Here is a 55,111-nt window from a genome sequence, read left to right on the forward strand (position 1 = left end):
TCAGCGAGGACAAGCGTCCCGTGGCCGCGACGGTCTGCGCGTAGGTGGTGTGGATGCGGCCCTCGGGGGCCACGGCCTTGCGCAGGCCCTCGACGGTCTGGCGCAGCTTGTTCGCGTCCCGGTGCGCCATCAGCGCCTTCAGGAACGGGTGCCCGGTGTTCTCCAGCAGGTCCTGCAGCGACTCGGCGTCGGTGGTGAAGCCGGTCTTGATCTTCTTGGTCCGCGGCAGGTCCAGTTCCTCGAAGAGGACCACCTGCAGCTGCTTGGGGCTGGAGAGGTTGACCTCGTGGCCGATGGCCTCGTAGGCCTGGTCGGTGGCCTGGTTGATGCCGGCGGTGAACCCGTCGTAGAGCTCGTCGAGCTTGGCGGTGTCGATGGCGATGCCGGCCATCTCCATGTGCGCCAGCACCAGCGAGAGCGGCATTTCCAGCTCCTTGAGCAGGGTCTCTCCCCCGCGCTCCACGAGCATCCCGGCCAGGTGCTGGGACAGCTGGCGCACCACGTGGGCTGCGCGCACCGCCGGGGTGGCATGGTCCGGGCCTTCGAGGTCGAAGGCCAGCTGCCCGTCGGCCGGGGCCTTGGGTTCCTCCAGCGGGATGCGCAGGTGCTGGGCGGCGATGTCGGGCAACTCGTGGCTGCGGCGGTCCGGCTGGATCAGGTACGCGGTGATCATGGTGTCATCGACGACCCCGGCCAGCTCCAGCCCGTGCTCCAGCAGCAGCTTGTAGGTGCCCTTGAAATCGTGGACGGCCTTGGCATAGCTCGTCGAGGAAAGCACCTTGGCCAGCGCCTGCCGGGTCTCGGCGTCGATGTCCTGAAGGGAGACGAAGGCGGTGGCGTCGTTGGAGGCGAAGGCCACGCCGAGAACGCCGGCACCGCCGGAAGCGGGCGCGGTGGCGGCATGCAGTCCCAGCAGCTGTGCGCCGTGGGCGCCGAACCAGCCCTGCAGCGCCGCGGCGTCGCCGAGCACCTCGTGCACCGGGATCACCGCTGCCTCGACGGCGTCCTGCGGCTCGTCTCCGAAGAGGTCGAAGAGGCGCTTGCGCAGGGTGTTGAACTGCAAGGCGTCGAAGAGTTCCTCGATTGCCTCGCGGTTCGGGCGCTCCAGTTCCATGGCATCGATGCCCACCGGCAGCTCGAGGTCGCGCAAGAGGTGGTTCAGGCGGCGGTTGCGGGTCACGTTGTCCACGTTCTCGCGCAGCGAGTCCCCGACCTTGCCCTTGATGGCATCGATGTTCTCCAGGATGCCGGGCAGCCCGCCGTAGAGGTTGATCCACTTCGCGGCGGTCTTGGGTCCCACCCCGGGCACGCCCGGGAGGTTGTCGGCGGTCTCGCCGACCAGGGCGGCCAGGTCCGAGTACTGCTCGGGGCGCACGAAGTACTTGGCCTCGACGGCGTCCCCGTCCATCGGCGGGATGTCGGAGATCCCCTTCTTGGGGTAGAGCACCAGGGTCTTCTGGGTGATCAGCTGGAAGGCATCGCGGTCCCCGGAGACCACCAGCACGTCCAGACCCGCTGCCTCGCCCTTCGCGGCGAGGGTCGCGATGATGTCGTCGGCCTCGAAACCGTCCATGGTGATGGTGGGGATGTTCATGGCTTCCATGACCTTTTGGATCAGGTCGATCTGCCCGTAGAACTCTTCCGGGGTCTTGTTGCGCCCGGCCTTGTACTCGGTGTATTCCAGTGAGCGGAACGTGGGGGTGTCCAGGTCGAAGGCCACCGCCACGTGGGTGGGCTTCTGCTGCCGGATCATCGTCAGCAGCATCGACACGAAGCCGTGGACCGCGTTGGTGTGCTGCCCGGTGTCGGTTGCAAAGTTTTCCGCCGGCAATGCGTAGAAGGCGCGGAAGGCCATGGAGTGCCCGTCGATGACGAGCAGGCGCTGGGGATCGGTTGCCACAAGTTTGGTTGATTCGCTCACAGGTGCCAGCCTAGTTGGCATGGGCAATAATTTCACTGAAGACAACGCACCGGCCGTCGAGACATCTGGCACCTTTGCCTCCAACGGCGCATCGGCGGGCAATCCGCACGCCCGGCAGCTGGCCGCGCACGGCGTCCCCGAGGCGATGTGGCCGATGCTGGCCAGTCACGGGGTGGGTTCGCTGGTGGAGAAGCTGCGCATCGTTTTCTCGGAGATCACGGCCGACCGCGTGGTGGCCACGATGCCGGTGGAGGGCAACCAGCAGGTGGCCGGGATCCTGCACGGCGGGGCGTCGGTGGCGCTGGCCGAGACGCTGGGGTCCTTTGCCGCGGCGGTGCACGGCAAGGGCGCGAAGAAGCCCGTGGGCGTGGACATTTCCGCAACCCACCACCGGGCCGGGGTCACCGGCTTGGTCACCGGGGTCTGCACCCCGATCCACCTGGGCCGGACTCTCACCACCCATGAGATCGTCATCAGCGACGAGGCCGGCCGGCGCCTGTGTACCTCGCGGATCACCAACATGCTGCTCGAGGCCTAGGGGCTCGTTCTCGGCTTGTTCGAGAGTCAGGGGGCGCCAGGTCGAGCCGACGGCGCTCCCGTCACCAGGTCATAGCTGCCCTCGCCAGGAGCCACATCGATGATCCGTCCCCTGTCGCTGACCGCGCACCGGGGGTCGGTCACGATGACGCTGAAGCGCCCGGACTCTGCACCGGATGCGTCGCGAGCTGAGTACAGCAGCGCCTCAAGCGCTTTCGGGCCGCTGTTTTCGGCGCTCAGGCAGGAAGCCAGCATTTTCCACGGCGCCTCTCCATCGGTGAGCAGCACTGTTACCGCGGTGTTCGGCGGATCGGCAACCGCCGGATTCGCCAATGCGAAGGCATAACAAGTTCCCCCGACCAAGGTGATTAGGCCCCCGATCAGCATCCAGCCGCGCACATAGCGGAAGGTGCCGCGGAGCTGGGCGACCGCCGCCTCCTGCAGAATCAGGGTCCGATGCTTCTCATAGGTCTGCAGGGTTTCGGAGATCGCGGCCCGGGCGCCGGCTCCGCGCAGCACGTCGGCCTCCGGAGCAACCGAGGCCAGTTTGCAGTACTGGGCACGCAGTACGGCATATTCGGCCGATGCTTCGCCGGATTTCGTGGCATCCTTTACAGCAGGAAAATCCTTGAGCCGCAATTCGATGGCCTGCATTTCGGATTTTTGCTTCTCCCAAGCAGCCTGTCGGCCGATGAGCGACTTTGGCCAACATTCACCTTCGGCGTCAGGAACGTTGGCTTCTTCCACATTCCAGCCTACCGTGGCATGGAGCAGGGCCTTCTTCAAGTCGCCTATGGTCTCGATCAGAACCCCGATGTCACGCATCCCGGGGCCAAGGTGGGCTTCGTGTTCGCTGCCGGTCAGGATGCCATTGAGTTCGGCCATAGATCTCTGCCGGGCATGAAACCAACTGTGCTGCCGCTTGCGGGAAACCGTAACGTTGTCAGTGTTGTCGATGTCATCCAAAGAACGCTTCAGTTCACCAAGGCTGGCGTCTATGGGCTCCTGCCCCTTGGTGACCGCCCAGAGCACAATGCCCATTCCGGTCCCGGCCACCAGCAGGCTTGCCATCACGATGCGCCAGTCCACGCCATGAAGCTCGACAAACGGCAAAGAGCCGAAGATCAGGGCACCCACCGCCGTGAGGACCGAAACGATCCACAAGACGAGCTTGTCGTACTTTTCTCGGGCGCGTTCGGCCACGCTCTTGGCCACCGGTGTTGCCGGCGCTGGCTCCGCGGGTGGCACCTCGGGAATCTGCCCGGCCAGCAAGACCAACTTTTCCTGGACCTTGGCCGCCAGCTCGGCACTCCCCGTAGTCATGGCCCGTTTCCTTCCCCCAAACCACTCTCAACCCCTTCACGCGAGGCTAAGCCGGTTCCAAGGCACGTGACAGCACAATTCGGCAACGATTCCGGACCGTCGAACCGCTCATGTCGCCACGACCTACCGACGATGAGTGGTGAGCCGGCGATGAGGGCCTCGGCCTAACGCTTCATGGTGGCGTCTGCTGTCCCAGAAAATGCCCAAGACTGCGGGGTCGGGCACATGGTTGAGGCGTGGCCGTGTGGGAAGCATTCGCAGTGCACGCACAGATTCATGGCACCCGGGGGCCCTGGCTTCCGGGGCCCTCGGGAAATGCGACCAAACCGGCATCGGCATTGGCCCACATTCCATGATGGTCCGAGCCGACCCTGCTGTCGATCAGCTCGGTGTAGGCGATGGCATCGTTTTCCAGGTACCCCCGGATGATCGCCGCCACTTCAAGGCACCACCCACGGCATAGTAGTCACTCGAACGTTTCCGGCCGCTTCCCTGCCGCTGAATCCCAGATCAGTAGTCCCGGGTCTGGCCCGGTGCCTTGACGACGTCGAACCGGGTCTCGCGCACTCCCCCGGGATATTCACGGCTGAGGGTCGGGATCAGCTTGGTGTGCCCGCGCATGGCAAACAGCGGACGGCCGCCGCCGAGCAACACCGGCATGGCGTAGAGCAGCAGCTCGTCGAGCAGCCCCTCGTCCACGAACTGGCCGGCCAGCGAGCCGCCCCCCAGGACCCAGACGTCCTTGCCGTTCGCGCTGCGTGCCACGTCTCCGGCCCATTCGGTCACGTCGCCGCGGACGAAGGTCAAATCGGCCCCGGGGAACGCGGCAAGTTCCCGGTGCGTGAAGACCCACACCGGCAGCCCCGCGTAGGGCCATTCCTCGAGCGCCTGGTTAAGCAGCCAGGAGTAGGTGTCGGCGCCCATGGCGACGGCCCCGATCTGCCCCATGAATTCGGCGTAGCTTTCCGCCTGCCCCTCGAACCCGTCAAACTCCATGAGCCAGTCGAGTCGATCGTTGTCATCGGCAATGTAGCCGTCGGCCGAGGCCGCCACGAAATACCTGAATTGCGTCATGGGGCCCATCCTATCCATGGGCACGGCCCCGCCGCCGGTATCCGGCACGGGGGTTTCGCGGCCCGAGGGCCGCAATCCGTGCTTAACCGGCTTTCGCCCGCCCGGATCCATTGGATCCGGGCGGGCGAAAGCGCAGGGTGGTTCGGCCGGCGTGCGGCTTAGGCGCCGAGAATCTTTTCACTCAGCGAGGGCACGATCAGGATGATCCCGAAAAGGACCACAATGCCGCACATGGCAAAGCAGCCGTAGGCGGCGAGCTTGGCCGGCATGGCCGAACGCTTGGCATCCTCACCGACGGCGAGCATGCGCACGCCAAAGGAGTATGCCCCGACGATGAACAGGGCGGCGACCCAGGTGGTGACGGCGACGATCAGGAATTCATCCCACTGAATGGTCATTACTTGCTCTCCTGCTTGGCCTTGGCGCGCTCCATCTTGCGACGCTGCTTTTTGGTGGGGATGTTCACTGCGGCACCGGAGACATCAACGTCGCTGATCGCGTTGTTGTGTCCCACGATTTCGCGGCGGGACAGGATCCAGATGACGAGCAAGGCACCGAGTCCCAGGATGCTGACGATGACCAGTCCGCCGTTGCCCAGGTGGGCGAGTGCCGCGGCCGCGGCCCCGATGATCGCGGCGGCCGGGAGCGTGAAGAGCCAGCCCAGGGCAATGCGCCCGGCCGTCCCCCAGCGGACTTCTGCGCCCTTGCGGCCCAGCCCGGAACCGATCACGGACCCGGAGGCGACTTGCGTGGTGGACAGTGCAAAGCCCAGGTGCGAGGAGACCAGGATGGCCGCGGCGGTGGAGGTTTCTGCGGCGAAGCCCTGGGCGGGCTTGACGTCGGTCAGGCCCGAGCCCATGGTGCGGATGATGCGCCAGCCACCCATGTAGGTGCCCAGTGCGATGGCCAGGGCACAGGAGGCAATGACCCAGAAGTGCGGGCCGGTTCCGGCATCCTGCAACCCGGAGGCAACCAGGGTCAGCGTGATGACACCCATGGTCTTCTGCGCATCGTTGGTGCCGTGGGCCAGGGCCACGAGCGAGGAGGAGAAGATCTGTCCGTAGCGGAATCCGCCGCGCTTCGGGGAGGCGAGGCCGGACTGGCGCTTGGTGACCGAGTAGGCCAGCTTGGTGCACAGATAGGCGGAGGTACCGGCAATGACCGGTGCCACCAGTGCCGGCAGCAGGACCTTGGACATCAGCACGCTGTAGTCGATGGCGCCGAACCCGGCACCCACGATGGCGGCGCCGATCAGTCCGCCGAAGAGGGCATGCGATGAGCTGGAAGGCAGGCCGAGCAGCCAGGTGAGCATGTTCCAGACGACGGCGCCCATCAGGCCCGCGAAGATCATCGCCGGCATAATTTGCACGCCGGTGTCCCCGCCCTCCTTGATGATGCCTCCGGAAATGGTCTTGGCGACTTCGGTTGAAAGGAATGCACCAACAAGGTTAAGAACCGCGGCTAGCGCGACTGCGGCCTTCGGCTTGATGGCACCGGTCGCGATGGGCGTAGCCATCGCGTTGGCGGTGTCGTGGAAGCCATTGGTGAAATCAAAGAACAAGGCAAGTGCAATGACCAGGACGACGATGAGCGTCAGATCCATGTATAAACCAATCTTGGGATTGCGGGCGAGGGCCGGTTCGCGCTGGGTGACTCCGAAAATTCCCGCATTGTTTGCCCAATGTTGGGGGTCTGTTCACCTAAGTCGCAGATTCATCATATGGCCTGCCCCGCGCTAGTCAATTCCCCGGGCAGCACGCCGATACTCCTTCCCCGCCCGTGTATAGGCATGCACGGGCGGGCCGCGGAACCGACGTGAGCGACTTCACGCCTCGAACCGGCATCCCCGCCGGCTCAGGGTTTCGGGCCCGGATCCCGGTCAAGCGGTGCCACCAGGCCGGCCAGAAGCTCGATGAGCAGCTTCCCGGAGGCCTCGCGCGGCAGGGCCTCGACCAGGGCCAGCAGCGGAGCCATGTCCTTGGGCAGCGAGCCATCCGCAGGGGAAACACCCATGGCGGAGAGCACACGCGGCCCCCCGTCAGGTTCCGCACCCGCGGCGCCGGACGGCCCCAATGCGGCGAGAACCTGTTGCGGGTCCACGCCCGCGAGGCCGCGGACCTCGTCGGCGCAGGTGGCCAGCGCCGCGCACAATTGGGGCAGCACCGATTCGGTGACCGGGGTGATGGTCAGGTGCGTGGTGCGTGCCAGCCAGCTGCCGTCGGGCTGCCGGTAGCCCGGCTGCAGCTGCAGGTGCCATCCGGAGGCGGCCAGCCGGTCGGCCCACAGGTGCGGATCGATGCCCGATCGCTCGCCCGCACCCGGGTCCCGGGCCACGGCCAGCAGCGGGCCGGCCGGGAAACCCAGCACTTCCAGTCCCTCGATGCCCTTGATGCAGGCGGCCAATGCCGCGGTGGAGCGCTTGCAGGACTCGGCTAGCGCCGCATATCCGCCGACGCCCAGGTGCCTGGTGATGGCCCAGGCCGCGGCCAGCGGTGCGGCTGACTTCGAACCCAGCAACGTGGGATTCACCACCGGATAGCCCGGCCAATCGGTGGTGGCGAAGTATTGGCCGTGCTGGCGCTGCGCGCCCTTGGTCAGCAACACCGAGATGCCCTTGGGTGCGTATCCGTATTTGTGGAGGTCGGCGGCCAAGCTCGTGACCCCCGGAACCGACAGGTCCCAGGGAGGCAGCCCGTCCCAGAACGGCAGGATCCACCCGCCGAAGCAGGCGTCGACGTGGCAGTCGATGCCGCGGGCCAGGGCGGCGGCGGCAACCGGTTCGATCGGGTCGAGGGCCCCGTGCGGATAGGACGGTGCCGAGAGAACGACCAGGGCGGTGTCCTGGCCCATCCGGGCGATCACCGTCTCGGGTTCGACCTGGCCGTTGCGGCCCACGGGGACCAGGTCAAGGGACAGGCCCAGGTATTCGGCGGCCTTGTGGAAGGCTGCGTGGACGCTGGCCGGCGCGAGGATCCTGGGTTGTGCGCTGCCGCGGTGGTTGGCCCGGGCGGTCTTGACTGCCAGCAGGCTGCTTTCGGTCCCGCCGCTGGTGGCGGTTCCCACCACGGTGTGGTCCCCGCCGAGCAGGTCGCGTGCGAAGGTGATGAGGTCGCGTTCCATGTGGGCCACGGAGGTGAACATGGTGGGGTCAAGCCCGTTGACCGGTTGCACCAGGGCCATGGCCTGTGCGGCGAGTGCGTCGAGTTCGGCCAGTCCCGAGTCGTAGACGTAGGACATGACGTGTCCCCCGTGGGTGGGTGCGTCCTGGGCGCGCCAGGACCTGAGCTGGTCCAGGATCGCTTGTGCGTCTTGTGGCATCTCCGGTTTTCCCCTTTACTCCGCGGTGGTGCCGAGCGGTTGGTTGAAGTTTGATTCGCGCAGCGGGTAGCGGCGGAACGCCCACAGGCTCAGGGCAATGACCACGGCGGGGAGCACGCTGAAGGCCAGGATGATTCCGGTGATGGCCGAGGGTTGCTGGGTGGTGGCTTCGCCCGCCACGGACTCGGCGTATCCGCTGGCTGCCAGGACGACGGTGAGGATCACGGCGCCCAGGGCCATGCCGGTGGTTTCCCCCGCCGTCCACACCCCGCCGAAGATCCCGGCGTTGCCCTCCCCGTGTTCCAGTGCATCGTGGGTAATGACATCGGGCAGCATAGACATGGGCAGCGACTGCATCCCGGCATATCCGGCCCCGGCGAGCGCCACCGGGAGGTACACCCAGGTTCCGGGCCTGAGGAGCATCCCGGCCAGGGCCAGGGCGGCGAGGCCGAACAGGACGCTGGAGAGCAGGAAGCTGCGTTCCTTGCCGATCCGCCGGGCGACCATCCGCCAGATCGGGGCAAAGAGCAGTGCCGGGCCGATCAGGGCGATGAACAGGAACGTCACCGCTTCCTCGTCGTGCAGGACCCACGTGGCGACGTATTGGGCCCCGGCAAGCATTCCTCCGGTGGCCAGGCCCTGCAGTGCGAAGGCCAGCAGCAGCGCGCGGAACGGCTGGCTGCGCCGCAGCACCGCCAGACCCCGGAGATAGCCTTGGCGTATCGGGGCTCGTTGCACCGTGGCCCGGGTTCCGCCCCTGGGGGCAACCCGGGCGCTGGCCAGGAGACTGGCTCCGATGACGATTCCGGCCACGACGGACATCAGGAAATATCCAAGCCATTGGTTTTCCCCGCCCAGGGTGCGCAGCGCCGGTCCCCCGGCACCGAAGAGCAGGATCGCCAGGGACAGGACGAGCACGCGCAGGGACAACAGTCGGGTGCGCTGGTCGTAGCTGGCGGTCAGTTCGGCCGGCAGGGCCATGTACGGGACCTGGAAGAGGCTGAAGGCCGTGGCGGTGGCGGTGAATGCCACCAACACCCACAGCCCCGCCGCAAGTTGGCCCAGGCCCGCCGGCACGGCAAAGGTGAGGATGAAGAACAGCGGCAGCAGGGATCCACCGGCGACCATGAAGCGGTGCCGTGAACCCGTGGCGGCCAGGTCGCGGTCGCTGCGGATCCCGATGATCGGGTCGATGAGCACGTCCCAGATCTTGGCCACGCCCAGCAGCAGGCCAGCGCCCAGCGCAGCGATGCCCAGGGTGTCGGTCATGTAGTAGATCAGCACCAGCCCGGGGAGCGTGGAAAACCCGCCGGTGCCCATCGAACCGAGAGCATAGGTGCCGATGACCCTGCGTGGAAGCGGGACTTCCCCCGATGTCACCATGGCTTGGAGTCTACGCACCGAAACCGGCCCGTGACCAGAGCACACCGACCCCGGGAGAACCTGTGGGAATCGTGTAAAGGGAGTGCGCGAACCGGCGCGGAGCCGTAAGCTCGTGCAATGGCTAGATTCTTTGATGTTCACCCCGAAAACCCACAGCCGCGCGCGATCGCCCAGGCCGTGGAACTGATACGCAATGGCGGGCTGATCGCCTACCCCACAGATTCCTGCTACGCCCTGGGCGCGCAGATCGGCAACCGCGAGGCGCTGGACCGGATCCGGTCCATCCGCCAGGTCGACGACAAGCACCACTTCACGCTCGTGTGCAAGGACTTCGCCCAGTTGGGCCAGTACGTGGAGGTCAACAACAAGGTCTTCCGCAACATCAAGGCGGTGACCCCGGGCAGCTACACCTTCATCCTGCCGGCAACCAAGGAAGTCCCGCGTCGGCTGATGCAGGCCAAGAAGAAGACCATCGGTGTGCGCATCCCCGACAATGCAGTGGTCCGTGCGCTGCTTGACGAGCTCGGGGAGCCCATCCTTTCCAGCACGCTGTTGCTTCCGGGCGAAGAGGATCCGATGACCCAGGGCTGGGAAATCAAGGAGGCGCTGGACAACGTGATCGAAGGCGTCATCGATTCCGGCGAATGCGGGACCGAGCCGACCACCGTCATCGACTACTCCAGCGGCGAGGCAGTGATCTCCCGGGTGGGGCTGGGCGATCCCTCGCGCTTCGAAGAGTAACGAGGGACCGGGCCGGCCTACTGCGTGTGGCCTTCGGCGTCGGTGAGGTTGCAGACGAGCTGCCAGAGATGGCCGTCCGGATCGGCGAAGGTGCCGACATATTGGAGGCGTCCGTTGACGTGCGGTATGCGGTGGGCCGTAAAGCCCTTGCCCTCCGAGTCGGCCACCGCGGCGAGTATTTCGTCGACCTCGTTTTCGGTGGCGATGGCGCAGCTGAGGAAGGCGTCGGTGGCGGGCACCGGAAGCAGCGGCGTGCGCTTGGCCTCGCGCGAATACTTGGTAAAGGCCTCGGTCTCGGCCAGGAAGATCGTCATTCCCGGCAGTTCCAGGCAGACCATGCCCATGGCGAGCGTGGCGTTTTCGATGCCCACCACGTCGCGGTAGAAGGCCAGGGAGCGCGCGGCATCCCTCACCGCCAAACTCAGGACCACACCTTGGGTTTTCATCGGGACACAGCTTCCTTCCACGCGTTGTACGTTGCCGAGCTTCCATTGTTCATCGGAAACCGCCCGCGGCCACATGCCTGATCCCCCACGAGGATTCCCAGATCTCGCCCGGCGCCAGCCAACGCAGTCCCATTCCGTTGTTGAAGGCGTTCGCCGCCGCGGTCATCGGTTCCAGGGCCACCGCGTGCACCGGACCTTCCGGGCCCTTGAAGGTTTGCGTGGTGTAGGCCTGAATGAACCCGTAGTTCCGATCCATGTGCAATTCCACGCGGTTTCCATCCGGTGCCTCCAGGTAGTGCCGTGAACCGCCGTCGGCCACGCGCGTGAGATCCGTCCACGCATTGTCGAGGGAGACGTTGCCCAATTTCTTGCCGTGCCGGTAGTCCAGGTTCGTGCCGTCCACCGGCAACGGCTGCCCAACGGGAATCATCGCCTCGTCGACTTCCAGGTGCCGCGCGGCGTCTATGACCAGTGTCAGCTCGCCCACCGGGGTGTCACCGACCCGCAGGTAGGGATGGGCTCCCACGGCCACCGGGGCCTTGGACGTGCCGAGGTTCTCCAGCCTGTGGGTGACCTGCAACCCGTCCGCCACCAATTCATAGTGCACGGACGTGGCCAGTTCGAAGGGATACCCGGGCGCGGGCGAAATCTCCCCCGCCAAGGCCACGCTGTGGTTTGTGCGGTTTGCCTGCCGATAGCTGCTGTGCCGCAGCAGGCCGTGGCTGGCGTTGTTGCGCTCCGGTTCGGTGATCACCAGATGTTCCTCGATGCCGTCGTGGCTCCAGGTTCCTCCGGCAATGCGGTTGGGCCAGGGCACCAGGACGACGCCGGCCGCGGAGGGCGCGGCCATGTCTTGCGGGTAGTCCTGGACAAGTTCCACCCCGTCGACCACCAGCCTGCGCAATGCGGCACCGATCTGGGTCACCACCGCGTGCTGCGTGCGGCCGTCGATGGTTCCGGAGAGTACGAATTGCTCACCCATCGGTGAATCCGGATGTGGCACGGTGGCCCTTTCCTCGCGGTTGATTGCCCTGCATTGCCTGTCCCAAGAATCCTATCGAGCCAACGCGCCCGTGGCAGCAGGAAAATGCAAACGGGGCCGAGGAATTCCCGTGTAGGGGATTCTGCGGCCCCGTCGAGGGCGATCCTGGTGCTTGGCTACTTGACCTGGTCGATGACGGTCTCGGCGACTTCGCGCATGGACAGGCGGCGGTCCATGGACGTTTTCTGGATCCAGCGGAACGCCTCTGGTTCGGTCAGGCCCATCTTGGTGGTCAGCAGGCTCTTGGCGCGCTCGACGAGCTTGCGCGTGGCGAACTGCTCGGTGAGGTCGCCGACCTCCTTCTCCAGCGCGCGGATTTCTTCGTAGCGGGAGATGGCGATCTCGATGGCCGGCACCAGGTCCGCAGGGGTGAACGGCTTGACGACGTACGCCATGGCTCCGGCCTCGCGGGCGCGTTCCACCAATTCCTTCTGGCTGAAGGCGGTCAGCAGGACCACGGGGGCGATGCGCTCCTTGACGATGGTCTCGGCCGCCGTGATGCCGTCCATAACCGGCATCTTGACGTCCATCAGCACCAGGTCCGGCTTGTGCTCACGCGCCAGCTCGATGGCCTTTTCCCCGTTGTCCGCCTCGGCAACCACGTCGTAGCCCTCGCCGCGCAGGATCTCGACGATGTCGAGGCGGATCAGGGTTTCATCCTCGGCAACAATCACGCGGCGGGGTGCGCCGGTGCCGGGCTCGGGATCAATTCGTGTTACTTCGGGCAGATCGCTCATGGGTGCTCCTTCATTCCCGGGGTGACCGGGGCTGTCATCGACTCTCGGTTTTACGGTTAAGCCTATCTGCATGTACAGTGGATAACCGCAAGGACGCGAGGATTTCTGCGCAAAGCAATCATCAGTTACGCTTATTCTCGCTGCTTCAAAATGTGCCCGCCCGAGTGGCGGAATGGTAGACGCGCTGCACTCAAAATGCAGTATCGAAAGGTGTGTGGGTTCGAGTCCCACCTCGGGCACAACCGGCCCCGATCCCTTAGTTCATAAGGGATCGGGGCCTTTATCGTTTAAGCCAAAGTCCATCTGAATTTCGATTCTGACTGTCACTCTGACTGTCACCTTGTTTTTATTTATCCGGTGAGTCCGCGCTCGATCTTCGCCGCGGCATCTGCGGCGAACTCCGGCACCACGTGGGAATAGGTTTCCATGGTCAGGAGGACGGTGGAATGCCCGAGGATTTCCATGACCACCCGGGCCGGGACTCCTTGCATCAGCATCATGGTTGCGGCGGTGTGCCGGGCATCGTGGAGTCGGGCGTCGGGGACGTCAGCTTGGGCCAGGAGTGCTTTCCAGCGGCGGGTGTCTGCGGTATGCCCGACAGGCCTTCTGTCACGGCCGCTGAACACCAGGTCGTATTCCTTCCCGTCCTGTTCGTAGCCGATCCAATTGGGGCCTTCCTAGAGCCGTATGACGGTTTGCTCGCGCCGGTGCTTCTTGAGTTCGGTAAGGAGGGTCGGTGGAATCATGATGGTCCGGCGTGAGCCTTTGGTCTTGAGTGGGCCGAGCTGGGCGGGGTTGCCATCCACGACTCGGAGCCAACCGCGACTGACCCGGATGCTACCGGCCTCGAGGTCGACCATGTCCCAGCACAGTCCTGGGGCTTCTCCCTGGCGTAGCCCCAGGACTGTGCGACGGTCCAGCGCGCAGCGTTAAATATCTGGTGGTGTGGCCTGCCGGCCACCTGACCTTCGTCCAGTGCTGGCGGCCCGTCCTTTGCTGCGTTCAGTATCGCCCGGGCGTCGTCGGTGGTGAGTGGGGTGATCTCGAGTCGCTCGGCGGTGGGCTCATCCATTCGACTGCAGGGGTTGCTGCCGAGTTTGCCGCGTTGCACGGCAACGGTGAGTGCTCGGGAGAGGACTCGGTGGCCTTTCAGGATGGTGGTGTCCGATAGGTAACCCAGGCGCATCTCGTCGTAGAGGTCGTCCAGGTGCTCGGGCGTGAGCTTGTCCAGCTTCACGGCACCGAGGTGCGGCAGGATCCACGTGTTGATGAGCGAGCGGTATGCCGCGATGGTTGACGGGCGGGCTTTCCTGGGGGCGATCTTCTCCAGCCAGTGCTCCATCCATTGCTGGAGTGTGCTGATCTTGCCCCGGTTGATCGTACCCTCGTCCAGGGCCTTGAGTTCGGTTGAGATTGGTGGCGCATTCCTAGCGCGTTGCGCCGTAGACGGTCTTGCGTTGGCGGACCTTCTGGCCGTCGACGATCTTGGTGCCGACTCGTAGCTGGGCGATCCAGCGGCCGTCTGGCCTCTGCCTGGGCGCGCTTCCTTCGCCGGCGTTTCGGTGGGTTTTGGTGGACACGTTTGGCTCCTTGGCCTGATTTTGGGTGCACTGATGTGAGCCTATGCAGGCGGTATGCCGCATAGTTCCGTGCAGGTGGGGGTTGTGCGGGGATGTGGAGGGCGCCGTTAGGCGACGTGGTCCTCGGAGGGCCAGAGCCTCTGCAGCTGGTCGCCGTCGAGGGTTTGGAGGCGGTCGATCAGGACGTCCTCGGTGACCATGAGTTCCTCTGCTAGCTCGGGCAGGGAGTGGGCCCACCGTGCGTGGTGGGCCAGGTGCTCGAAGTTGATGAGCAGGCGGGCGGATTCCCAACGCACCAGTCGTTCGATGGCCGGTGTCTGACAGCCGCAGTGTCCGTGCTGGATGTGGATCAGTTCATGTGTGAGCGCGCAGCGGTGCTCGGTCTGGTTGAGGTTGGGATCCAGCCAGATGCGGCTGGTTCCGTCGGTGGCCGGGGGCGCGTGCGAGTGTGGGCGCGTCCAGATGATTTCAATGTGCGCGAGTTGGCGCAGCTTCCCCCAGGGTTGAAACATTCCTAGAACATATGTTCTGCATGGATTGTGCGCCAATGCTACGCGAAGTGCGCTCAAAATGTCGCAGGGTACGACTATGGCCTAGCGACCTCCCCTTTATTCGAAGACGTCAAGCTCATCAGCCGACTGGATAGGAGTCAACGACACAAGCGCACGGCTCTTTCTGAGCTCCCCGCCAGCACCTTCATCGAGAATCGTAAACGCATCGAATACTGCTATCACCACCTGATCGGGGAGAGCGTTGAATCTGGCTACCTCCATGAGTAGCTTTTCTTCTGAAACGGCGGCAACGAATGGTCTGCCACCGTAAGGCTCGAACCACATCACACCAAGCGACTTCTTGAGTCCATCAATCGTGCCTTGCACGCGCTCAGTGGTCCGCTTCTCATAGCCGCGGCCCAAAACAGTGCGAAGCAATGATGCCCCTTGCTGGCTGAGTGTGACGTCCGACAGCCCAATATGCCGCTGCTCCACCTTGCCATCAATCGTCCATGAGGACCTTTCGACGTGCTTTAGTGCAGCCATCAATTTGGCCCTTGCTGCTGGCGGGAGAGTATCAACGCTTGCGTCCAACGCATCAGTCTCGAGATCGCTTGTCTCAGACGCAAGGGACAATACCTGGGCAATTTTGCGCAAAGCGTCAGACTGGGCCGAAGACGGTTCATCTACTTTTGTTTGCCCATCGTCAGGTTGGCCCGGGCGCGGTTCCTTGTCGACCGGGGGTGCTTTGAGGACCACTCGGACGGAACCAGGGGACGCGCCCTCGATCAAGAGTTCAGCAGGGGCTTTTTTGGTGCCCATAATACCTTTTGCCGTCTCCTTGACAGCTTCAGCAAGGTTGGCAACAAACCTGCCGAAATCGAGAGCGTTTGTGGAGTGTCCCTGGACGCCAGAACCCTCGAGGTGAAGGTCTATCCTGGCCTGCTCCGGCCCCACCTCTTGAACCCAAACATCCATTAGCTCAGGGTCGTCTTTGACGATGCCCGAACGCAACGATGCGTACATGTACGAGTCCGCAAGTGCATTTCCGGTAGTTGCTCGCAAGGCATCACGTAGTAATCGAATACTATTTTCGCTGCTGCTCACGAGTTCCTCACTTCCAAATAACCTTTACGCTTTCCGGCGACCAGCCTTCCATCCTGGCCTTTGACGCTACTCCAAGTATCGTGCCACGTGGCCCTGACAGGTTCCAGATCCGGCTGAATGAAGCTGTCTACCAATCCAGCCATGGGTTGGATTCTCTGCACCGTCGCATTTGGCAATCCAACCTCTACCCCTTGCAACGTAGAGAGCGCAAGAAATAGTTCCAGCTCCGTGGACACCACTCTCACAAAGTCGTCCTGCGGGACGAGGACCACAACGTCAGCATCGTTCGGTGCCGCCCAGGGCTTATGGGTGGTAAAGCCTCCGTCAATCCAGAGTTTCGCGTCCGGGGTCAGGGACCAAACCACTTTCGAATAGAGGGTGAGCGCAGAGAAGATTAGCTCACGACGTTCCCTGAAGGGAGCATTCTCCACGAATACGCGGTGAATTTCCTCGAATGTCGTGCCATATGGAGTATCCGCCGGGAGCAGGTGCCCATCACTCTGAAGGCAATCCTCGATGACGCTCACTCAACATCTCCTGGGTCTTGGTTTTCTTCGCCGCGCCCGCCGTAGGCTTCCTCGGTATATCCACCGTTGCTAAGCCGGCGGGTCATTCTTTTCCTGCCGAGCTTTTCTGTGTGCCCCGGATGATCTCAGTGATCAGCGGGGCGAGCGATACTGTCGAATTCGGGCTTCCTTCAAGATTGGCTGCTCCCGTAGTGGAGGGCTCAGCCCCAAAAACTCTCTGTGAGAATTCGGCGCGTAGTGCCTCGACGTAGTCAGGATTCGTTACATCGAGCGTATACGAATCAAACGTTTGCAGTTGCATCTTGATCGCACTCGCCCACGTCGACAAAGTCCTGAAGTGCGTGGATTGTTTGGCGAGTAGCGTTGCCAGGCCGATCAATCCAGACACGACTACGAGCGTCCAGGCAAGTTCTGACACAACGAAGGCGGTATCGCCGCCCGTGGGAAAGTCCCTCGTAAACCAGATCGACAATAGTCCTGAAGCGACAAAGGCGGCGATCGAGCCTGAGAGAAAGAGCCAGTAGCCACGGAGGGATCGCTTTCGGAATCCGTCGTAATACTTAGTGGCCTGCGTTGTTGCTTCGTTTTGCCGCAGATCTTTGTATTGCTTGGCCATTTCTTTGGCCTCGTTGTGGAGGACCTCGTATTCGTCGCGGCGGGTGTCGATTTCTTGAGAGCGTGAACTGAGTTCAGTCCGGATGCTTTCAAGGTCGTTGTTCAGAGAGGCAACGCGTTTTTCCGCCTCTCTGGCTTGCCGGGCAAACTGGCGAGCCAGCCGTTCTGCCGCGGGAAGACGTGTCAACGAGTTCGTATCATCGATGGCAGCATCGCTGCCTTGCGAACGCTTTGGCCGCGGGAACTCCTGATAGGCGCCACACAGCAGTGAACCTACATTGTTCTTGGCATTTTCGTCGTGCACTAGTTCGTTGAACATCACTCCCAGGGCGCCTAGATTGTCACAGAAGTCCGCAAAGTCATCGCTGTTGCGCGGAAGGCCAATGTCGACCCAAGAAGCTAAATCATCAAGTGAGCTTTGAAATTTGATTAAGACCCGCGGATCTATGCTGATTGACTCGTCGCTCACGGGCCCGCGCCAAGCTTGCATGAATTGGCCGATCGCTCTCAATGCTTTTCCATACTCTTGTGAGGGTGGAAGCCCTTCTTCACGATGGACCGCCAGCAGTTTTGACGTCATTTCAGCAATGTCATCCATAGTTGCCAGCACGGTCGCCCGCGAAACAACTCCCCCAATATCTGAAACTACTTCCATGCCTTCTCCCCTAGTAGACAGACACTGCCTCAAGGCAGGTCTTGATTTTCTTCGCCGCGCTCGCCATGCGCTTCTTCGAACTGCTGGCGTTGGGTTTTGAAATCGAAGTGCGCAGCTATGTCTTGCTCGGCCGGCAACTCTGCAATTGCGTCGAAGTGCTCCTGGATCCTAAACTGCAGTGCCTTGGTGAGTGCCCTGCGGACGCAGTCAATGCCCTCCGGAATGTTGGAAGCCAGGAGTTCGATGCGCTCGTCGCCGACGTGCTCGAGCAGGGATGCCCCGGTGACGACACCGAGGTTCGCGGCTACGAAGTCCTGGTTCTCGCGGAAGATGGAGTCCGCATTTGGCACGGCCCACCTCCAGTGGATCTTCTGTCCCTGGCCAGCCTTACCGCTGGTGCCAATCGTACGGAGAGTTGGCTTGCCGGGTGGATTCGCTTCGGGCTTGTCCTGGTCTTCATGGTGAACCTCGCTGGTCAGAGTGACTAGCTCCCGCGCAATCGTCTTGAGCGACTCGATAGACGTTGGGGAAAGCGTTGCCACGCCGGCAACGACCAAGGAATCCGGGTCAGTGTCGGCGACGGCGAGGCCAAGCGAACGAGCGGCGGCATGAATCATTGTCTGGGCGGAATGACCGGTCCCCCGCTGGATGCCACGAATGGTATCCGGGTCAGGGAAGTTCTTCAGGTCGGTCGTTACATACTGCTGCAGTCGCTGGGCCGAGGGCTTACCGCCGCAGTTCCTTGAGAGCGATTCGTAGGAGAGCGACTTGCTGCCGCGGTATCGATCCGCCTCAATAAGATCGGCGAGTGTCTGTCCCTGCATCATGGTCCTAAGCTCAGGCTGCTTCAGCGCGTATGTCCAACCACCAATCTTAGGCACTGCCTGACAAGTTCTCCCTGATGACCCGGCCGTGAGTGCCCAACGAAAGCCTCGGCGGCTTCCTTCGTTACTACCAATGAAGGCAGTCCTGCATCCACACGGAACCGCCGTTCCTTCCTACAACGCCGTTCTCCCTTGGCGTATCCATCGCGGGACTACGGTGGGCACCACTTTCGTTGTATAGGCATGTGGCGCGGCCGGTGCGTGGGCAGGAAGCGTCGCCAATATCCGACCATTGGCACCCCTGGAGGCGTGCGGTGAATGAGCCTTTCGATATTTCCGAATCCGGACTTGGGTCTGAAGATGTGATGGATGCCTATTCCCGGACCGTCATCGGCGTTGCCGAAGAGGTTGGGCCGCATGTTGCGGCCGTCGAGATGATGCGTACCGGCCGCGGTGGCCCGGTGCGTCTTGGCGCGGGTTCCGCCGTGGTCTTCACCGAAGACGGCTTCATGCTGACCAATGCCCACGTGGTTGCCGGGGCCACTGCCGGACGGGCGACCTTTGCCGACGGCACGGCAACGGACCTGGAGATCAGAGGAGCGGACGCCCTGTCCGATCTGGCCGTGATCCGCGGCTATTCCCACATGCAGGCACCGGCCCGACTCGGCGACGCCGAGGGACTGCGGGTGGGCCAACTGGTGATCGCCGTGGGCAACCCGCTGGGCCTGGCCGGTTCAGTGACCGCCGGGGTGGTCAGCGGGCTGGGGCGATCCATCCCCACCGCACTTGGCCGGGCCCGGCGGGTAATCGAGGACGTCATCCAAACCGATGCCGCGCTGAACCCGGGCAATTCGGGCGGGGCGCTGGCCGATGCCCGCGGCCGGGTCGTCGGCATCAACACGGCCGTGGCGGGCGCGGGCTTGGGCCTGGCCGTTCCGATCAACGCGACCACCCGGCGGATCATCGCCGCGCTGATGGCCGACGGTTGTGTCCGGCGCGCCTACCTGGGCCTGGTCAGTGCCCCGTTTGCGCTTGACGAGACGCTGGCGTTGCGCATGGGCCAGCGGCAGGGACTGCGCGTTGCCGATGTCATCGCCGGGTCCCCCGCGGAGAAGTCCGGGTTGAAACCCGGAGACCTGGTGCTGACCGTCGGGAGGCGCCCGGTCTCCAGCGCCGAAAGCGTGCAAAAGCAGTTGTTCACCGAAGCCATCGGTGTGCCGCTGCCCGTGACGGTGCTCCGGAACGGCGCGATGGTGGATGTCATCGCCGTGCCGGTGGAGCTGACTGACTGAAAACGAAAGGGCCGGACCCCCACCGCGGTCCCCCAAGGGAATCGTGGTGGAGGTCCGGCCCCTGCCGCACCTCGAACCAGCTAGATGGTGTGGCTGTTTTCGCCCTCGCCCTTGTCCGAATCCCACGGACCGACCTTCTCGCGGGCAGGCATCGGCTTGCCATCGCCGAGCTGGCCGGCGTCCGCAAGGTCGCCGACCTTGTGGATGCGCAGCGAGTTGGTGGATCCGGCCTGTCCGGGAGGTGACCCGGCTGCGATGCAGACAATGTCGTTGATCTCGGCCAGGCCTTCCTGCAGGAGGGCGCGGTCGACCTGTGCGGTCATCTTGTCGGTGTGGTCGGCGTATTCGACCAGGCGAGGCTGGATGCCCCACATCAGGGTCATGATGTTGTAGGTCTGCGGCAGCGGGGTGAAGGCCAGGACCGGGCGCTTCGGGCGCAGCCGGGACAGGCGTCGGGCCGAATCGCCGGACTGGGTGAAGGCCACGATGTACTTGGCATCCAACTGGTCGGCGATTTCCACGGCGGCACGGGTGATGGCGCCGCCACGGGTCTTGGGCTTGGAGCCCAGGCGCGGGATGCGGTCCAGTCCGTGCTTTTCCGTGGAGGAAATGATCCGTGCCATGGTCTCGACGGTCTCGATGGGGTATTCGCCCACCGAGGTCTCCCCCGAGAGCATGACCGCGTCGGCACCGTCGAGGACGGCATTGGCGCAGTCCGAGGCCTCGGCGCGGGTCGGCGTCGGGGACTCGATCATCGACTCGAGCACCTGGGTCGCCACGATGACCGGCTTGGCCCAGCGGCGGGCCAGCTCGATGGCGCGCTTCTGCACCAGCGGGACTTCCTCGAGCGGAAGCTCCACGCCGAGGTCGCCACGGGCCACCATGATGGCGTCGAAGGCGTCGATGATTTCTTCCAGCGCGTCAACCGCCTGCGGCTTTTCGATCTTGGCGATGACCGGAAGGCGCCGGCCCTCCTCGTCCATGATCTCGTGCACGCGCCCGATGTCGGCGGCGTTGCGCACGAAGGACAGGGCGACCATGTCGACGCCGGCCCGGATGGCCCAGCGCAGGTCCTCCTCGTCCTTTTCGCTCAGGGCGGGAACGTTCACGGCCACGCCGGGAAGGTTGATGCCCTTGTTGTTGGACACCTCCCCGCCCACGACGACCTCGGTGACGACCTTCTCGTCATCCACGGCCGTTGCGCGCAGGGCGACCTTGCCGTCGTTGATCAAGAGGATGTCGCCCACGTTGACATCGGTGGGCAGGCCCTTGAACGTCGTGGAGCAGAACGAGCCGTCCCCCAGCACGTCGGCAATCACGATGGTGAAGGTGTCCCCGACCTTGAGCATGTGCTTGGCGTCGTCCACGAAGCGGCCCAGGCGGATCTTCGGTCCCTGCAGGTCGGCAAAGATGCCCACCGGGCGGCCGAGCTCCTCGGCCGCCGCACGGACGTTGCCGAGGTTCTCGGCGTGCATCGAGTGGTCGCCGTGGCTCATGTTCAGCCGGGCGACGTCGACACCCGCCTTGAGCACTGCCAATGTCTTGTCGTAGGTACCGATCGCCGGGCCCCAGGTGGCCACGATTTTTGCGCGTCTCATACGGTTAGCCTATCTGCCTTTCCATTTCTCAGGTCGGGAAAACACCGCATCAGAGGTGCATCCGTTTCACAACATGCTGATGGCCCGATCCGTCGGAGAGACGGGGGCCGGAAGGCGGGTTTCGCCCATCAGGTATTTGTCCACGGCCGCGGCACAGGATCGTCCCTCGGCTATGGCCCACACGATCAGGGATTGTCCGCGTCCGGCATCGCCTGCCGCGAACACCCCGGGGGTGTTGGTCATGTAGTAACCATCGCGGGCGACGCTGCCCCGGTCATCAAACTCGGTGTTGGCCTGTTCCAGGAAGCCGGCCTGCTCGGGTCCGGTGAACCCCAGGGCCAGGAAGACCAGATCCGCGGGAATGACCCGCTCGGTGCCCGGCTTCGGAAGGCGCTGACCGTCTATGAATTCGGTCTCTGCCAGAGTAACACCCATCACCCTGCCGTGCTCACCTGTGAAGTTGACCGTGGCGGCCAAATACGTCCGCTCGCCGCCTTCCTCGTGTGCCGACTGGACCTCGAAGATGGTCGGGGCCATGGGCCAGGGCTGGTGCGCCGGACGCTCGGCCGGGGGCTGGGCGCCGATGGCCAGGGTGGTCACGGAGGCTGCTCCCTGGCGGGTCGCGGTGCCCAGGCAGTCGGCCCCGGTGTCGCCGCCGCCGAGGATGACCACGTGCTTGCCGGCGACATCGATCCGCAGGCCTTCACGCTCGCCGGCCACCACCTCGTTCGAATCCACCAGGTAGTCCATGGCGAAGTGCACGCCCTCGAGTTCGCGTCCGGGGACCGGCAAATCGCGCGGCACGGTGGCGCCCGTGGCCACGATCACCGCGTCGTAGAGCCTGTTCAGGGCGTCGAATTCGATGTCGGTGCCCACCGAGACCCCGGTGCGGAACACGGTTCCCTCGGCCTCCATCTGGGCCAGCCGCGTCTCCAGCACGTCCTTGCCCATCTTGAAGTCGGGGATGCCGTAGCGCAGCAGCCCGCCGACCTTCTCGTCGCGCTCGTACACCGCCACGGTGTGCCCGGCACGGGTCAGCTGCTGGGCGGCGGCCAGGCCCGCGGGGCCCGAGCCGATCACGGCGATGCGCTTGTCGGTGTGGCGCACGGCCAGCACCGGCTCGAGCCCGCCGGAGGCAATCAAGGTGTCGGCGATTTCGACTTCGACCTGCTTGATTGTTACGGCCGGCTGGTTGATGCCCAGCACGCAGGAGGACTCGCAGGGGGCCGGGCACAGCCGCCCGGTGAACTCCGGGAAGTTGTTGGTCGCGTGCAGGCGCTCGGCGGCCTCGGCCATCCGTCCCTCGTGGACCAGTGCGTTCCACTCCGGGATGAGGTTGCCCAGCGGGCAGCCGTTGTGGCAAAAGGGCACGCCGCAGTCCATGCAGCGCCCGGCCTGCTTTTTCAGCACGCCGGCGTCCTGCCTGGCTGTTACCTCTCGGTAGTCCATGATGCGCACCGAGACGGGGCGCTTGGGCACGGTGACGCGTTCGCGCACCTCCAGGAATCCACGTGGATTAGCCACGGGTCACCTCCAAAATCCTGTTCCAGACGGTTGCTGAATCGGGGTCGAATCCTTCATGGACGGCAGTGTTTCGTGCCTGGGACACCGCGGCGTAGTCCCGCGGGAGCACCTTGGTGATGCGGGCCGCGGCCACCGGCCAGTCGGCCAGCAGGCTGGAGGCCAGTGCGGAGCCGGTGTGGGCCACGTGCTTGGTGAGCAGTTCCTTGATGAGCACGCAGTCCGCCTCGTCGGGGCCGGAGAGCAACAGGTCCTCGTTGGCCACGGCCAGCGGGTTCAGCGCCGCGGTGTCCAGGTCCAGCACGTAGGCCGTGCCCCCGGACATGCCGGCGGCGAAGTTGCGTCCGGTGGGACCGAGCACCAGCGCGGTTCCGCCGGTCATGTATTCGCAGCCGTGGTCCCCGATGCCCTCGACCACCGCGGTGGCCCCGGAGTTGCGCACGGCGAAGCGTTCGCCCACCAGCCCGGCGATGAACAGCTCGCCGCTGGTGGCGCCGTAGCCGATGACGTTTCCGGCAATGACCTGCTCGGCCGGGTTGAAGCCGGAGCGTTCATCGGCGCGCACGGAAATCCGTCCGCCGGACAGCCCCTTGCCGACGTAGTCGTTGGCGTCCCCGACCAGGTCCAGCGCAATGCCGGCGGGCAGGAACGCGCCGAGGGACTGGCCGGCGTGCCCGCGCAGGGTGACCGCGATGGTCCCCTCCGCCAGTTCGTCGGTGCCGAAGGTGCGGGTGACGTGGTGGCCGAGCATGGTGCCCACCGAGCGGTCGGTGTTCTTGATTGGGAGGTCAAGAACGACCATTTCGCGGCGTTCCAAGGCCGGAGCGGAGGCTGCAATGAGCTGGTTGTCGAAGTGCGTCTCCAGCCCGTGGTCCTGGGACCCGGTGCGCGAACGCGCCGCCCCGGGCTTGGAGCCGGCGGTGTTGAAGATCTTTTCCAGGTGCAGCCCGGCGGTCTTCCAGTGGCCCACCGCGGCGCGGGTGTCGAGCAGCTCGGCCTGGCCGATGGCCTCCTCGAGGGTCGCGAAGCCGAGTTCCGCGAGGATCTCGCGGACCTCCTGGGCGAGGAACTCGAAGAAGTTCACCACGTGGTCCACCTGGCCGGTGAAGCGGGCGCGCAGCTCCGGGTTCTGCGTGGCCACGCCGACCGGGCAGGTGTCCAGGTGGCAGACGCGCATCATGATGCAGCCGGCGACCACCAGCGGGGCGGTGGCGAAGCCGAATTCCTCGGCGCCCAGCAGGGCGGCGATGACCACGTCGCGGCCGGTCTTCAGCTGCCCGTCGACCTGCACGGTGACGCGTTCGCGCAGCCCGTTGAGCATCAGCGTCTGCTGGGTCTCGGCCAGGCCGAGCTCCCAGGGCACGCCGGCATGCTTCAGCGAGTTCAGCGGGGAGGCTCCGGTGCCGCCGTCGTGCCCGGAAACCAGCACCACGTCGGCCTTGGCCTTGGTGACTCCGGCCGCGACGGTGCCGATGCCGACCTCGGAGACCAGCTTCACGTGGACGCGGGCACCCGGGTTGGAGCACTTCGCGTCGTGGATCAGCTGGGCCAGGTCCTCGATCGAGTAGATGTCGTGGTGCGGCGGCGGGGAAATCAATCCCACGCCGGGGGTGGAGTGGCGGGTGCGGGCCACCCACGGGTAGACCTTGTTGGCCATCAGCTGGCCGCCCTCGCCGGGCTTGGCACCCTGGGCCATCTTGATCTGCAGGTCGTCGGCGTGCGTGAGGTACATGCTGGTGACCCCGAAGCGGCCCGAGGCGATCTGCTTGACCGCGGAGCGGCGCTCCGGATCCAGCAGGCGGTCCACGTCTTCGCCGCCTTCGCCGGTGTTGGACTTGCCGCCCAGCCGGTTCATTGCGCGGGCCAGGGTCTCGTGCGCCTCGGCGGAGATCGAGCCGTAGCTCATGGCCCCGGTCGCGAAGCGCTTCACGATTTCCGACACCGGCTCCACCTTCTCGATGTCGATGGGCGTGCGTTCGCCGGTCTTGAAGTCCAGCAGCCCGCGCAGCGTCATCAGGCCCTTGGCCTGGTCGTCGACGCCCCGGGTGTAGGCCTTGAAGATGTCGTAGCGGCGTTCGCGGGTGGCGTGCTGCAGCCTAAAGACGGTCTCCGGGTTGAACAGGTGCGGCGGGCCCTCGCGGCGCCACTGGTATTCGCCACCGGTCTCCAGCACGCGGTGCGCATCGGGGTTCAGGTCCGCCGGGTAGGCGGCTGCATGGCGCATCGCGGTTTCGGTGGCGATGATGTCCAGGCCCACTCCCCCGAGCTGCGAGGAGGTGCCGGTGAAGTACTGGTCGACCACGCGCTGGGACAGGCCCAGGGCCTCGAAGGTCTGGGCGCCGCAGTAGGAGGCCACGGTGGAGATGCCCATCTTGGACATGATCTTCAGCAGGCCCTTGCCCAGCGCCTTGATCAGGTTGACCTGCGCCTTGGCCGGGGTCACGGAGCCGAGCTCGCCCTGGGTGGCCATTTCCTCCACGGATTCCAGCGCCAGGTAGGGGTTGATCGCCGAGGCGCCGTAGCCCACGAGCACCGCCACGTGGTGCACCTCGCGCACGTCCCCGGCCTCGATGACCAGGGAGGTCTTGGTGCGGTTGGCGCTCTTGAGCAGGTGGTGGTGCACCGCGGAGGTGAGCAGCAGCGACGGGATCGGCGCCCATTGGGCGTTGGAGTCCCTGTCCGAGAGCACGATGAACTTCACGCCGCGGTTGATGGCGGCGGAGACCTTCTCGCAGATTTCCTGCAGGCGGGCGCGCAGCTCCGATTCCCCGCCCTCGGGGCGGTAGAGCCCGCGGACCTTCAGGGCGACCTTGGCGCCTGATTCGTCGCGGATGTTGGCGATCTTGGCCAGGTCGTCGTTGGTGATCACCGGGTAGTCGAGGGACACCTGCCGGGCGTCGACCTTGCCGGTGGCCAGCAGGTTCCCGTCCGGGCCGATGCTGGTGCCCAGGGAGGTGACAAGTTCCTCGCGGATGGAATCCAGCGGCGGGTTGGTGACCTGGGCGAAGGACTGGGTGAAGTAGTCGAAGAGCAGGCGGGAGCGGTCCGAGAGCACCGCGACGGGGGTGTCGGTGCCCATGGCTCCCAGCGGCTCGGCGCCGGCGGTGGCCATCGGGGCCAGCAGGATCCGCAGTTCCTCGGTGGTGTAGCCGAAGGTGCGCTGGCGGATCTGCACGGAGGCGGAGTTGTGCTTGACGTGCTCCAGGTCCGGCAGCTCGGTGAGGCTGATCTTGTTCTCGTTGAGCCACTGGGCCCACGGTGCGGAGGCGGCGACCTGCGACTTGATCTCGGCATCGTCGATGATGCGTCCGGCCTCGGTGTCGATGAGGAACATCTTGCCCGGGGCGACGCGGCCCTTGGCCGAGATCTGCTCTGGGGCCAGGTCGATGACGCCGACCTCGGAGGCCAGCACGACCAGTCCGTCGGTGGTGATCCAGTAGCGGGCCGGGCGCAGCCCGTTGCGGTCCAGCACCGCGCCGACCTGCTTGCCGTCGGTGAAGGAGACCGCGGCCGGGCCGTCCCAGGGCTCCATGAGCATGGAGTTGTATTCGTAGAAGGCGCGGCGGTCCGCATCCATGGTGGCGTGGTTTTCCCAGGCCTCGGGGATCATCATCATGATGGCCTGGGCCACGGGGCGGCCGGAGAGCACCAGCAGCTCGGCAACCTCGTCGAAAGAGGCCGAATCGGAAGCACCGGGGCTGCAGATCGGGAAGAGTTCCTCGGGGACCTCGCCCAGCAGCGGGGAGGCCAGCTGGGACTGGCGGGCGCGCATCCAGTTGCGGTTGCCCTTGACGGTGTTGATCTCGCCGTTGTGGGCAATGGTGCGGAAGGGCTGGGCCAGCGGCCAGGAGGGGAAGGTGTTGGTGGAGAAGCGCGAGTGCACGATGCCCAGGCGCGAGGCGAAGCGGGCGTCGGACAGGTCCGGGTAGAACTCGGTGAGCTGCTCGGTGGAGAGCATGCCCTTGTAGACCATGGTCGCGGAGGAGAGCGAGGGGAAATACACCCCGAACTTGTTTTGGGCGCGCTTGCGGATGCGGAAGACGCGGGCATCGAGGTCGGCCTCGTGGTCTTCGGCGGCACCCAGGAAGAGCTGGGAGAAGTGCGGCATGCAGCCCAGGGCGGTGGCGCCGATGGCCTGCGTGTTCACCGGGACGTCGCGCCAGCCCAGGACCGTCAGGCCTTCCTCGGCGGCGAGTTCCTCTAGGGCGGTGACGGCGGCGTTGCGCTGCGCGGTCTCCTGCGGGAGGAAGGCGGTGCCGGCGGCGTAGCGGCCGGGGGCGGGAAGGGCGAAGTCGGTGACCGCGCGGAAGAATGCGTCGGGGATCTGGGTGAGGATGCCGGCTCCGTCGCCGGTGCCGGCGTCGGCACCCACGGCACCGCGGTGTTCGAGGCGGCGCAGCGCCTCGAGGGCCTGTTCCACGATCTGGTGGCTGGCCTCCTTGGTCAGCGTGGCAATGACCGCCAGGCCGCACGCGTCTTTTTCGTTTGCCGGATCATAGAGTCCCTGTGCTGCCGGGACGTCGGCAAACCTGGTGTAGGGCGAGGAAATCTCCTCGCCCTGATGCGGTGAGGCATTGAGTTGGACTCCGGTCATGCTCATGAGTTGTCCCTTTCTCGGTGTGTGGGCGGCGGGTCTGGTTCTTCGGACGACGGTGGCCGAGAGAGTTTTTGGGTTCGCGAATCGGTGCCCCGCTGGGGGCTTGGTGTGGGGTGTCGGTGTGGCACCAATGCTGCGGGCGCGGCAACCGTGTGTTCCAGCCGGTGGGCGGGCCGCGGGTCGTGCGTTTCCACGTCATTGTGGTTGCCGGCAGCCTCGGGTGCGGATGGAGGGGTGCTCCGCGCCCGGCCGTGCTGCCACAGTGAAAAAAGAGTAGCACCGGCATGTTTCGGATTTATACGCGCTTTTGTTTCCAACAGTTTTCGTGCCCACTACGAACCCGTTGCTGACTTGGAACTTTTGGGTTTCCTGAAAGTTTCGTCGTAACGCGAAAAGACCCCCTTCACATTTCCCCACCTGGTGAGGCGTGAATGAAAGGGGGTCTTGCCGGTAATCCCGCGCGTGCCGGGGCGGATGGGGCCTAGGAGGCTGGTCCGTCGGCGGGCGGCTTCTGCTCGTCCGCCGGCTTCGAGCCATCCTTCGTGGGCTCTTCCGCTTCCGTGGTCCCGGCGGCGACTTCGGCCTTGGGTTCGCGGCCCTTGAGGTAGACCCCGGGATCCGGCAGCGGGCGCAGGCGGATGAGCACGAAGGCCAACCCGATGGCGCCCATGATGATCATGACGATGGCCAGCCACATGTGCACGCGCAGCCCGATGCCCAGGATGGTGATGGTGTCCGCGGCGTCGATGCGCATGGTTTCCATGATGGTCCGGCCGATGCCGTACCACAGGATGTAGGTCCAGAACAGGGAAGCCCGGCGCAGCTTGAACTTCCGGTCAAGGGCCAGCAGCAGGAATACCCCGGCCACGTTCCACAAGAACTCGTAGAGGAAGGTGGGCTGGAACAGGGTTCCGGCCGGCAGGCCCGGGGGGAAGTTGTAGCTGTTCGGGTCGATTTCCAGGCCCCACGGCAGCGTGGTGGGTTTGCCGAAGAGTTCCTGGTTGAACCAGTTGCCCCAGCGGCCGAAGGCCTGGGCCAGCAGCACGCCCGGGACCGCGGCGTCCAGGAACGCCGAGAGGCGCACCCCGGCACGCCGGCAGGCGATCCAGGCACCCAAGGAGCCCAGCGAGATGGCACCCATGATGCCCAGTCCGCCGGCCCAGATCTGCGGGATCTCGGAAAGGTGCGCCGATTGGCCCTGGAGGCCGAAGTAGTACTCGGGGTCGGTGACCAGCACGTGGTAGAGGCGTCCGCCGACGATGCCGAAGGGGATCGCCCAGATGCAGATGTCCCAGACCACGTCCTCCGGCCCGCCCTTGGCCCGCCAGCGCCTCGAGGCGATCCACATGGCGGCAATGATGCCGATCATGATGCAGATCGCGTAGGCGTGGATGGTCAGCGGGCCGATGGAGAATTTCGAGAACTCGGACGGCGGGCTCGGGATCGAGGCCAGGATATTGGCTCCAGCCACGGCCAGCGGCATCATGCGTTCACTGCCCGCCCGCTGAGTTCCGCGGTCAGCTTGGCCACCGCGTCCACTCCCCCGTCGCGCAGGGCCGCGACCAGGGCGGTGCCCACGATGACGCCGTCGGAGTAGGCGCCGATTTCTTCCACGTGCTTGCGCGCCGAGACGCCCAGGCCGACGCAGGCGTTTTCGGCTCCGGCGGCGTGGGCCGCGGCGACCACGGCGGCAGCTGCGTCGGAGACCTCGGCGCGGGCGCCGGTGACGCCCATGACCGAGACGCAGTAGACGAAGCCGCGGCTGGCGTCCACGGTGGCCTTCATGCGTGCCTCGGTGGAGGACGGGGCGACCAGGAAGACGCGGTCAAGGCCGTACTTGTCGGAGGCTTCCATCCATTCGGCGGCCTCGTCGGGAACCAGGTCCGGGGTGATCAACCCGGCGCCGCCGGCCTCGGCCAGGCGGCGGGAGAACTCGTCCACGCCCATGCGCAGCACCGGGTTCCAGTAGGTCATGATCATGACCGTTGCGGAACAACGCTCGGTGATGCCCTTGACGATGTCGAACACCTGGGCGACCTTGAAGCCCTGGGCCAGCGACTGGACCGTGGCGGCCTGGATGACCGAGCCGTCCATCACGGGGTCCGAGTACGGGATGCCGACCTCGATGATGTCGGCGCCGTTCTCGGCCATCGCCACGGCCGCGTCAATGGTGCCCTGCACGTCGGGGAAGCCGGCGGGCAGGTAGCAGATCAGCGCCGGGCGGCCTTCGGCGCGGGCCGCGGCGATCGCCGCGGCACTCTTGGATACGGGGCTCACTTGGCGTCCTTTTCGGTGTCGATGAGGTTGAACCATTCCGCTGCGGTTCCAACGTCCTTGTCGCCGCGACCCGAAAGGTTGGCGATGATGATGGTTTCTTTCGGCACCGCACCGGCGGCGATCTTCCGCTCGGCGATTTTCAGCACGCCGGCCAGTGCGTGGGAGGACTCGATGGTCGGGATGATGCCCTCGGTGCGGCAGAGGAGCGAGAAGGCGTCCATGGCCTCGGTGTCGGTGAGTCCAGGCCGGCGGAGATCGGGTGCGACTGGATGGTCTGGCCGTCGTCGTCCTGCATCAGGTAGCTCTTGGCCCCGTGCAGCACACCGGGCCTGCCCAGTGTGATGGTCGCGGCGTGGCGGGGGGTGTCGATGCCGTCTCCCCCGGCCTCGAAGCCGTAGAGCTCGACATCGGCGTCGTCGAGGAAGCCGTGGAAGATGCCGATGGCGTTGGAGCCACCGCCGATGCAGGCGGCCACGGCGTCCGGCAGGCGTCCGGCCTGGGCGATGATCTGCTCGCGGGCCTCCTCGCCGATGACTTCGTGGAAGTAGCGCACCATGGCCGGGAACGGGTGTCCGCCGGCGGCGGTGCCCAGCAGGTAGTGGGTGGTTCCGACGTTGGCGACCCAGTCGCGCAGCGCCTCGTTGATGGCGTCCTTCAGCGTCTGGGAGCCGGCGGTCACCGGGATGACGGTGGCGCCGAGCAACTGCATGCGTGCGACGTTCAGGGCCTGCCGGCGCGTGTCTTCCGCGCCCATGTAGACCACGCATTCCAGGCCCATGAGGGCCGCCGCGGTGGCCGAGGCGACGCCGTGCTGGCCCGCCCCGGTCTCGGCGATGATGCGGGTCTTGCCCATGCGCTTGGCCAGCAGCGCCTGGCCCAGGACGTTGTTGATCTTGTGGCTGCCGGTGTGGTTGAGGTCCTCGCGCTTGAGGAAGACGCGCACTCCTCCGGCGGCTTCGGAGAAGCGCTTGGCTTCGGTGAGCAGCGAGGGGCGGCCCGAGTAGTTCTTGTTCAGGTCCTTGACCTGGGCGATGAACTCCGGGTCGGCCTTGGCCGCCTCGAAGGTCTCGTTGAGCTCGTCCATGGCGGCGATCAGGGATTCGGGCATCCAGCGTCCGCCGTAGTCGCCGAAGTACGGACCCGCGGCGTGGCGCAGGGAATGGGAAGGCGCGGAGGCGGGCTTGCTTCCACCCTGGTCTGGGTCACCGGTCATCGGGTTCATCTGGCGCATCCTTTTCTTGCTCAGGAATTCTTCGAGGGGTTTTGGGGGTGTTGCTTAGCGGGCGCGGGCCGGCTTGGCGGCGGTTCCGGCCTCGATGAAGCGCTGGACGGCGGCACGCGGGTCGTTGTCCTTGACCAGGGCCTCGCCCACCAGGATCGCGTCGGCACCGTGGGAAGCGTAGTGCTCGACATCCGCGACGTCGCGGACCCCGGATTCGGCCACGATGACGACGTCGGAGGGGATGTTCTGGGCCAGGCGGGCGAAGTTGCCGCGGTCCACCTCAAGGGTCTTGAGGTTGCGCACGTTCACGCCGATGATCTTGGACCCGAGCTTCACGGCGCGGGCGATCTCTTCCTCGGTGTGCGTCTCGACCAGGGCATTCATGCCCAGGGCGTGGGTCAGGTCGAGGAATTCGCGCAGCTGCGCGTCGTCCAGGGCCGCGACGATCAGCAGCACCAGGTCGGCACCGTGGGCGCGGGCCTCGTGGATCTGGTAGGCGTCGACGGTGAAGTCCTTGCGCAGCAGCGGGATGTCCACCGCGGCGCGCACCGCGTCGAAGTCGGCCAGCGAACCGCCGAAGCGGCGTTCCTCGGTCAGCACGGAGATCACCGAGGCGCCCCCGGCGGTGTAGGCACGGGCCAGGTCCGCGGGACTGCCGATGTCGGCCAGCTCCCCCTTGGAGGGGGATTTGCGCTTGACCTCGGAGATCACGCGCATCGAGGCGTCGCGTGCTCCGGGGTCGGTGTTGCCGCCCAGGGCGGCGTAGGCGTCACGTGCCGGGGCCGCCAAAGTGGCGTCGGTCTCGATTTGCGCCTGGCTCCGGATGGACCGACGGGCGTCCAGATCGATCCGGACGCCCGCGATGATTTCAGTTAGTACGCTCACGGCTAGTGCGAGTCACCAGATTTGGAACCGTTGACGCCGTAGCCGGCCTTCTTCATGATCCAGCCGACGACCAGGCCGAGCAGGACGACGCCGGAGCAGATGTACACCACGAGGTGGTTGTGCGCTGCGAAGGCGATGCCGCCGGCGACGAAGCCGACCATCATGATGCCGACGGCCGCCCAAGCGGCCTTCGAGTTGCCGTGGCCGATTTCTTCTGCGTGCATTGGATCGATCTGGGTGTTGGCGTTAGCCATGGTGGGAGACTCCTTCTCACCTCGTGCCAATCGGGAGTGACCCCGATACATTTCTTGATTACATTCTGCCATTCTTTAAGGCGATGGCATGCCATGTTGCGCAGTGTGTGCGCATCAGCCGGTGGGATCATCCCCCCGGGAGAGCGAGTCCCAGCCGGAGATCTCATCGATCTGCCCCGTCGGCTCGGCCGCCGTGGTCCCGGGCGCAGTTGCCGCGGCGTCGCGGGCGTACTTGCGCGACCCGGCCCAGTTCCGGCCGGTGATGCCCAGCAGCAACGCGCTGGCCACGAGGATCGCGCCGGCCAGCACCGCGAACCAGGGCCAGGGGGTCAGGTCGTAGTCGCCGCCGGAGGTGTTCAACCCGGTCGCTTCCCCGACCTTGGTGGCGGCGGCAAACACGGGATCGGAAAGCACCGAGATGCCGGCGCCGGCGATGCCGCCCCCGGCCAGCAGCAGGATCGCGGCGATGATGTAGCGGGCGATCTTCCCGGCGATCATCGCGGCCAGCGAGCCGGCCAGGGCCACCACGGCCAGCGCGGCCACGGCGGTGGCGGCATCGGAGCCCGCGATCTGGATCAGCGGGATCTTCACGGAGCCGACCTCGGGCTGGACGTTGATCCAGGTGCGGGTGCTGGTGGCCAGCGCCAGCACCGCGCCGAGCAGCCCCAGCAGCATCACGGAGCGCTTGGTGCTGCGGCGGGGTTTCGTTGTGGTGCTCATGTGTTGGTGCCGTCCACTTGTGCCGGCGCCATGGTCCCGGCGGCCCAGACGGCGCGCAGGGGTGCGGCGGACTTGTTGATGGTTTCCAGCGCCTCGGCGTCCAGGTCGGAGTCGGCGACAATGCCGCCGCCGGCCTGCACATAGGCGCGGTTGCCCTTGATCAGCGCGGAGCGGATGGCGATGGCCATGTCCATGTCGCCGGCGAAGTCCAGGTAGCCGACCACGCCGCCGTAGATGCCGCGGCGGTAGGGCTCGAATTCGTCGAGCAGCTGCAGGGCACGCGGCTTCGGGGCCCCGGAGAGCGTGCCGGCCGGGAAGGTCGCGGCCAGCACGTCGTAGCCGTCGTGGCCCTCGGCCAGCTTCCCGACCACGTTGGAGACCAGGTGCATGATGTGGCTGAAGCGCTCGACCTCCATGAACTGGGTGACCTCGACCGAGCCCGGGACGCAGACCTTGGACAGGTCGTTGCGCGAGAGGTCGACCAGCATCAGGTGCTCGGCGCGTTCCTTCTCGTCGGCCAGCAGGTTCTTCTCATGCAGCTGGTCGTCCTCGTAGTTGGCCCCGCGCGGGCGCGAGCCGGCGATCGGGTGGGTGACCACGTGGTCGCCGTTGACGGTGACCAGCGCCTCGGGCGAGGAACCGACGATCGAGTAGTCCTTGCCGTGCGCGTCCTGCAAGCTGTACAGGTACATGTAGGGGCTGGGGTTGGTGCCGCGCAGGATCCGGTAGACATCCAGCGGGTCCGCGTGCGTTTCGAGCTCGAAGCGGCGCGAAACCACGATCTGGAAGACCTCGCCCTCGACTATCGCCTCCTTGCCGCGCAGCACTGCCTGGCGGTAGGAGTCCTCGTCCCAGGAGTGGGTCACCGCGTTCATGAGTTCGTCGGCCGGCACATCGGTGCCCGAGAGCACCGAGACCGGGTTCTCGGCGGCCTCGCCGAGCACCTCAAGCATGTCCCGGACGCGGGAGACGGCGTGGTCGTAGGCTCCGTCGACGCCCTCGGTGGTGCCGTTGAAGTTGATGGCGTTGGCGATCAGCGTCAGCGTGCCGTCGGTGTTGTCGTGCACGGCCATGTCGCCGACCAGGTTCATGGCGATTTCCGGCAGGTGCAGGTCGTCGGCCGGGGGGTTGGGCAGCTTCTCCCAGTGCCTCACCGCTTCCCAGCCGATGAAGCCGACCATGCCGCTGGTCAGCGGCGGCAGGTCGGGCAGGGGTTCGGTGCGCAGCGCGCGGACGGTGTCGCGCAGGACCTCGACCGGGTTGCCCTCGGTCGGCATGCCCGCCGGCGGGGTGCCCAGCCAGTGGGCCTTGCCGTCGAGGGTGGTCAGGGTGGCGGGCGAGTTCACGCCGATGAAGGAATAGCGGGACCACACTCCCCCGGCTGCCGCGGATTCCAGCAGGAACGTTCCGGGCCGTCCGTTGGCCAGCCGGCGGTAGACCGAAATGGGTGTCAGCGCATCGGCCAGCACCCTCATGGTCACGGGGATGACGCGGCGTTCCGCGGCGAGCGCGCGGAATTGCTCGCGGGTGGGGGTCAGGGCGCCGAGAGCTTGCATGAGCGAAGAATGGTCCTTGCGTGTACGGAAGTGGAGCGGGGGGAAGATCAGGAAACGCGGCGGCCCACGACGGCGGGCAGTTCGCGGCCGTCGAAGCACGTGCGCGTCCCGGTGTGGCAGGCGGCGCCGATCTGGTCGACGACCACCAGCAGGGCGTCGCCGTCGCAGTCAAGGGCCACGGAGCGGACCAGCTGGGAGTGCCCGGAGGTGTCGCCCTTGCGCCAGTATTCCTGGCGCGAGCGGGACCAGAAGGTCACCCGCCCGGTGGTCAGGGTGCGGCGCAGTGCCTCCTCGTCCATCCATCCGAGCATCAGCACCTCACCGGTGCCGTGCTGCTGGATGACGGCGGCCACCAATCCGGCGTCGTCCTTCTTCAGGGCGGCGGAAATCTGCGCGGACAATTTCCCGTCAACGGAGGCGGGGGCGGCGAAGGCTGGGTTCTGCGACATCCACACCAGTCTAGTGCCACGGGCGGCAAAACGCGGGCCAAACCGCGTGGGCGCGACCCCCGGTGACGAATTGGCCACAGATGCGGCGACCCGGGGGCGACACAGGGGCTCCAAGTGCCTCCGAACGTGTTAGTTTCGAAGTGATGCATTTCGTACCAGCCTCGCGTGAAGTATTGGCCGAAGTCCTGCTGGCGGCAGGGCCAACGGCCCCCACCCTGTGCGCAGGATGGGAGACCCGGCACCTGGCCGCGCACCTGGTGCTGCGGGAGCAGTCGCTGCTGGCCGCGGGCCTGGTGCTGAAGCCGTTGGCGCACCGCATGGAGGCCGAACTTTCGCGCCGCGCCGATCGCGCCCTGGACCGCAACGCCTATGCCTCGATCGTGGATGAATTCAAGGCCGGCGCCCCGAGGATCTCCCCGCTGTCGGTGCCCCGCATGGACCATGCCGCGAACCTCTCCGAGTTCTTCATCCACACCGAGGACGTCCGCCGTGCGGGCGACCGCTGGGTTCCGCGTGCGCTCGATGCCAGGTACGAAGACCTGCTGTGGGAGGACCTGGTGCGCCGGGCCGCGCACTACTACCGCGGCGTCGATGTCGGGATCATCCTGGTGCTGCCCGACGGCCGGCGCCACGTGGCGCGCAAGTCCAGCACCTCGGTGGCCATCACCGGGCGCGCGGGCGAGCTGTTGCTGCATGCCTCCGGACGCCGCGAAGAGGCCCTGGTGACGTTCGAGGGCGCCCAGGAAGCCATCGCCCTGCTGTCGGTCTCGCTCTAGCAGGACACCACGCCGCGGGTCCTAGATCTCCGTGTAGGCCCCGGCTGCCAGACCTCCGCCTGCCACCACATGGATGGCCGCCAGGATGCGCCCGGCCGGGTTCGACCCGATGGCAGCAGGCTCCGCCGGCGCAGGCAGGACCGCCGTGGCCCTCCATGTTGTTCCTTCACGCAGTACCGCCGATGGTTCGCCATTGACAGTTAGCCGGAGCGCGGCGCACTGCGGGGCTTGGACGCTGCCCTCAAGTAGCACGTGCCGGGCGCCCTCGTTGTGGATTGCGGGGTCCACCCCTGCCGTGATGGATATTTCCGGCCTTTCGATCCCTGTGCCTGCCGGGGTGTCTGACCAGCTCCGGTCCCCGGGCAGCTCGGGAGCAAGCGCCGGGGCCGTGCGCAGCGTGCCGGCATGCTCAAAGGCCCACCCCCATCCGAGGATCGCGTTGTCCGCATAGGCTGGACCGGCAAACGTGAGCCCCACCGGCATGCCGATGTCCTCCATCGTTCCCATGGCCACGGTGATGGACGGGATGCCGAAGTGGCGCATCGCGTAGTTTCCGTTGGAGAAGTAGATCCCGTTTTCCCACGCCTTGTCGGCAGCTTCCTTCTCGATGTCTGCGGTGGCGGCGCCGACATCGGCGTTGGCGGGGAAGATCACCCCGTCGAGGTGGTGCTCGGCGAGCCAGTCTTCGAAAAGTTCCTTGCGCAGCGCCTCAAGGACCTTGAGCCCCCGGGCGAATCCGGGCAGGTCGGCCGGGTCCGGCAGGCCGTCGGCAGCCAGCTGCACCACGTCGCGGTACCGGTTCGCATAGTCCTCGACCTCGTCGTAGCGGTCGGGCAACGACCCCGCGGGTGCGGGGAAGATCCTGGCGTGGTCGACGTCGGCCAGGCGGTTCAGTGCCCGGTCGTTGTTTTCGCGCAGGAACGTGTCCCAGCCGTGGGAAAGGAGCTCGTTGAATTCGATATCCATCCATCCCTCGGGCAGCACGCCGAGTGCGCCGAGCTGCTCTCCGCCGGGGGTGTCGCCCTCGTATCTTTCGATGACGGGGAAGTCGACCTCGACAACCGTGGCCCCGAGGTCCTCGAGCCGCTTGCGGGCAGCCTCCCAGAGCGCCAGCACGCTGGGGCGCAGACGGATCGGAAACTTGGGGTCCTGCCCCAGGTACATCCGCGGCACCCCGAAGCGCTTGTCCTTCAGGGCTTCGGCATCGGCCAGCGTTGCGTAGCTTCCGGGGCGCACCGACGAGGCGGCAGGCAGTTCGACGGCCTCTTGGTCGCGCCAGAAATCCCCCGTGGTCTGGGGGTCGTCGGCGACGATCACGTCCAGCAGCCGGAACATGTCATCCATGGAACGGGTGTGCGGGACCACGACGTCGCGGGTCGGGAACAGCGGCCAGTTGCCGCGGATCGAGATGACCCCGCGCGAGGGCGTGTAGGCGCACAGCCCGTTGTTGGATGCGGGACTGCGGCCCGATGACACCGTCTCCTCCCCCATGCCGAAGACCCCCATGCTGGCAGCGGTGGCGACCGCCGAGCCGTTGGACGAGCCCGACGCGTAGGCAGCGGCGAGGTAGTTGGTGTTGTAGGGGCTTTCGGCGCGTCCGTAGAGACCGCGCTGCATCCCGCCGTCGGCCATGGGCGGCATGTTGGTCTTGCCCAGCAGCACTCCCCCGGCCTCGCGGATGCGGGCCACGGTGAATGCGTCGTGCTGGGCCACGAGGCCCTTGAAGGCCGGCGAGCCGGAGGCCACGGTGAGCCCGGCGACCATGTAGCTGTCCTTGACGGTGAAGGGCACTCCTTCCAGCGCCCCGGCCTTCCCTGCGCGCCGCCGCGCATCCGAGGCCGCGGCCTGGGCAAAGACTTCGGGGTTCAGCACTGCCACTGCGTTGAGCCTCACCGTGGACCTGTCGAAGCGCCCGATGCGGGCCAGGTGGGCGGCGACCAGCTCGACGGCGCTCACCTGGCCGGCTTCGAGGGCGTGCAAGGTCTCCTCGATGGACGCTTCGTGGATGGTGAACTGTCGTTTCATGAGGGTAACTAATGCTTTCTGGATTTGCCTGTTCGCCCCCCTTGGGGGCGAACAGGCGGGAATGTATGTGGTGCCGGATCGACCCGGGTGGTGGTTAGACCCGGTCCTTGGCCGAGCCAGGTGCCTTGCGGGGCAGGCTGCGCCCCGAGAAGAATTCCGGACGGCGTGCCGCTGCCCCCACCAGGAACAACGCACCGAGGGCAATGATGCCCACGCCGATCACGAAGACCAGCCCGACACCGAAGATCTCCGAGCCCGAACCGTACGCCGGGTCCCAGGAATCGACGGCTGTCTGGATGAACACCGCCACCAGAGCGATGCCGCCGAGCAGCGGGGCCAGCAGGCGCAGCGCGAAGTTGCGCACCGAGTCCAGGGCTGTGTGGCGGAAGTACCAGACACAGGCCAACGCGGTGATCCCGTAGTAGAAGCAGATCATCATGCCCAACGCCAGGATGGTGTCGTTCAAGACGTTGCTGCTCAGCACGCGCATCAGCGCGTAGAAGCCTGCCGAGACGCCTCCTGCGACCACGGTGGCGAAGGCCGGGGACTTGAACCTGTTGATCGACGCGAATTGCCTGGGCAGCGCCCCGTGGTGGGAGATGGCCAGCAGCGAGCGGGCCGGGGAGATCATGGTGGACTGCAGTGACGCGGCGCAGGAAGAGAGCACTGCCAGCGAGAGCAGGACCGCGAACGGCCCCATGACAGGGGTGGCGATGGAGGTGAACACGTTCTCCGCATTCTCCGGATTGCGCAGGCCCAGCCCGCTCTCCCCGATGCCGGCGAACATCAGCATGGCGATCGAGCCGAGCAGGTAGATCGCCAGCACGCCGATGGCCGTGAGCGCGGCGGCGCGGCCGGAGGTCTTCTCACCGTTTTTGGTTTCCTCGTTCATGGTCAGGCACACGTCCCAACCCCAGAACGCAAAGATCGACAGGCTCAACCCCACGGCGAAGGCGGAGAAGGAATCGATGTGCATCGGGTTGAACCAGGAGGCGTCGAAGGCCAGGTGTCCGGGCTGCGCGGCGGCCTTGGTGACGGCCCCGATGGTGAACCAGGCCAGCACGGCCAGCTGGAAACCGACCAGCACGTACTGCACCATGCGGGTGGTGGTCAGCCCGCGGCAGGCGATCCACACCGCGGCACCCACGAACACCAGGCAGGTGGCAACGTTGAGCAGCTTGTTGTTCGCCAGCTCGGCCAACGCGGGGTTTCCGGTTACCTGGGCCAGGAAGAGGTAGAAGAAGTCAACGGCCACCCCGGCAAGGTTGGAAAGCACGATGATGTTGGCGGCCAGCAGCCCCCATCCTCCCAGCCAGCCCAGCACCGGGCCGAAGGCCTGGGAGACCCAGGTAAAGGTGGTCCCAGAGTCGGGGGTGTCGGCGTTCAGTTCGCGGTAGGCCAGGGCGACCAGGAACATCGGGATGAACCCGATGATGAAGATCGCCGGCAGCTGGGTGCCGATCGCCTGGACCGTGGGACCCAGCGAGGAAGTCAGCACGTAGGCCGGGGCGATGGTGGAGATGCCGATCATCACCGCGGCGAAGAGCCCGAGCTGGCCGGAGGCCAGGCCCTTGGAACGGACCAGGCCGGTGTCGGAGGACGGGACGGGCGTCTGGGTACGCCGTGCGGTGGACAGGCTCATGGCTTGCGCACCAATGCCACTGGTTCCTGCTGGGTGATGCAGTGGATGCCGCCGCCGCGGGCGTAGAGCTCGCGGGCATCCACGCCCACGACCTTGCGCCCCGGGTAGGCCGCGGCCAGCACGGCAAGGGCCGCTTCGTCGTTCGGGTCGTCGAAGGTGCAGGCCACCACGCCGCCGTTGACCACGAGGTGGTTGATGTAGCTGTAGTCCACGAAGCCCTCCGCGTCACGCAGGATGCCCGGTGCCGGGACCTCGACGAGCGTGAATTCGCGGCCTTTCGCGTCGGAGGCTCCGTGGAAGGTGGAGATCAGTTCCTGGCAGATCGCATAATCCGGGTGTTCCGGGTTTTGCTGGGAGTGGATGAGCACGGTGCCCGGGGAGGAGATCGTGGCGACGATGTCCACGTGTCCGCGGGTGCCGAACTCCTGGGAGTCGCGGGCCAGGCCGCGCGGAAGCCAGTGCACCTTGGTGGCACCCAGCGTGCGGGCGAACTCCGCCTCGACCTCTTCCTTGGTGGTCCCCGGGTTGCGACCCGGGTCCAGCTGCACCGATTCGGTGGCCAGCACGGTGCCCTCGCCGTCCACGTGGATGGCCCCGCCCTCGTTGACCAGCGCGGAGGCGATGCGCGGAACCCCGGCCCAGCCGGCCACGGCCGCGCCGATCAGTGCGTCCTTGTCCCAGGTCGCCCAGTCCTGGGCGCCCCAGCCGTTGAAGACCCAGTCGACGGCGGCGAGTTCCCCGGCGTCGTTGGTGACGAAGGTGGGGCCAATGTCACGCATCCAGGCATCATTGAGTTCCGCGGTGCGGATCTCGACGCGCTCGTCGAGGTATTGCGCGGCGACCTCGGTGTCTTCCGGGTCCACCACCATGGACACCGGGGCGAACTCGGCCACCGCATGGGCGACGCTGGCCCAGGTCGAGCGGGCCGCGTGGGCCTCGGCCTCGGTGTCGCCCAGCGTGTAGCCCCCGTGCGGGAAGGCCATCCACACGCGCTTCTGGGCCGAGGTCTCGGCGGGCATGGTCCAGCTCATGGTGGTTCTCCTGCAAGTGCTTGGTGTGTGACCGATGCTTGTCACCGGGCCGGAAGTGGCGCCTGCGGAGATCACCGTCACAGTAAACGAATCTGATTCGTTTAATTATGGTGGCTTGGGTCACGCGGCGCAAGGGGTAAAACGAATTTGATTCGTTAGACTTGTTGTGCCGGCATTCCCCCGCGATCCCAGGAGCAACACCACATGGCCCGCCCACGCAGCCCCAAGCTATCCGCTCCCGCCATTGCCGATGCGGCGCTCTGCCTGGTGGACAAGCACGGCGAGTTCACCATCCCGCAGCTGGCCAAGGCCATGGGAGTCAGCCCCTCCTCGCTCTACAACCACGTCGTGTCCAAGGACGACATCGTGGAAATGATGCGCGGGGCGGCCATGGGCGAGATCGAGCTGCCGGAGCCCGGCGGCGACTGGGTGGACACCTTGCGGCAGATCGCCAAGGGGTACATGCGCTCCTATGCCAAGCACCCTAAACTGATTCCCCTGTTCACGGCGCACACCGTGCGGGACGAGGGGACCTTGCGGGTCTACGACCTGCTGGCCAGGGCCTTCGCGGCCGGCGGCTTCGGCGCGGCGGACTCGCTGGCCGCGATCACCGTGCTGGACTCCTTTGTGCTGGGCTCGGCGCTGGATGCCGCCGCCCCGTCCCAGGTCTGGGAATCTGCCGCGGAGAACTCCGCGGCCCTGAATGCCGCGCTGGAGGCGGGGCTGGCAGTACAGGACAGGGCGTGGACGACCTTCGAGTACGGCCTTGAGCTACTGTTGGCCGGGTTCCAGCTCCAGGGGAATTCCACGCAGCAGGAAGAGCCTTCCAGGACAGCGTGAGAAATCGGGTCCGGATCCGCTCCGTGCCGTGACGCTGGATCGTCACAGACGGGCGGCGGGCCCCACCCGGTAGTGGTAGCGGGAAACACTTTCAAAGCCCATGGATTCGTAGAGCGCGCGGGCCACGAGGTTTGATTCGACGACCTGCAGCCACACTCCGGCCAGTTTCAGCCTGGATGCCTCGACGAGCAGGGCCCGCACCACCGCGCGTCCGTGGCCGCGGGAGCGGAACGCTTCGCGGGTGGCCACGGAATAGATACCGCCCAGGTTCCCGACCAGTGCCAGCCGGGCCACGGCCTCGATGGCGCCGTCGACGGCCAACGAGGCATAGATGGAATCGGTGTTGGCCAGGATGTCGCGGCTGATGCCTTGCTGCGGTGCACCGTGCGGCCCTTCGACCTCGCAGAAGGCATTGAGCCACCCCTCGCCTGGTAGTCCGGACAGCTCGATGCGCGCATCTACGGGAACAGGCGGCTGGTTGCCGGAGTCCTCCAGGGGCAGGTACTGGACCAGGGTGGGCGAATCCAGCAGGTAGCCGCGTTCGGCCAAGAGTGCATCGAGATCCGACGGCAGGGAGTCCGGGCTGATCTGGAACACCGCCGGCAGGCCCTTGCCGGCGTAGCGGTCCTCAATCCCGGTGATCGCCGCGGCAACGTCGCGCGGCTCGGACAGCGGCAGCACCGAGTTCGCGCGCTTCGTCACGCCACCGGAAAACCGGCACCTCCAGCCGTCAACGACTTCTTCCGTCAGCGCCTGCCAGCCCCTGGACATGGTTTCGTCCAGGGACACGGGGTCAGCGGACCGGGAAACCGGCTTCACGGATGGCGTCCTTGACCTGCTTGATCATGTCGTCGGGCCCGAAGTGGAAGATGGAGGCGGCAAGCACCGCATCCGCGCCTGCGGCAATGGCCGGCGGGAAGTGCTCGGGACCGCCGGCACCGCCGGAGGCGATCAGCGGAACGGTGACTTCCGCGCGCACAGCCCGGATCATTTCCAGGTCGAACCCCTCCTTGGTGCCGTCGGCGTCGATCGAGTTCAGCAGGATTTCTCCCACACCACGTTCTGCAGCTTCCTTGGCCCAGGCCACCGCGCAACGGCCGGTGCCGGTGCGCCCACCGTGGGTGGTCACCTCGAAGCCCGAGGCGACGTCCGGGTTGTCGGTGCGGCGGGCATCCAGGGAGAGCACCAGCACCTGGGAACCAAAGCGCTGGGTGATTTCGTTGATGACCTCGGGGCGGTCGACGGCCGCGGTATTGATCGAGGCCTTGTCGGCCCCGGCACGCAGCAGGCGGTCCACGTCCTCGACGGCGCGCACGCCGCCGCCGACGGTCAGCGGGATGAAGATTTCCTCGGCGGTCTTGGCGACCACGTCATAGGTGGTCTCGCGGTTGCCCGAAGAGGCCGTGACGTCGAGGAAGGTGATTTCGTCGGCGCCGGCGGCGTTGTAGCGCTTGGCGAGTTCCACCGGGTCGCCGGCATCGCGCAGGCCCTCGAAGTTCACTCCCTTGACGACTCGGCCGTTGTCCACGTCGAGGCATGGGATCACACGGATCGCAACAGTCATGAAGGATCAACTCCTGGAAAAGTAGTGAAGAGCGGTGTTCTTCGAGGGGTACTGCGCTTGGGTGCTTGCTAGATGCGGCAGGCGTGGATGTTGGTGACAAGGATGGCGCGGGCGCCGATGTTGTACAGCTCATCCATGATGTTGTTGGTGTGGCTCTTCTTGACCATGGCGCGCACGGCGACCCAGTCCGAGTCTTGCAGCGGGGAAACCGTCGGGGATTCCAGTCCCGGGGTCAGCCGGGTGGCCTCGTCGACCAGGTCCCGGCGCACGTCGTAGTCGAGCATGACGTAGCGGCGGGCCACCAGCACACCGGTGAGCCGGCGCTTGAGCACCTCAAGCCCGGCGGGCGTCTGGCCGGTGCGGCCGATGAGCACGGCTTCGGACTTCAGGATGGGGTCCCCGAAGACCTCCATGCCCGCGGCCTTGAGCGTGTTTCCGGTTTCCACCACGTCGGCGATGGCGTCGGCCACGCCCAGGCGCACCGAGGACTCCACTGCACCGTCGAGGCGGACCACCGAGGCGTCGATGTTGTTCTCGAGAAGGTAGCTGCGCAGCAGGGCGTCGTAGCTGGTGGCGATGCGCTTGCCGTTGAGCTCGTTCTGGTGCGTGAAGGAACCGGCGGGGCCGGCGAAGCGGAAGGCGGCGTTGCCGATGCCCAGCGGAAGGACCTCGTCGACGTGGTCGTTGACCTCGGCGTCGAGGTACAGGTCGCGTCCGGTGATTCCGACATCGAGGATGCCGCCGCCGACGTACACGGCGATGTCACGGGGACGGAGGTAGAAGAACTCCACGTCGTTGTCGGGGTCGACCATGACCAGTTCGCGGTTGTCGCGGCGCTGGACGTATCCGGCCTCCAACAACATGGTCGAGGCGATTTCGGACAAGGCTCCCTTGTTGGGAAGTGCTACTCGCAGCATGGTGCGTTTCTCGTTTCAGGCTCTGAGGGGGGGTATTACGGCATGAGGACAACAAATGGGTGTTTGTTGGCCGCCGCGGCACGGGAAAAGGATGTCTCCCGAAAGCGGCGGCTAGAGATGCTTGTAAACGTCCTGCAGAGTCAGGCCCTTGGCGATCATCATCACCTGCAGGTGATAGAGCAGCTGGGAGATTTCTTCGGCGGCGGCCTCGTCGGATTCGTATTCGGCAGCCATCCACACTTCGGCGGCTTCCTCCACGACCTTCTTTCCGATGCCATGCACGCCGGAATCCAGTTCGGCGATGGTACGCGAACCTTCGGGGCGGGTCTTGGCCTTCTCGGAGAGTTCGGCGAAGAGGGTGTCAAAAGTTTTCACATGGTCAGGATATCTTGGCCCGTTGGAAGCATTCACAACCGCGGCCCCATTGTGACGAAGGACTCCCCGCGACGGGCCAACATGACGCGGACGCTACCCGGGACACGCGCTTGGGCTTCGATCCGGTACCTGACAACGGACTATGCTCACCTTCATGGACGAGAAGTGCGCTTTTTGCGAAATTGCCTCCGGCAACGCCGAGGGGCACGTGGTGGCCTCGAATGCGCGTTGCGTTGCCTTCCTTGACGCGGCACCCGTCAATGCCGGGCACACCCTGGTGGTTCCCCGGAAGCATGTGCGCGACATCCATGGCCTGGATGAGGCCACGTCCGCGGCGATGTTCGATCTCGCCCGCCGCGTTGCCGATTCCCTGCGCGATTCCCCGCTGCCCTGCGAGGGCGTCAACCTTTTGATGTCCAACGGGGCAGTTGCCGAGCAATCGGTGTTCCATGCACACCTGCATGTCATACCGCGCGTGGCGAACGACGGGTTCGGATTCGTCGAGGCTCCCGCCGCCAGGCCCACCGCGGACGGGTTGGCCGCCACGGCACGGTTGCTGCGCGCCGGCCGGTGAGCATCGCGGCGAGAGCTTTCGGCGGCCTTCCTGCTCAGTGGCTTGGCTTGGCGCCATGGCGCCTATCCGCTAGCAGCATGGCTGCGCCCACGAGCATTCCTGCGACAAAGCCAAGCAATGCCGCCGGGACACCTATCTCGAGGACCGCGGCCCATGCCGTGGGTGGATAGACGCTCAGTCCGACGAGCAATCCGACCACGCCGCCCAGCAAGCCGCACCACAAGGCACCCAGCAGGGCGTAGGCCAAGGGCTTGGGCAGGTTCTGCGACGCCTTGAGGAATCCCATGACTCCAGCATGAACCTGTCAAAGGCCCCGTGCAATGTCGCTGGACGCCCCCGAAGGGTACACTTCGCATGATGAAGGACTTCGAAAAGATTTGATCGAGAGCATACCCAAAACATCCCCGTTGGATTCGCACCTTGCCGCAACGCACGACACGTTCGTGGCCGAGCGCCCGCCGGGTGCCGACGAAGATGTGCACATGGTCTCGGCAATTGTGGACCACATCATTGAACGGTGCAGCAAACCCGGCGACCTGGTTTTTGACCCGTTCGCGGGCTTCGGCACCACCCTCGTACGGGCCATCGCACTGGGGCGGGAAGCCCTCGGCATCGAACTGCTGCCCGAGCGCGTGGACTACCTGCTGGAAAGGGTGTCCGGCGCCCACATCATCGAGGGAGACGCCCGGGAACTGCTGCGTCTCGTCCGCGGCGCCGAGTCGCCCCTGCCCGACACGGACGTCAACCTCATCGTCGCCTCTCCCCCATACATGACGGCTGAAAACCACGAACCCGACCCGCTGACCGCCTACGAGAAAAATGACGGGGACTACGACCGCTACCTGGCCGAGCTCGGCCTCGTCGCGGCCCAATGCGCGCGGGTCGTTGTGCCCGGCGGCTTCGTGGTGTGGAATCTTGCCGACATCCACCACATGGACCTCACCACCCACTTGATCCGCGACTGCAAGCGCGCGCTTGGACAGCACCTCACCCTTGTGGGCACCACGGAGATTCTCTGGGATCGCTACCCACACGATTTGGTCGCCGACGCCTTGCTCGTGTTCCAGCGGCCTGCCGTCGCGCGGCACATGTAGTCGCACCACGCTTTCTCCTGATACGCCCCGGACCGCCAGGCAACCCTGGCTCAAACAAGGCCGAACGCCGGCGTCGCGGATCGGCGCTGGCTGCCACCCGTTCAGTTCGACGCCGACCACGAGCCACCGTGCGGGAAATGCTCCTCGGCCTGCGGCGACGTCGGGCCGGCCGTTGCCGCTCGTGCCTTCAAGATCGGCAATCTCGAACCTCGACGGAGAGAACCGGAGCCAGAGCCTCGCCCAAGGTTTCGAGCTCGGATACCAATATCTTGGCGCCGGGCGCGCGGGATGGGTCGGGCAGGAAATGCACCGTGGTTCCGGTCGTCCCGTTGTCCGGCAACGGGATCAGCTCCGTCACGGGAATTCCCCGTTCGTACCGCTGGGTCCATGAACCGTGCGTGCGCCGATTGGTGTGGACCAGCCAAGTGCTCAAAGCTGCAACCACGGACATGCCTCGGCGAGGTTGCCCGTCGGGCAGCAACGGTGCGTCGGTGGAATCGAAGAACCTAAGATCCTTCCTGGCCATGACCGGCTTCCTGATGGTGCGCCCATGAACATCCTGCCGGGTGTCGGTTCCCCGCCCTTTGTCAGCCACGGAAATCGAACCGTCCGGATGCAGCGTGATCAGGGCTGAGCCGCCACCTTGGTCCGAGGCTTCGTCTGCTGGGTAGGCAAGAACCTCAAGGACCAAGTGCAAGTCCCGGTTGCGTGAATCGAAAGTCGGGTCGCGCCGGATTCCTTCCAGATGGTCAACGTCGACCTCCATGTCCCAGTCATGGGTGGTGTTCCGCCAGATCCGTGGTTCTTTGGACATGGGAAGATTCTCACACACAGTTGGCCTCGCTGCTGCGATCAATGGATCGATTCGAGCAGACCGCGTGACGAGCCTCCTACGAGTCGCCGTCCCCCGGATTCGTCATTGCCATGGGAGCAACGGACGGTGTTCAGCCGCGGGCTTCTTCCCCGTCGTTGCTTTCCAGGCTCCGGCGAACCCACCGCGAACCCGGGCCCTCGGCTGCCGCTTCGTCTTGGGGATTGAAGAGACTGCATTTCTTGAGGGAGAGGCAACCGCAGCCGATGCAGTCATCGAGTGATCCCTGGAGCTTTTCCAGCTGGCGGATACGTCGTGCCACCAGCAGCGCCCAATGCGTGCTGAGCTGATGCCAGTCGTCCTGGGTCGGGGCCCTGTCCGAGGGGAGTTCGGCCAGCGCATCTGCAATCTCGGCCAGGGTGAGGCCCACGCGTTGTCCGGCGGCAATGACGGCAAGCCGCCGCAGGGTGTAGCGGCGAAAGACACGCTTGTTGCCGGCGGTGCGTTCCGAGGAGATCAGGTTGCGGGACTCGTAGTACCGCACGGCGGGTACCGACAGACCTGCCCGGCTCGCAATTTCGCCGATGGGCAGCAGGCTTTTGGGTGTGGCGGGGCTCATCTGCCCATGCTCGCATGCCACCGGCTTGACCTCAAGCTAGCTTTAGCTTGTTCCATGGTGCCTACGCCCACGAACACAAGGAAACCCATGACTGCCACTTTGATCGACAACGAAGGCCAAGCCGCCGCCGGGCACCGGGAACAAGATTCGGTGCAGCCGGCAATCTCCGCGCGTGAACGAAGCAGAAGGTTGAGGCTGCTGAGGAAGCAGCCCCGCGAGGGAGCAGCACCAAACCGAAGCGCGGGCATCGCGCGGCCACACGAATCACCGCAGATTCTCTTGGCCGGAAGTTTTGGCTCGAGAATCATCTGATCCTAAGGCATCCCGTAGCACCCCCTCCCAGCGAAGGCATCCCAGAAATGAAAATCTCCAGCGTCTCCATTACCGTCCGTGACCTCGCCCAGGCAGTGGGGTTCTACAGAGACATCTTGCTGCTACCGGTCGAAACGACTCCCGCCGGCGCGGAGGTCGCCATCGGTTCAAGCCGCCTCATGCTGAGTGCCGGGGATGCCTTTGACGGTGTCCACCACCTCGCCTTCGGAATCCTGCCCTCGGAATTTGATGTGGCCCACGCATGGCTGGCCCGTCGTGTCCCGCCGCTCCAGGTCGGCGGCTCTGCGGTCTTCCTCGGCTCGGATGACTGGAAATCCCGTTCCCTGTATTTCCTGGGTCCCGAAGGCATCATCCTGGAGTTCATCGCCCGCGATGCCGATGCCTCCGCCATGACCGGCAAGGGCGAAAATCCGCAGATGTTGTCCATCAGTGAAGTCGGGGTCGGCGTCGCGGACGTTCCGGCCACCGTGGCGACCTTGTCCGAGAAGCTGTCCATCCCCAACTACTTCGACTGTTCCAGCACCTTCGCCTCCATGGGAAGCCATGACGGTCTCCTGATCGTTGTGCAGCGCGAACGGCTGTGGTTCCCCACCAAGATGTCTCGGCCGGCCCGCGGACCCCTCACGGTCCAGATCGAATCACCGGCGGGGAATGCCCGGGTCGATATCGGCTCGAACATCTCCATAGTCAGCCGATAGCGCTTCCGCTCCTGATTCGTGTCCACCAGAGCGGGGCCGAGCCTAATGGGCGCGAGCGAATGATCCGTTCCCGGGCCGGGCGGGTTCCTTTGCATCGGCAGGTCTTTGCCTTGACCACGGCACCGGCCGGCCATACCGTCGGATATAGCTCGTCACCCCACAAATGGAGTTGGTCGCATGTCTACGCAGGTCTTGGTTCTGGGTGCCGGTTTCGGCGGGCTCGAGGTGGCGGCGGGGCTTTCGGAACGTTTCGGTGCCGACATCGAGGTCACCCTCATCGACCGCAACGAACACTTCATGTTCGGCTTTTCCAAGCTCGATGTCATGTTCGGCAGGCTCACCGAGGAAGAAGCCAGCCACCCCTACAGCCAGCTCGACAAGCCCGGCGTGAAGCATGTGCGAGCCGCCGTACTGTCCATCGATCCGGTGGCCAAGCGCGTGGAGACGGACTCCGGTTCCTTCGAGGCGGACTACCTGGTGGTGGCCCTGGGCGCGGACCTCGACCCGTCGGCGACACCCGGGCTCCTGGAGTGCGGCCATGAATACTACAGCGTCGCGGGCGCCTTGGCCGCGCGCCGGGCGCTGAACGACTTCGACGGCGGCCGGGTGGTCATTGGCGTCACTTCCACGCCGTTCAAGTGTCCGCCGGCACCCAGCGAGACGGCATTCCTGGTGCATGACCTGCTGGTCTCCCGGGGGCTGCGGGAACGCTCGGAAATCGCCCTGGTGATGCCGCTGCGCACCCCCGTGCCGCCGGTGCCGGCAGCCTCCGAGGCGCTGCTTGAAGCCTTTGCCGAGCGCGGCATCGCTTGGCATCCCCAGAAGGTGATCGAACGGCTGGAACCGGCGAGCAGGGAGCTGGTGCTGGACGACGGCACCACCATGCCCTTCGACCTGTTCCTCGGGGTGCCCAGGCACGTGGTCCCGAAGGTGGTTGCCGAATCGGGAATGGCCCTCGAGGGCTGGATCCCCGTGGATCCGCTGACCCTTCAAACTTCCCACCCGGACGTGTTCGCCATCGGGGATGTGACCAGCGTCGGGACCCCCAAGGCCGGGATTTTCGCCGAGGGGTAGGGCGCGGTGGTGGTTGACGCCATTGCCGCACGCATCAACCGGTCCGCCGGAACGCGTGGCTACGACGGCAATGGTGTTTGCTACGTCGCCTTCGGCCCGCATCGTGCGGCCCGCCTGAACATCACCTTTGCCGCAGGTGCCCGGCCCCACGGCAGCTACGATGTGGCAAGCGAGACCATCGCGCAAGAGAAGAAGGACTACGGGGTATCCCGCCTGCGCCGCTGGCTCGGCGAGGCCTGAGCCTTCCGGGATGCTCCCGTGCCCCGGGCACGGCGATGCCCGCTCCCCCGGCGGGGCTGCTCCCGCCTTGCGGGTGCCGGTGAAGCGGGCGTCGGTGCCGGGCCGGCGGCCCTAGCGGCGGGTCAGCACCAGGGCGGTCTGCAGCCCGGCGCTCATGGCCTCGTAGCCCTTGTCCTCGACGGAGCCTTCCAGGCCCGCACGGGCGATGGCCTGCTCCTCGGTGTCGCAGGTCAGCACGCCGAAGCCGACGGGGACCCCGGTGCGCACGGACACATCGGTCAGGCCCATGGTGGCACCCTGGCAGACGAAGTCGAAGTGCGGGGTGCCGCCACGGATGACGACGCCCAGCGCGATGACGGTGTCGTAGGAGTGGGCCAGGCGCGAAGCGGCCACCGGAAGCTCGAAGGTGCCCGGCACGCGGATGACCTCGGGGGTCTGGATCCCGGCGTCGGCGGCGGCGCGCAGGGCCCCGTCCACCAGTCCGTCCATGATCTGGGTGTGCCAGCTGGCCGCGACGATGACCGCGCGCATGCCGGCCTCGCCCGCCGCTGCCAGTTCGTTGGCTCCGACGAGGGGTGCTCCGTGTCCGCTCATGATTTCACTCCTGGGTTGGTGTTTTCGGTGGTTGGCAATTGCAGTGAATGGTTCATCAGGTTTTGCTTGGTGCGCAGGTACTCAAGGTTTTCGGGGCGCGCCGCCACCCGGGTGGGGACGCGCTCGGTGACGGCGATTCCGGCACTCTCCAACCATTCTTCCTTCAGCGGGTTGTTGGTGATCAACCGGACGCGGCGAATAGACAGCGCATGCAGGATGGCAGCCGCCGCATCGTAGTTCCGGGCGTCGACCGGCAGGCCCAGCTGCTCGTTGGCGGCCACGGTGTTGGCACCGCCGTCCTGCAGCGCGTACGCGCGGATCTTGTTGGCCAGCCCGATGCCGCGGCCCTCGTGGCCGCGCAGGTAGACCAGCACCCCGCCGAATTCGTTGATGGCCTCGAGTCCGGCGGCCAGCTGCTCGCCGCAATCGCAGCGGTAGGAGCCGAAGACGTCCCCGGTGAGGCATTCGGAGTGCACGCGCACCAGCGGTTCGAGCGGCATGGTGCCGTCCGGGCCGGTGGCGCTGAGCGAAAGGTGCTCGGTGCCGCTGCCTCGTTCGCGCCAGGCGCGGACCATGAATTCCCCGTGCGGGGTGGGGACCTTGACTTCCGGCCCGCCCTGCACGGCCGCCGCGCTGGTGCCCACGGCCGGCTCCGCGTCGGAGGTGGCGCGCCAGGCGGCCAGGTCCTCGATGCTGACCAGCGGGATGTTCCACAAATCGGCGAATTCGCGCAGCGCCGGAAGGCGCATCATCGATCCGTCGTCGTGCACCAGCTCGGCGATGACCCCGACCGGTTCCAGGCCGGCCGCCTTGCACAAGTCGACGCTGGCCTCGGTGTGCCCGCGGCGCACCAGCACCCCGCCGGCGACGGCACGCAGCGGGAAGATGTGGCCCGGGCGGGTGATCAGTTCCGGTCCGGAGGCCGGATCGGCCAGGATGCGGGAGGTCAGGGCGCGGTCGGCGGCGCTGATGCCGGTGCTGACCCCGTGTGCCGCGTCGCAGGAGACCGTGTATGCGGTGCCCTTGGCGTCCTGGTTGTCTTCCACCATGGGCGGCAGGCCCAAGGCGTCGGCGCGATCCGAATCCATCGGGGTGCAGACCACGCCGGAGCTGTGGCGGATGGTCCAGCCCATCAGCTCGGGGGTGGCGAACTCGGCGGCGAAGATGATGTCGCCCTCGTTCTCGCGGTCGGCGTCGTCGACCACCACGACGGCCTGGCCGGCGGCCATGGCGCTGATGGCCGCGTCGATGGAGTCCAGGCGGATGGGATCGGTGCTCATGATGCGCTGCTTTCGGTGGTGTTGAAGGAGGCCAGGCGCTCTGCGTACTTGGCCATGACGTCGACCTCGAGGTTGACCGCCGAACCGGGCACGCGTTGGCCCAGGGTGGTTTCGCGCAGGGTCGTGGGGATGATCCCGACCTCGAACCACTGCTGGTTCTCGCGGGCCTCCGAGACCTCGGTGACGGTCAGCGAGATGCCGTCGATGGCGATGGAACCCTTCTTGGCCACGTACCGGGCCAATTCGAAGGGGATGGAGAAGCGGAAGCGGTCCCAGGCCCCGAGGGACTCGTGCTCGAGCAGGTGCCCGACGCCGTCGACGTGGCCCTGGACGACGTGGCCGTCCAGCCGCCCGCCGGCCTGCACGCAGCGTTCCAGGTTGATGCCCTCGCCCCGGGCCAGGGCGCCGATGGTGGTGTGGCGCAGGGTCTCGCCCATGACGTCCAGGGACAGGGTGTCCCCGGCGATGGAGGTTGCGGTCAGGCAGACGCCGTTGACGGCGATGGACCCGCCCAGTTCCAGGTCATCGGTGTGGTTCGGCGCACTGATGCGCAGGATGACCGAGTCGGTTTCCGGGGAGGATTCAATGGCTTCGATGCGGCCCATGCCGCTGATGATTCCGGTGAACATGTGTTGGTTCCTTAGAGTGTGCCGGTGCCCGTTGGCATGGGTTCAAGGTGGGTAAGGGTGTCGGGGCCCAGGATGCGCACGGCCTCGCCGTCGACGGGATCGAGGCGGAAGGCCCGGGCGGCCGAGAGGGTCTCGATGCCCAGCTCCCCGACGGAGCCGCGGCCAGCGCCCAGGAAGATGGGTGCCTGGTAGAGGAAGATCTCATCGACCAGATCGGCTGCCAGGAATGCGGTGGCGATCGAGGCCCCGCCTTCGAGCAGCACGTGGTCGATGCCGCGGGAGGCAACCAGCGCCAGGACCTGGTGCGGGTCGCGGGTGCGGACCTGTTCCCAGTTCCCATCGGCCTTCAGTGCCGCGTCGGCGGGGATGTCGCGCAGGCCCATGACGATGCGCCGGGGCTGGTGCTCGAAGGGTTCGCCGTGTTCGTTGCGGGCGTTGAGGCGCGGATTGTCGGCAAGCACGGTGCCGGTGCCCACCACGATGGCGCCGACGCGGGCGCGCACCTCGTGGGCGTGCAGCAGCGAGCGCGGGGAGGTGATCCATTGGCTGGTTCCGTCCGCCGCGGCGATCCGGCCGTCCAGCGTCTGGGCCAGGTGCAAGGTGGTGAAGGGCCGCTGCACGGCCCGAGCGGCGAACCAGCGGTGGTTCAGCTCGGTGGCTTCGGCTTCCAGCAGCCCCTGGCTGACCTCGACCCCGGCCGCGCGCAGCGTTGCCGCTCCCCCGCCGGAGTCCTTGCCGCCGTCGGTGACGGCGAAGACGACGTTGCCGATGCCGGCATCGACGATGGCCCGTGAGCAGGGCCCGGTGCGGCCGGTGTGGTTGCACGGTTCGAGGGTCACCACCATGGTGGCGGCTCGTGCTGCGGCCGGGTCGAGGGGACCCAGGCGGTTCAGGGCGTCGGCCTCGGCGTGCGGGGTGCCTGCGCCCCGGTGGTAGCCGGTGGCCAGGATCGTGCCCTCGGCATCGACGATGACGGCGCCGACCAGCGGGTTCGCACCCCGGGTGCCGCGGCGGGCCAGCTCCAGGGATAGCCGCATGGCTGCGGTTGCGCGTGAGGGTTCCATCAGGGATTCACCTTCACCGTGGGATCGGGCATTTCGGTTTCGATGCTGGGCTTGGAGTCGTTCTTGGCCTTCCACCAGATAAAGAACCCGACCAGCGTGAAGCAGCCGTAGAACAGGTACATGAAGGCGCTGGCGTAGTAACCGGCGCTGAAGAGCAGCGGCACCCCGACCACGTCGACGATGACCCAGATCAGCCAGAACTCGACCAGGCCCTTGGCCATGCCGTAGGTGGCCAGGAGCGATCCGACGAAGGTCCAGGCATCCGCCCACACCGGTTCGTAGGATCCCAGGGCCCCGAAGATGGGGGTCAGCGCCACGGTGCCGACGACCATGACCACGGCCAGGGAGATGCGTTCGGTGCCGGTGGCCCAGCGCGGGGTGACGGCGCTGCCGCCGGATTCCCGGCTCGACTTCCAGCGCTGCCAGCCGTAGAAGGACACGGCGATGAACATGATTTGGCGTCCGGCCTGGCCCAGCAGGTTTGCCGTCTGGTCGTGGCCGAAGATGCTGCCGAGGAATACCGTCAGCAGCAGCAGGTTGCCGACGATGCCCACCGGCCAGGCCCAGACCTTGCGGCGGATGCCGCCCAGGGCGGAGGCAAGTCCGAAGACGTTGCCCACCACTTCGCGGACAAGCAGCGCGCTGCTGCCCACCGTGATGTAAGAATTGAAAGCTTCAATGAGCCACCGCAGAAAATCCATCGTCCTCCTGTCAAGCCGCGATGGCTCCGGGGGTTCTATACGACGGTTCCACCTTCATGGCCGAGCCGTTGGGCAAGGGCCGCGGGTTCCTGGGAAAACGTTGGGGTTTCCCTGGTCCTGCCCTTGCGCACCGACGAGGGCGCAGGTTTTGCGTGTACGTGCTTCTCCCATCCAGACTTTAACTGTCGGTACCGGAATTTCACCAGTTCAACCAAGTTTCGGGAATTCCAAGGAATTCCCTGTGGCTTGGGTCGCGGACTATAACCGCCGGTTCGGACTTACACCGACCCCGGAGCACGTTGTGTAGTTGTAGCTCTTAGTATTACATGGAAACCGGTGTGGCGGCTGCGAGGTTTCGTAATGTGACCACTGCCTCGGCGGGATCCGCCGTTCCGTACACCGAGGATCCGGCCACGAAGACGTCGGCCCCGGCCTCGGCCGCACGCAGGATCGTTTCGCGGGTGACCCCGCCGTCGACCTGCAGGGCGATCGGCAGCCCGGTGCCGTCGATGGCCTTGCGCGCCCGGCGGATCTTGGGCAGGACCAGGTCCAGGAACGCCTGGCCCCCGAACCCCGGCTCCACCGTCATCAGCAGCACCATGTCCAGCTCCGGGAGCATGTCCAGGTACGGCTCGATGGGGGTGGCCGGGCGCAGCGCCATGGCGGAGCGCGAACCGGCAGCCCGCAGGTCCCGGGCCAGCTTGACCGGCGCGGCGGAGGCCTCGGCGTGGAAGGTCACCGAGGCCGCACCGGCCTCGGCGTAGCCCGGTCCCCAGCGGTCCACGTCGCTGATCATAAGGTGCACATCCAGCGGCAGCTCGCTGACCTCGGCCAGCCGCGCCACCACCGGCAGGCCGATGGTCAGGTTGGGCACGAAGTGGTTGTCCATGACATCGACGTGCACCGCATCGGCGGTGTGGATCCGGGTGAGTTCGCGCTCCAGGTTGGTGAAGTCCGCGGAAAGGATCGACGGGTTGATCTGGCAGGTACGCATGTGCTTTTCTGGCTCCTGTCGGGGCGCGGCGGCGGTGCGCCGGGTGGCTAGGCGGTGCGGGTGAACAGCGCCATGAACATGGCATCGGTGCGGTGGATGTGCGGCCACAGCTGGATGGTGCTGCCTTCGCCCACGGGACGCGCCGCGGAGGCCAATCCCGGCAACGCGGCGGATTCGAGCGCGGCCCCGGTGTCCAGCAGCTTCGCGTTCTTGTTCCGGGACAGCAGGTCATCGACCACGGCCACGGTCTCGGCCGGGTGCGGCGAGCAGGTCACGTAGGCGACCACCCCGCCCACGCGCACGGCGGAAAGCGCCGCATCGAGCAGCTCGCCCTGCAGGACGGTGAGTTCGGCAACGTCCTTCGGGGTTTTGCGCCAACGCGATTCGGGGCGGCGGCGCAGCGCGCCCAGGCCCGAGCATGGCGCATCGACCATGACCCGGTCGTATCCACCGGAGTATTCGGCCTCGCCGTATTCCCGTCCGTCACGGACCGAGATCATCCAGGTGTCGGGGTCGATCGCCACCAGGGCCTTGGAAACCAGTT

Annotated in this window: 56 protein-coding genes, 1 tRNA gene, 1 pseudogene and 1 riboswitch (2 of these 59 cut by a window edge); of the genes and pseudogenes, 11 read left to right on the forward strand and 47 right to left on the reverse strand. The window is 66.0% G+C overall.

Annotated features, from left to right (window positions below):
- Positions 1-1,855 carry the 5' portion of a DNA polymerase I gene (polA, locus tag BLJ79_RS03450; protein WP_071213306.1) on the reverse strand. 776 nt of this gene lie to the left of the window's left edge, so the window shows 1,855 of its 2,631 coding nt (coding positions 1-1,855); it begins with the start codon at positions 1,853-1,855; its stop codon lies off the left edge, out of view.
- Positions 1,856-1,940: 85 nt separating this feature from the next.
- Between polA and BLJ79_RS03455 the strand changes: the two genes are divergently transcribed.
- On the forward strand, positions 1,941-2,459 hold the full coding sequence (locus BLJ79_RS03455) for a hotdog fold thioesterase (protein ID WP_286135254.1): 519 nt from the start codon (positions 1,941-1,943) through the stop codon (positions 2,457-2,459).
- A gap of 26 nt (positions 2,460-2,485) precedes the next feature.
- Here BLJ79_RS03455 and BLJ79_RS03460 read toward each other — a convergent pair whose 3' ends face one another.
- The 7 genes from BLJ79_RS03460 to BLJ79_RS03485 form a co-directional block, all read right to left on the reverse strand.
- Positions 2,486-3,781, reverse strand: coding sequence for a hypothetical protein (locus BLJ79_RS03460; protein ID WP_071213308.1), 1,296 nt, complete (start codon positions 3,779-3,781; stop codon positions 2,486-2,488).
- Positions 3,782-4,055: 274 nt separating this feature from the next.
- The gene (locus tag BLJ79_RS23240; RefSeq protein WP_175475377.1) at positions 4,056-4,220 is read right to left on the reverse strand and encodes a hypothetical protein; all 165 of its coding nucleotides are present in this window, start codon (positions 4,218-4,220) and stop codon (positions 4,056-4,058) included.
- A gap of 71 nt (positions 4,221-4,291) precedes the next feature.
- Positions 4,292-4,855 carry a dihydrofolate reductase family protein gene (locus BLJ79_RS03465; protein WP_071213589.1) on the reverse strand — a complete coding sequence of 188 codons (564 nt, stop codon included), beginning with the start codon at positions 4,853-4,855 and terminating at the stop codon, positions 4,292-4,294.
- Between the two features lie 158 nt (positions 4,856-5,013).
- A complete protein-coding gene (locus BLJ79_RS03470) occupies positions 5,014-5,253 on the reverse strand; it encodes a hypothetical protein (RefSeq protein WP_083410980.1) in 240 nt (79 codons plus the stop codon).
- Entirely contained in the window at positions 5,253-6,458 is a 1,206-nt protein-coding gene (locus BLJ79_RS03475; protein ID WP_071213309.1) for an inorganic phosphate transporter, read from the reverse strand. Before BLJ79_RS03475 ends, BLJ79_RS03470 begins: the two co-directional genes overlap by 1 nt.
- A gap of 251 nt (positions 6,459-6,709) precedes the next feature.
- On the reverse strand, positions 6,710-8,173 hold the full coding sequence (locus BLJ79_RS03480) for a pyridoxal phosphate-dependent decarboxylase family protein (protein ID WP_071213310.1): 1,464 nt from the start codon (positions 8,171-8,173) through the stop codon (positions 6,710-6,712).
- A 15-nt stretch (positions 8,174-8,188) separates the two neighbouring features.
- On the reverse strand, positions 8,189-9,556 hold the full coding sequence (locus BLJ79_RS03485) for an MFS transporter (RefSeq protein ID WP_139194699.1): 1,368 nt from the start codon (positions 9,554-9,556) through the stop codon (positions 8,189-8,191).
- A gap of 117 nt (positions 9,557-9,673) precedes the next feature.
- On the opposite strand from BLJ79_RS03485, the gene BLJ79_RS03490 reads away from it, so the two are divergent.
- Positions 9,674-10,297 (forward strand): L-threonylcarbamoyladenylate synthase, encoded by a 624-nt coding sequence (locus BLJ79_RS03490; protein WP_071213311.1) that lies wholly within the window; start codon positions 9,674-9,676, stop codon positions 10,295-10,297.
- A gap of 17 nt (positions 10,298-10,314) precedes the next feature.
- Here BLJ79_RS03490 and BLJ79_RS03495 read toward each other — a convergent pair whose 3' ends face one another.
- The 3 genes from BLJ79_RS03495 to BLJ79_RS03505 all read right to left on the reverse strand — a co-directional run bounded on the left by BLJ79_RS03495 (position 10,315) and on the right by BLJ79_RS03505 (position 12,522).
- Positions 10,315-10,743, reverse strand: a complete 429-nt coding sequence (locus tag BLJ79_RS03495) for a VOC family protein (protein ID WP_071213312.1) — start codon at positions 10,741-10,743, stop codon at positions 10,315-10,317.
- Positions 10,744-10,792: 49 nt separating this feature from the next.
- The gene (locus tag BLJ79_RS03500) at positions 10,793-11,725 is read right to left on the reverse strand and encodes an aldose 1-epimerase family protein (protein ID WP_071213313.1); all 933 of its coding nucleotides are present in this window, start codon (positions 11,723-11,725) and stop codon (positions 10,793-10,795) included.
- A 176-nt stretch (positions 11,726-11,901) separates the two neighbouring features.
- Positions 11,902-12,522 (reverse strand): ANTAR domain-containing response regulator, encoded by a 621-nt coding sequence (locus BLJ79_RS03505; RefSeq protein WP_071213314.1) that lies wholly within the window; start codon positions 12,520-12,522, stop codon positions 11,902-11,904.
- Between the two features lie 158 nt (positions 12,523-12,680).
- Between BLJ79_RS03505 and BLJ79_RS03510 the strand changes: the two genes are divergently transcribed.
- Positions 12,681-12,761 (forward strand) — tRNA-Leu (locus BLJ79_RS03510).
- 111 nt (positions 12,762-12,872) lie between these two features.
- Here BLJ79_RS03510 and BLJ79_RS22250 read toward each other — a convergent pair.
- From BLJ79_RS22250 to BLJ79_RS03545, 8 genes are all read right to left on the reverse strand, one after another.
- Positions 12,873-13,184 (reverse strand): tyrosine-type recombinase/integrase, encoded by a 312-nt coding sequence (locus BLJ79_RS22250; RefSeq protein ID WP_083410982.1) that lies wholly within the window; start codon positions 13,182-13,184, stop codon positions 12,873-12,875.
- Between the two features lie 80 nt (positions 13,185-13,264).
- A complete protein-coding gene (locus BLJ79_RS03520) occupies positions 13,265-13,936 on the reverse strand; it encodes a site-specific integrase (RefSeq protein WP_353615466.1) in 672 nt (223 codons plus the stop codon).
- 13 nt (positions 13,937-13,949) lie between these two features.
- Complete coding sequence (locus tag BLJ79_RS23245; protein ID WP_175475379.1) at positions 13,950-14,102, reverse strand: hypothetical protein; 153 nt, start codon at positions 14,100-14,102, stop codon at positions 13,950-13,952.
- A gap of 107 nt (positions 14,103-14,209) precedes the next feature.
- A complete protein-coding gene (locus tag BLJ79_RS03525; RefSeq protein ID WP_071213317.1) occupies positions 14,210-14,614 on the reverse strand; it encodes a hypothetical protein in 405 nt (134 codons plus the stop codon).
- A 96-nt stretch (positions 14,615-14,710) separates the two neighbouring features.
- Positions 14,711-15,700 carry a hypothetical protein gene (locus BLJ79_RS03530; RefSeq protein WP_139194700.1) on the reverse strand — a complete coding sequence of 330 codons (990 nt, stop codon included), beginning with the start codon at positions 15,698-15,700 and terminating at the stop codon, positions 14,711-14,713.
- Positions 15,697-16,227, reverse strand: coding sequence for a DUF6932 family protein (locus tag BLJ79_RS03535; protein ID WP_071213319.1), 531 nt, complete (start codon positions 16,225-16,227; stop codon positions 15,697-15,699). Before BLJ79_RS03535 ends, BLJ79_RS03530 begins: the two co-directional genes overlap by 4 nt.
- An 82-nt stretch (positions 16,228-16,309) precedes the next feature.
- Positions 16,310-17,497, reverse strand: a complete 1,188-nt coding sequence (locus BLJ79_RS03540) for a hypothetical protein (RefSeq protein WP_139194701.1) — start codon at positions 17,495-17,497, stop codon at positions 16,310-16,312.
- Positions 17,498-17,526: 29 nt separating this feature from the next.
- Positions 17,527-18,324 carry a hypothetical protein gene (locus BLJ79_RS03545; protein WP_139194702.1) on the reverse strand — a complete coding sequence of 266 codons (798 nt, stop codon included), beginning with the start codon at positions 18,322-18,324 and terminating at the stop codon, positions 17,527-17,529.
- Positions 18,325-18,686: 362 nt separating this feature from the next.
- On the opposite strand from BLJ79_RS03545, the gene BLJ79_RS03550 reads away from it, so the two are divergent.
- Positions 18,687-19,613, forward strand: a complete 927-nt coding sequence (locus BLJ79_RS03550) for a S1C family serine protease (RefSeq protein WP_071213322.1) — start codon at positions 18,687-18,689, stop codon at positions 19,611-19,613.
- Between the two features lie 80 nt (positions 19,614-19,693).
- Here BLJ79_RS03550 and pyk read toward each other — a convergent pair whose 3' ends face one another.
- The 11 genes and pseudogenes from pyk to hisI form a co-directional block, all read right to left on the reverse strand.
- Complete coding sequence (gene pyk / locus BLJ79_RS03555; RefSeq protein WP_071213323.1) at positions 19,694-21,211, reverse strand: pyruvate kinase; 1,518 nt, start codon at positions 21,209-21,211, stop codon at positions 19,694-19,696.
- Positions 21,212-21,277: 66 nt separating this feature from the next.
- Positions 21,278-22,735 carry a glutamate synthase subunit beta gene (locus BLJ79_RS03560; protein ID WP_071213324.1) on the reverse strand — a complete coding sequence of 486 codons (1,458 nt, stop codon included), beginning with the start codon at positions 22,733-22,735 and terminating at the stop codon, positions 21,278-21,280.
- Positions 22,728-27,332: a glutamate synthase large subunit gene (gene gltB, locus BLJ79_RS03565; RefSeq protein ID WP_139194703.1), complete on the reverse strand. Its 4,605-nt coding sequence runs from the start codon at positions 27,330-27,332 to the stop codon at positions 22,728-22,730. The genes BLJ79_RS03560 and gltB overlap by 8 nt, the downstream gene beginning before the upstream one ends.
- 478 nt (positions 27,333-27,810) lie before the next feature.
- Positions 27,811-28,800, reverse strand: a complete 990-nt coding sequence (gene lgt / locus BLJ79_RS03570) for a prolipoprotein diacylglyceryl transferase (RefSeq protein ID WP_498683456.1) — start codon at positions 28,798-28,800, stop codon at positions 27,811-27,813.
- A gap of 11 nt (positions 28,801-28,811) precedes the next feature.
- A complete protein-coding gene (gene trpA, locus BLJ79_RS03575; RefSeq protein WP_498683454.1) occupies positions 28,812-29,606 on the reverse strand; it encodes a tryptophan synthase subunit alpha in 795 nt (264 codons plus the stop codon).
- Positions 29,603-30,819: pseudogene (gene trpB / locus BLJ79_RS23250) on the reverse strand (tryptophan synthase subunit beta). Before trpB ends, trpA begins: the two are co-directional and overlap by 4 nt.
- A gap of 63 nt (positions 30,820-30,882) precedes the next feature.
- Positions 30,883-31,713 carry an indole-3-glycerol phosphate synthase TrpC gene (trpC, locus tag BLJ79_RS23255; RefSeq protein ID WP_071213327.1) on the reverse strand — a complete coding sequence of 277 codons (831 nt, stop codon included), beginning with the start codon at positions 31,711-31,713 and terminating at the stop codon, positions 30,883-30,885.
- 2 nt (positions 31,714-31,715) lie between these two features.
- Complete coding sequence (locus BLJ79_RS03590; protein ID WP_071213328.1) at positions 31,716-31,967, reverse strand: HGxxPAAW family protein; 252 nt, start codon at positions 31,965-31,967, stop codon at positions 31,716-31,718.
- 114 nt (positions 31,968-32,081) lie between these two features.
- The gene (locus BLJ79_RS03595) at positions 32,082-32,687 is read right to left on the reverse strand and encodes a Trp biosynthesis-associated membrane protein (protein ID WP_071213329.1); all 606 of its coding nucleotides are present in this window, start codon (positions 32,685-32,687) and stop codon (positions 32,082-32,084) included.
- The gene (locus BLJ79_RS03600) at positions 32,684-34,243 is read right to left on the reverse strand and encodes an anthranilate synthase component I (protein ID WP_071213330.1); all 1,560 of its coding nucleotides are present in this window, start codon (positions 34,241-34,243) and stop codon (positions 32,684-32,686) included. The genes BLJ79_RS03595 and BLJ79_RS03600 overlap by 4 nt, the downstream gene beginning before the upstream one ends.
- Before the next feature lie 47 nt (positions 34,244-34,290).
- Complete coding sequence (hisI, locus tag BLJ79_RS03605) at positions 34,291-34,692, reverse strand: phosphoribosyl-AMP cyclohydrolase (RefSeq protein ID WP_071213331.1); 402 nt, start codon at positions 34,690-34,692, stop codon at positions 34,291-34,293.
- 143 nt (positions 34,693-34,835) lie between these two features.
- Here hisI and BLJ79_RS03610 point away from each other — a divergent pair, with 143 nt between their 5' ends.
- The gene (locus BLJ79_RS03610; RefSeq protein WP_071213332.1) at positions 34,836-35,468 is read left to right on the forward strand and encodes a TIGR03085 family metal-binding protein; all 633 of its coding nucleotides are present in this window, start codon (positions 34,836-34,838) and stop codon (positions 35,466-35,468) included.
- A gap of 21 nt (positions 35,469-35,489) precedes the next feature.
- Here the strand turns inward: BLJ79_RS03610 and BLJ79_RS03615 are convergent, their stop codons facing one another.
- From BLJ79_RS03615 to BLJ79_RS03625, 3 genes are all read right to left on the reverse strand, one after another.
- Positions 35,490-37,493 carry an amidase gene (locus BLJ79_RS03615; RefSeq protein ID WP_071213333.1) on the reverse strand — a complete coding sequence of 668 codons (2,004 nt, stop codon included), beginning with the start codon at positions 37,491-37,493 and terminating at the stop codon, positions 35,490-35,492.
- Positions 37,494-37,587: 94 nt separating this feature from the next.
- Positions 37,588-39,135 carry an APC family permease gene (locus BLJ79_RS03620; protein ID WP_071213334.1) on the reverse strand — a complete coding sequence of 516 codons (1,548 nt, stop codon included), beginning with the start codon at positions 39,133-39,135 and terminating at the stop codon, positions 37,588-37,590.
- Positions 39,132-40,166, reverse strand: coding sequence for an agmatine deiminase family protein (locus tag BLJ79_RS03625; protein ID WP_071213335.1), 1,035 nt, complete (start codon positions 40,164-40,166; stop codon positions 39,132-39,134). Before BLJ79_RS03625 ends, BLJ79_RS03620 begins: the two co-directional genes overlap by 4 nt.
- Positions 40,167-40,370: 204 nt before the next feature.
- Between BLJ79_RS03625 and BLJ79_RS03630 the strand changes: the two genes are divergently transcribed.
- Positions 40,371-41,006 (forward strand): TetR/AcrR family transcriptional regulator, encoded by a 636-nt coding sequence (locus BLJ79_RS03630; RefSeq protein ID WP_071213336.1) that lies wholly within the window; start codon positions 40,371-40,373, stop codon positions 41,004-41,006.
- Positions 41,007-41,048: 42 nt separating this feature from the next.
- Here BLJ79_RS03630 and BLJ79_RS03635 read toward each other — a convergent pair whose 3' ends face one another.
- From BLJ79_RS03635 to BLJ79_RS03650, 4 genes are all read right to left on the reverse strand, one after another.
- A complete protein-coding gene (locus BLJ79_RS03635) occupies positions 41,049-41,825 on the reverse strand; it encodes a GNAT family N-acetyltransferase (protein WP_083410983.1) in 777 nt (258 codons plus the stop codon).
- On the reverse strand, positions 41,800-42,570 hold the full coding sequence (gene hisF / locus BLJ79_RS03640; protein WP_071213337.1) for an imidazole glycerol phosphate synthase subunit HisF: 771 nt from the start codon (positions 42,568-42,570) through the stop codon (positions 41,800-41,802). Before hisF ends, BLJ79_RS03635 begins: the two co-directional genes overlap by 26 nt.
- Positions 42,571-42,638: 68 nt before the next feature.
- Positions 42,639-43,487 (reverse strand): ATP phosphoribosyltransferase, encoded by an 849-nt coding sequence (hisG, locus tag BLJ79_RS03645; RefSeq protein ID WP_071213338.1) that lies wholly within the window; start codon positions 43,485-43,487, stop codon positions 42,639-42,641.
- Positions 43,488-43,598: 111 nt separating this feature from the next.
- The gene (locus BLJ79_RS03650) at positions 43,599-43,862 is read right to left on the reverse strand and encodes a phosphoribosyl-ATP diphosphatase (protein WP_071213339.1); all 264 of its coding nucleotides are present in this window, start codon (positions 43,860-43,862) and stop codon (positions 43,599-43,601) included.
- Positions 43,863-44,016: 154 nt separating this feature from the next.
- Here BLJ79_RS03650 and BLJ79_RS03655 point away from each other — a divergent pair, with 154 nt between their 5' ends.
- On the forward strand, positions 44,017-44,436 hold the full coding sequence (locus BLJ79_RS03655) for an HIT family protein (RefSeq protein WP_071213594.1): 420 nt from the start codon (positions 44,017-44,019) through the stop codon (positions 44,434-44,436).
- Between the two features lie 34 nt (positions 44,437-44,470).
- On the opposite strand, the gene BLJ79_RS03660 is transcribed toward BLJ79_RS03655, so the two are convergent.
- Positions 44,471-44,722, reverse strand: a complete 252-nt coding sequence (locus BLJ79_RS03660) for a hypothetical protein (protein ID WP_071213340.1) — start codon at positions 44,720-44,722, stop codon at positions 44,471-44,473.
- A gap of 34 nt (positions 44,723-44,756) precedes the next feature.
- Between BLJ79_RS03660 and BLJ79_RS03665 the strand changes: the two genes are divergently transcribed.
- Positions 44,757-45,530 (forward strand): TRM11 family SAM-dependent methyltransferase, encoded by a 774-nt coding sequence (locus tag BLJ79_RS03665; protein ID WP_071213341.1) that lies wholly within the window; start codon positions 44,757-44,759, stop codon positions 45,528-45,530.
- A gap of 187 nt (positions 45,531-45,717) precedes the next feature.
- Here BLJ79_RS03665 and BLJ79_RS03670 read toward each other — a convergent pair whose 3' ends face one another.
- Together BLJ79_RS03670 and soxR are read right to left on the reverse strand one after the other, a co-directional pair.
- Complete coding sequence (locus BLJ79_RS03670; RefSeq protein ID WP_175475380.1) at positions 45,718-46,296, reverse strand: ATP-binding protein; 579 nt, start codon at positions 46,294-46,296, stop codon at positions 45,718-45,720.
- A 178-nt stretch (positions 46,297-46,474) separates the two neighbouring features.
- On the reverse strand, positions 46,475-46,960 hold the full coding sequence (soxR, locus tag BLJ79_RS03675; protein WP_071213343.1) for a redox-sensitive transcriptional activator SoxR: 486 nt from the start codon (positions 46,958-46,960) through the stop codon (positions 46,475-46,477).
- 359 nt (positions 46,961-47,319) lie between these two features.
- Here soxR and BLJ79_RS03680 point away from each other — a divergent pair, with 359 nt between their 5' ends.
- The 3 genes from BLJ79_RS03680 to BLJ79_RS23525 all read left to right on the forward strand — a co-directional run bounded on the left by BLJ79_RS03680 (position 47,320) and on the right by BLJ79_RS23525 (position 49,305).
- A complete protein-coding gene (locus BLJ79_RS03680) occupies positions 47,320-47,991 on the forward strand; it encodes a VOC family protein (RefSeq protein WP_071213344.1) in 672 nt (223 codons plus the stop codon).
- Between the two features lie 177 nt (positions 47,992-48,168).
- Positions 48,169-49,065: an NAD(P)/FAD-dependent oxidoreductase gene (locus BLJ79_RS03685; RefSeq protein WP_217641786.1), complete on the forward strand. Its 897-nt coding sequence runs from the start codon at positions 48,169-48,171 to the stop codon at positions 49,063-49,065.
- A 9-nt stretch (positions 49,066-49,074) separates the two neighbouring features.
- Complete coding sequence (locus BLJ79_RS23525) at positions 49,075-49,305, forward strand: hypothetical protein (RefSeq protein ID WP_217641788.1); 231 nt, start codon at positions 49,075-49,077, stop codon at positions 49,303-49,305.
- 111 nt (positions 49,306-49,416) lie between these two features.
- Here BLJ79_RS23525 and ribH read toward each other — a convergent pair whose 3' ends face one another.
- The 7 genes from ribH to BLJ79_RS03720 all read right to left on the reverse strand — a co-directional run.
- A complete protein-coding gene (gene ribH / locus BLJ79_RS03690) occupies positions 49,417-49,899 on the reverse strand; it encodes a 6,7-dimethyl-8-ribityllumazine synthase (protein WP_071213345.1) in 483 nt (160 codons plus the stop codon).
- Positions 49,896-51,179, reverse strand: coding sequence for a bifunctional 3,4-dihydroxy-2-butanone-4-phosphate synthase/GTP cyclohydrolase II (locus tag BLJ79_RS03695; RefSeq protein WP_071213346.1), 1,284 nt, complete (start codon positions 51,177-51,179; stop codon positions 49,896-49,898). Before BLJ79_RS03695 ends, ribH begins: the two co-directional genes overlap by 4 nt.
- Positions 51,176-51,808 carry a riboflavin synthase gene (locus BLJ79_RS03700; RefSeq protein WP_071213347.1) on the reverse strand — a complete coding sequence of 211 codons (633 nt, stop codon included), beginning with the start codon at positions 51,806-51,808 and terminating at the stop codon, positions 51,176-51,178. The genes BLJ79_RS03695 and BLJ79_RS03700 overlap by 4 nt, the downstream gene beginning before the upstream one ends.
- Before the next feature lie 11 nt (positions 51,809-51,819).
- Positions 51,820-52,872: a bifunctional diaminohydroxyphosphoribosylaminopyrimidine deaminase/5-amino-6-(5-phosphoribosylamino)uracil reductase RibD gene (ribD, locus tag BLJ79_RS03705; RefSeq protein ID WP_071213348.1), complete on the reverse strand. Its 1,053-nt coding sequence runs from the start codon at positions 52,870-52,872 to the stop codon at positions 51,820-51,822.
- On the reverse strand, positions 52,872-53,573 hold the full coding sequence (gene pnuC, locus BLJ79_RS03710) for a nicotinamide riboside transporter PnuC (RefSeq protein WP_071213349.1): 702 nt from the start codon (positions 53,571-53,573) through the stop codon (positions 52,872-52,874). The genes ribD and pnuC overlap by 1 nt, the downstream gene beginning before the upstream one ends.
- 155 nt (positions 53,574-53,728) lie before the next feature.
- Positions 53,729-53,874: riboswitch (FMN riboswitch) on the reverse strand.
- A gap of 21 nt (positions 53,875-53,895) precedes the next feature.
- Positions 53,896-54,567 carry a ribulose-phosphate 3-epimerase gene (gene rpe / locus BLJ79_RS03715; protein ID WP_071213350.1) on the reverse strand — a complete coding sequence of 224 codons (672 nt, stop codon included), beginning with the start codon at positions 54,565-54,567 and terminating at the stop codon, positions 53,896-53,898.
- Between the two features lie 47 nt (positions 54,568-54,614).
- Positions 54,615-55,111 carry the 3' portion of an RsmB/NOP family class I SAM-dependent RNA methyltransferase gene (locus tag BLJ79_RS03720; protein WP_071213351.1) on the reverse strand. The gene runs 1,057 nt beyond the window's last position, so the window shows 497 of its 1,554 coding nt (coding positions 1,058-1,554); its start codon lies beyond the right edge, outside the window; its stop codon occupies positions 54,615-54,617.

The sequence above is a fragment of the Arthrobacter sp. UCD-GKA genome, assembly GCF_001863355.1.
Lineage (GTDB): Bacteria > Actinomycetota > Actinomycetes > Actinomycetales > Micrococcaceae > Paeniglutamicibacter.

Bases quoted from the DNA above. Each gene is read 5' to 3' on its own strand.
- BLJ79_RS03455 (WP_286135254.1), top strand. From the start codon at position 1,941: ATGGGCAATAATTTCACTGAAGACAACGCACCGGCCGTCGAGACATCT.
- BLJ79_RS03460 (WP_071213308.1), bottom strand. From the start codon at position 3,781: ATGACTACGGGGAGTGCCGAGCTGGCGGCCAAGGTCCAGGAAAAGTTG.
- BLJ79_RS03465 (WP_071213589.1), bottom strand. From the start codon at position 4,855: ATGACGCAATTCAGGTATTTCGTGGCGGCCTCGGCCGACGGCTACATT.
- BLJ79_RS03470 (WP_083410980.1), bottom strand. From the start codon at position 5,253: ATGACCATTCAGTGGGATGAATTCCTGATCGTCGCCGTCACCACCTGG.
- BLJ79_RS03475 (WP_071213309.1), bottom strand. From the start codon at position 6,458: ATGGATCTGACGCTCATCGTCGTCCTGGTCATTGCACTTGCCTTGTTC.
- BLJ79_RS03480 (WP_071213310.1), bottom strand. From the start codon at position 8,173: ATGCCACAAGACGCACAAGCGATCCTGGACCAGCTCAGGTCCTGGCGC.
- BLJ79_RS03485 (WP_139194699.1), bottom strand. From the start codon at position 9,556: ATGGTGACATCGGGGGAAGTCCCGCTTCCACGCAGGGTCATCGGCACC.
- BLJ79_RS03490 (WP_071213311.1), top strand. From the start codon at position 9,674: ATGGCTAGATTCTTTGATGTTCACCCCGAAAACCCACAGCCGCGCGCG.
- BLJ79_RS03495 (WP_071213312.1), bottom strand. From the start codon at position 10,743: ATGAAAACCCAAGGTGTGGTCCTGAGTTTGGCGGTGAGGGATGCCGCG.
- BLJ79_RS03500 (WP_071213313.1), bottom strand. From the start codon at position 11,725: ATGGGTGAGCAATTCGTACTCTCCGGAACCATCGACGGCCGCACGCAG.
- BLJ79_RS03505 (WP_071213314.1), bottom strand. From the start codon at position 12,522: ATGAGCGATCTGCCCGAAGTAACACGAATTGATCCCGAGCCCGGCACC.
- BLJ79_RS03525 (WP_071213317.1), bottom strand. From the start codon at position 14,614: ATGTTTCAACCCTGGGGGAAGCTGCGCCAACTCGCGCACATTGAAATC.
- BLJ79_RS03540 (WP_139194701.1), bottom strand. From the start codon at position 17,497: ATGGAAGTAGTTTCAGATATTGGGGGAGTTGTTTCGCGGGCGACCGTG.
- BLJ79_RS03545 (WP_139194702.1), bottom strand. From the start codon at position 18,324: ATGATGCAGGGACAGACACTCGCCGATCTTATTGAGGCGGATCGATAC.
- BLJ79_RS03550 (WP_071213322.1), top strand. From the start codon at position 18,687: ATGGATGCCTATTCCCGGACCGTCATCGGCGTTGCCGAAGAGGTTGGG.
- pyk (WP_071213323.1), bottom strand. From the start codon at position 21,211: ATGAGACGCGCAAAAATCGTGGCCACCTGGGGCCCGGCGATCGGTACC.
- gltB (WP_139194703.1), bottom strand. From the start codon at position 27,332: ATGAGCATGACCGGAGTCCAACTCAATGCCTCACCGCATCAGGGCGAG.
- BLJ79_RS03590 (WP_071213328.1), bottom strand. From the start codon at position 31,967: ATGGCTAACGCCAACACCCAGATCGATCCAATGCACGCAGAAGAAATC.
- BLJ79_RS03595 (WP_071213329.1), bottom strand. From the start codon at position 32,687: ATGAGCACCACAACGAAACCCCGCCGCAGCACCAAGCGCTCCGTGATG.
- BLJ79_RS03600 (WP_071213330.1), bottom strand. From the start codon at position 34,243: ATGCAAGCTCTCGGCGCCCTGACCCCCACCCGCGAGCAATTCCGCGCG.
- hisI (WP_071213331.1), bottom strand. From the start codon at position 34,692: ATGTCGCAGAACCCAGCCTTCGCCGCCCCCGCCTCCGTTGACGGGAAA.
- BLJ79_RS03610 (WP_071213332.1), top strand. From the start codon at position 34,836: ATGCATTTCGTACCAGCCTCGCGTGAAGTATTGGCCGAAGTCCTGCTG.
- BLJ79_RS03615 (WP_071213333.1), bottom strand. From the start codon at position 37,493: ATGAAACGACAGTTCACCATCCACGAAGCGTCCATCGAGGAGACCTTG.
- BLJ79_RS03620 (WP_071213334.1), bottom strand. From the start codon at position 39,135: ATGAGCCTGTCCACCGCACGGCGTACCCAGACGCCCGTCCCGTCCTCC.
- BLJ79_RS03625 (WP_071213335.1), bottom strand. From the start codon at position 40,166: ATGAGCTGGACCATGCCCGCCGAGACCTCGGCCCAGAAGCGCGTGTGG.
- BLJ79_RS03630 (WP_071213336.1), top strand. From the start codon at position 40,371: ATGGCCCGCCCACGCAGCCCCAAGCTATCCGCTCCCGCCATTGCCGAT.
- hisF (WP_071213337.1), bottom strand. From the start codon at position 42,570: ATGACTGTTGCGATCCGTGTGATCCCATGCCTCGACGTGGACAACGGC.
- hisG (WP_071213338.1), bottom strand. From the start codon at position 43,487: ATGCTGCGAGTAGCACTTCCCAACAAGGGAGCCTTGTCCGAAATCGCC.
- BLJ79_RS03655 (WP_071213594.1), top strand. From the start codon at position 44,017: ATGGACGAGAAGTGCGCTTTTTGCGAAATTGCCTCCGGCAACGCCGAG.
- BLJ79_RS03660 (WP_071213340.1), bottom strand. From the start codon at position 44,722: ATGGGATTCCTCAAGGCGTCGCAGAACCTGCCCAAGCCCTTGGCCTAC.
- BLJ79_RS03665 (WP_071213341.1), top strand. From the start codon at position 44,757: ATGTCGCTGGACGCCCCCGAAGGGTACACTTCGCATGATGAAGGACTT.
- BLJ79_RS03670 (WP_175475380.1), bottom strand. From the start codon at position 46,296: ATGGAGGTCGACGTTGACCATCTGGAAGGAATCCGGCGCGACCCGACT.
- soxR (WP_071213343.1), bottom strand. From the start codon at position 46,960: ATGAGCCCCGCCACACCCAAAAGCCTGCTGCCCATCGGCGAAATTGCG.
- BLJ79_RS03680 (WP_071213344.1), top strand. From the start codon at position 47,320: ATGAAAATCTCCAGCGTCTCCATTACCGTCCGTGACCTCGCCCAGGCA.
- BLJ79_RS03685 (WP_217641786.1), top strand. From the start codon at position 48,169: ATGTCTACGCAGGTCTTGGTTCTGGGTGCCGGTTTCGGCGGGCTCGAG.
- ribH (WP_071213345.1), bottom strand. From the start codon at position 49,899: ATGAGCGGACACGGAGCACCCCTCGTCGGAGCCAACGAACTGGCAGCG.
- BLJ79_RS03695 (WP_071213346.1), bottom strand. From the start codon at position 51,179: ATGAGCACCGATCCCATCCGCCTGGACTCCATCGACGCGGCCATCAGC.
- BLJ79_RS03700 (WP_071213347.1), bottom strand. From the start codon at position 51,808: ATGTTCACCGGAATCATCAGCGGCATGGGCCGCATCGAAGCCATTGAA.
- ribD (WP_071213348.1), bottom strand. From the start codon at position 52,872: ATGGAACCCTCACGCGCAACCGCAGCCATGCGGCTATCCCTGGAGCTG.
- pnuC (WP_071213349.1), bottom strand. From the start codon at position 53,573: ATGGATTTTCTGCGGTGGCTCATTGAAGCTTTCAATTCTTACATCACG.
- rpe (WP_071213350.1), bottom strand. From the start codon at position 54,567: ATGCGTACCTGCCAGATCAACCCGTCGATCCTTTCCGCGGACTTCACC.